This window comes from Vibrio sp. 10N.286.52.F8, from assembly GCF_041468745.1.
GTDB lineage: Bacteria > Pseudomonadota > Gammaproteobacteria > Enterobacterales > Vibrionaceae > Vibrio > Vibrio crassostreae_C.
The window spans coordinates 1-57,671 of sequence record NZ_JBFRJF010000015.1 but is presented as its reverse complement, the minus strand read 5'-3'; the positions used below and the strand labels follow the sequence as shown (position 1 = coordinate 57,671).

The following is a 57,671-nucleotide window of genomic DNA, read 5'->3' as shown; positions in this document are numbered from 1 at the left end:
CACCTAATGCAAATAGAAATCTTAGGCTTGAATGCGCTTCAAATGCTTTGTGTGACCATAAGCGGTGATAACCCGTCGTGATAGAAAGGTTACAGAACGTAAAACAGATCGCTAGCCATATCCAGTGCTCCATACCATAGCCAAAAAAGTAGCCATAAACGGGAGCCGCGACAACAGCTAACAGCATGCTAAAAGAGAATACAAAAATATTGAGCCAGATTAGTGGTGGCTTTTTTGTTGATGGTTTTTCGGCACTATTCATTAGTAAATTTCCATTGAGCTTACATCTGTTCGCTAGAATATCAGCGTACACGTGTAAGTCAATATTGAAAGTGTAAACGTGTATTAGTATGTTTTGCTTAAATATTGTATAAAGGTAGTGTGAAATGTAGTAGCAAGTCATAAATGGAAGTACTAAGGGCTAATAAATGGAAATTAAGGTAGCTGAATATAAAGATTATGAGCGGATTGCCCAATTACACGCGGATAGCTGGAAGCTATATTACCGTGGCATTCTTGCTGATGATTACCTAGAAAATGATGTTTTGGAGGACAGATCTGTTATTTGGCAGACTCGTTTGATTAATCCTCCTTTCAACCAACATGTTTTATTGCTTGAAGAAGGCGGTTTACTGGTTGGTTTCGTCTGCGCGTTTGGTAATCACAACTTTGAACGTGGTACGTTCATTGATGCGTTACACGTAGACAATAATTACCACGGTCGTGGTGTTGGCAAGCGTCTATTGTCTGAATTGTCAAAGTGGTTGCAGCAATACTATTCTGATTCGGGGCTTTACCTAGAGGTGATGTCTGAGAACCACCAAGCGATTGCTTTTTATCAGGCGATTGGTGGCAAAGAAGAACTAGAGCAAGTTTGGAACGCACCATGTGGCAGCCAAGTGAATGAAAAAGTGATTTCTTGGAGCTCTCCCGTTGAACTTGAACAGAAAACAGCGAGCGTTGTGTATTCTTAGTCGATTCTTGTTGAATACTGTTTTTTTGCTGAGTAGCAGGTTCTTAACGAAGCTATTTTAAAGCAGAAGAACAAAGACAAAAGCCCCGAGTATTAAGTTGCTCGGGGCTTTTTTGATTGAATTAGTGGTCGTTTTAATGATTCGCAAAGATGCGTGAAATATTGGGCGATTAATCACACCATGTGATCTTATTCCTACCGCCTTTTTTCGAAATGTAGAGTGCTTGGTCAGCGTCGTCGATAAGCTGCTCGACAGAACCAAGGGCTTGAGGGGCATGTTTCACACCGATTGAAATTGTTACTTCTAATCTAAGGCGAGTAGGGGATTCTAAAAGGGCATTAACCAGCGATTCAATTGAAGCCTCGGTTTCTCCTTGGACCAGCACCAAAAACTCTTCACCGCCGTATCGAAAGCAGTTACTGCTAGTCGGTAGTCGTTTTTGAATCTCATCGGCCAGTTCTTTAATCACCATGTCACCCATTTGATGGCCGTAGGTGTCGTTAATCGATTTGAAATGATCAATATCTATCATGAGCGATGTAATGGATCGCTGACGGTCTATGCTCGGTTCTATCACCTGATGAAGATAAAGGCGGTTGTAGCAGCCCGTTAGTGCGTCTTGATAGGAAAGGGCCTCGAACATATTAGATTGCTTGCGAAGCTGAATCGCTTGTTTGCGGAGTTGCTCGGATTGAGCGAAACGTTTGTGTACTTCCAGGTCACGTCTAACACAGGCCGCTGAGATTAGGATGTAAGCCGAGATATAAACGGAAATTGTTTCTATTTCATGCTCTGGCTCCGCTTCATAAAGCAGTGGCGCAAGGCCGATGAGATAAGCCAAAAAGATAAACGACAGCGTAGATATACTGTATCTGGCTGACAATCTTGAAAACGTACCAATGTAGATCATCACTAAAATGATGCCACCTTGGTAATCGAAGTTGTTCAGCTCGATGGCTAGTCGACCGACATAGACCAAGAAAAGTGAGCTAATTACAAGGAAGGCACTTTCTACGAGTTCCAAAACGTTGGGTTTGTTTGTAATACAGTATCTGGCGGCGGCCATCATCAATAAAAAAAGTATGACTCGGAAAATGATAGGCGTAATGCACTCGCTACCAAAGTGGATGTAGTCGGTGACGATAAAAGCACAGAATATTGAGATAGGGATGTAGATGAAATTTATGTACGGCAAATAAATTTCATTATCGAAATAGGTTTTAAATCTTTGATTCTTGAACCCAGAATAAGAGCGCATTGAGAAATTAGCCGAGATTGATACACAATAATTTGCGTAGTATGTCACAGTCTTTGGGATTGTAAACGACCATTTCTATAGATTTGTCAGTATGTTAGCTAGATCAACAAACGGTAGCGGGCAATATTCACGCTCTATTATCGATAGAGCGTGAATATCTAGAGGCTGGTGTAAGAGTGGTAAACAGAAATTAAAGCAGATTATAAAAACTAATCGCGATTAACGCTTGTTCTTCAGGTAACGCTTACGACGCTCTTCTTTTTTCTTAATCTGTTGTTCCGCTTTCAGCGCAGCCGCTTCTTCAACTTCGATCAGCTCTTGTGTGATCATTTCTGGCAACTCAAGCGTTACCTTACCTAAAGTGCCATTACGCAATTCGTGAAGCAGGATTTCTGAACATTTGTGAATGTCGATATGACCACCGGCACGAAGTGCACCACGCTTACGGCCAATCGCTTCCATCAGTTCGATGTCAGACTCAGGCAGCTCTTCAATTTGGTAGCGCTCTTGCAAAAGGTTAGGGTACTGTTTTGCTAGGTACTCTACTGTGTAAAATGCCACTTCATCGTATTCCATTGCTGTATCTTTTACAGCACCTGTTGCAGCCAAGCGGAAGCCACTGTGTGGGTTTTCTACTTTAGGCCAAAGGATTCCTGGAGTATCTGAAAGGATCACGCCATTTTGCAGATTGATACGTTGTTGGCGACGAGTTACCGCAGGTTGGTTACCAGTAACCGCAATCGTACGTCCAGCCAAGCAGTTGATGATGGTCGATTTACCCACGTTCGGGATACCCATGATCATTGTACGAATGTTTTTGCCCATCTGTTCACGGTGCGGTGCCAGTTTACGTACCAGCTCCATAACGTGGTTAACTTCTTCTTTTACGCTAGTCGTAATCGCAATCGCTTTAACGCCTTGCTCCTTCTCGAAGTGCTCAATCCAACGTTGAGTCAGTTCAGGATCTGCAAGGTCACGCTTGTTCAGCACTTTTACACAAGGCTTATCGCCGCGCAGTGAAGAGATCATTGGGTTTTCACTACTGAACGGGATACGAGCGTCCAGTACTTCGATGATCACATCAACTTGTGGGATAACTTCTTCGATTTCTTTGCGGGCTTTATGCATGTGACCCGGAAACCATTGAATAGACATAGAGATAAACCTTGATAAATATATTTGCTGCACATTGTAAGGGTTCGTTAGGGCGTGTAAAGCGCTATGTTGCCCTAGATTAATCAGAGTGAAAGTCCTTACAGGCAATATTATTGCAGTGAGCGATTGTAAGGGGCGCATACGTAGAGATTTCAAATGCTGTAATCCATCTAGCAGGCATTTGATTTAACAGTTGATGATTTGAAATGGATTCGGCGAAAAGTAAGTTTTTGTGTGTCGCCAATTGTTGAAAGATAAAATACTATTGCATTGAGTGTTTTATCTCGAAGATCCGACTGGAGACATAATCCTATGGGGTTATGTCTGTGGTTGATTTGATTGAACGAGATTTTTCATCAACTGTTTACGTTCTGCTTGAGCGATATAAATGAATTGGTTGTTATAACTTCTGTCTGTATTGATATATTGTTCGAAGTTAACTGGTACTCCAGCAACCGAAAGCTCTAAATGCAAGTGAGGTCCAGTTGTTCGGCCTGAATTCCCAGTAAGACCGATTATCTGACCTTTAGTGATGTATTCCCCAGCTAAGACATGTCTTTCTGAAAGATGAAGGTAGCGCGCATAGTTTCCATCAGTGTGTTTTATGGTTAAGTAGTTACCTGCGAAACGGTTATATCGAGACTTCAAAACGACACCGTTGGACAACGAATGAATCTCTGTGCCAATAGGTGTCGCGTAATCCGTTCCAAAATGAGGTGCAATTCGATTCGTTATAGGGTGTTTCCTGTTTAAATCGAATGATGAACTCACTCGATAATGCTTAGCAAGAGGGAATACATAGTCATTGTTTATTTTATATCCATTTTCGTTATAGATATTATCATCCGCCCCTCTCATAGCAAAAAATTCTATATCACTACCTAAATAGTAAAAAGCACTGACATATTCTGTTTTTGTACCATCATGTTGGGTTTTTATTGAAAACTTATCACCGTTGTTAACTGATTTAATAATGTCAAAATTATCACCTAATAGACTCAATAGTGATTTTAATTCATTGTTCGTCAAACCAGAGGATAGTATAGAACTGACAAAAGAGTATTTCACAACCCCTGAAACCATTTCAGATGTCGGAGCTGGGGTTGGAATATGAATGCTTTTGGGCTTGGCTATTTTAGGTGCCTGTTTTTTATCAGTATTTGAATGATTGTAGCTTAGCGATATGGCTGTTGAAACGATCAAAAAAACCATCAAAAGGCCAAAGGAAAGGGTACGGCGACTTAAATGGCTATTTATTTTCAAATACATAAATTATCAATAAAATTCGGTTAATGGATAAAAATAAGAATTAGATCATAATATTTATTTGTTTTTTTTGCATGTTATTTTAGTTCATTCCTTCGTAATGACTAGCTAAAGGTATAGGGTGTGTTTTTAGAGAGATAAAAAACAAACATTTCACCTTTTGATTTAGCTAAACTGTACTTTATAAGTAGTTATTATGTCATGTTGAGAAAATCTTAGACGATAATATAATCGCGGAAAAATATACTCTGCCAGAAAACTATGTTCACTAAAAATACGTTGAAATCAACATTAGGTCTTATTGTTACGTCGCTTATCTTAAGCGCATGTGGCGGTGGGGAAGGCGGAGGTGATAACACCCCGCCAGCAAGGAATACCGGAAGCATCTCAGGTAACGTTTTTGACGCTCCTGTGAGCGGTGCGAAAATTGAGGTGTTTGAATACAAGGATGGAAACCTAGGTAGGAAGTTAGCAAGTACGAGTTCCGATGCTTTTGGTGACTACAAGGTTGAATTTGAATCTTCATCGATGCCACTTTTCATCGTAGCTAAAGAAGGCAGTTATACCGATCCCTTAACGAAAAATACAGTGTCTGTCAGTAACGGCAAAACACTGCGTTTAGAAGCCATGCTCAATTACAAAGAAGGGCGTGATCAAAACTTAATGCTGACCCCTTTGACGAACATCGTTTCAGGCTTAACTCAATACAAAGTAGGCAGGGGAGTGTCAGACTCTACTGCTATATCGGAATCACTAAATAGCATTAACGATATGTATGGTTTCGATGTCAATGAAACTACTCCGATAGACATAACCAAAGGTGGTCAAAGTAGTTTTGCTACATCCGGTCACCAATATGGTGCTTTGTTAACCGCTTATTCTTCTTATTCGTACGACCTAATTCAAAAATACGGTGATACTCAGAGTAATATTTACACATCGATGCATTTGGCTGATATCCAATATCGAGATGTCATTGCCGATGGTCTTCTTGATGGGCTGGAAATAAGTACTGTGTCGGGAGGGGTAACCCCTTTAACCTTCGGTCAACAAAAAGTCTCTAGTGATATTTACACTCACGATTTGGCACAGCATGTTCTAATTGTCGTCAATGATCCTAACTTAAATATTTCAGGAACAGACGCAGACGACTATGTTGAGTTTAGCCGTAAGATTAATGACCAAGGCACCAATAGCGGTACTGGCGGTGTGATCCCACCTCGCGACGAAACCGAAATTGATACCGAAGCGCCTACAGTGTCTAGAACAGACAGTGATGTATTGGTAAGCCTCGATAAAGTGGATATTAAGCTCAATGATGAAATTGGTGTTCAAGGTGTCTCAGCGTACCTTGAATACCAACTGGACGGTGTCTGGTCTCTCGAGAGTCAGTGTGACGATGAACAAACTGCGGGTAGTGAGTTTTGTTTCTTGGAATTCGACGGCTTTGAATCTGGTCTTAGAGAAACAAGTATTAAAGTAAGTGTAGACACAAAAGCCATTGACGCGGTAGAAGTTGATTCGGATACGGGACTCTCAAATGTAACTGCGGCACGTTTGGTTTTTTATACGACTGACGTCTTAGGTAACGAATTAGTTCAAGGGCGAGATGTTGGCCATTATGTAAACTTTGAATGGGACAACAATGCGCCGGTAATTGAAGTAACCTCGGCTAGTTCTATAAACAACAGTGCAAAAGAGTATGTGCTTAAAGGCACTGTAAAAGAAGACTCGCAAGAGATTGATTCGGTAACGGTTTCATTTAAAGGCGGTTTAGATGATAGCGTTTCTTGTGGTCATATAACTTTAGAGTCAGGCAGTGCCTGTGAATTCAGTAAGGGATATTCAACCGATGAATTCGTATCGATAACAACATTTGAAATTAAAGCCACCGATAGCAACGGGAATATTGGTAAGGAAGTTCACGAAGTCGTTCGTGATGATCAAGCGCCGGCGCAAGTGATTAGCTACCCAGAGAATGCTCCAATGAATTATGTCAACGTTAGTGTTGATGGGGAACGCGTAACTAAAGAAGATGTTTATACGCAAGACACCTACACATCAGAAACGGTTCAATCCACTCGTGATTATTTGAAGATTGATTACATTTACGCGAGCAAGGGGATTTTAAACTCAATTCCCGATGTCGATTTTAGTGACTTTAATGTCAACGACCTCAAAGATAACAAAATTCCATATGTTCGTGTCAGAGTCTCAGATGGCAACGGGGATATGGGGTTAGGATCTAGTGCCGACAAACTTAAGCTAGTTGTTAAGTATTTAGTAAGCGCAAACAATGATAATAACTACGTGCTTCAGAAGGTAACCGATACCGTAGCCTCTGCCGCTAACATACCCCACGAAACTATCTCTGATACTGAAGGACACGTAAATGAGGTTATCTATTATGTTCCTTTTGTAAAAGAAATACTTGGTGACAACTTCGATTCGACGTCCGAGAACAGCAGTCAAAAACTAGTGATTCAAACTATTGACGAGTCTGAAAATGAAAGTGCTGAGCAAGAAGTTTATTTTCGTAGTAGCTTCGACTTGCCGACAATGACGATCGTTACTCCATTTATCGGGGCTAGTGTGCAATTGGAGGGATTAAACTCGAAGGGAGAGTTTACCTCGCTAGGAAGATGTACCACGATTCAGCACTTAGAAAGTGATGGAACAAATAAAGCACTCGATGTTGCTGGATGTGAAACAACAACTGATGTAGTTAACTACGACTTTATGCGAGTGCGGTTAATCGGTATTGATGGTAATACGCAACCGTATTACTACAAGTGGGAGAGTGATCCAGGTACACAATCAGAACAAGTGAACCTAAATAGCGCGAATATAGGTGCCTACTTTAAACTTAATGGTTCTAAGACTTTTTATATTACCGAGCTAGCAACATACCAAACCGGACTGTTTGACTCTCAATGGAATCAAGTTGAAGCTGGAAACAAGACTCCAGAGAATGCCGCACGAATTTTAGACGACGTACAATATGCTCTCGCTGGTGGAAGCGATTCATTCTTTGGTTTCGACCCAACGATCGTTTCGTATGCAACGAATGAAATATTGAAAGGTGCTATTCCGGAAAAACTGCCTAATAATTATATTCATCGGTTTTTAGTAGAAGCGATTTATGACATTACCCAAATAAACAATATGCTACTAAGTAACTCTGTTGATTTTGCTTCCGCTATCTATGATGACTTGCAGTACGATGGCCAAGCTAACGGTATTGGTAGTGGGGGTGAAAAAATAGTTCTAGATTCATATGAATTTAGCTCAAAGTCTTACCGTAATGACTTAGCGCAATCATACTATAACATTATGACTGAAAAGTATGGTGTAGCAGCTAACCTAGCTCAGCGATACGCCGATCAGATATCAATGGCGAACCCAAGCCTCGATGGCGAACAGATTATAGACGGTGATGGCGAAAGTATTGATAAATCACCGCCTCAACCTTCGCTAAGTATCGAAAATGGCCGAGAAACATGGGTTGGAAATAAACGGTACGTTGCTGGTGTTTTAGATTCACGGATTATTTTGGAAGATCCGTCAGGCATTGTCGTGGAAGAAGGCAGTCAGCCATTATTTGTTACAGTGTGGTATAAGAAAACTGAACCGAATACGGAAATCCCAATTGATCTGAATATTCGAGAGTCAGGTGGTGATAATTATAAAAAAGAGTATTTATTTACCCTTAATACCGAGTCTTCAAATCTCAAAGGGATTGTCGAGTTTGCACTTGTGACCAGTGCAATGGATGAGCATGGAAATAGCTATGGTTACAATGGAGAGGAACCACATACGGAAACTTTGTATGTGGATAATGATTATCCTTTAGCGACTTATATTCCCCCGAGCGATGGTAATGGTGATCCGATTGACGAAAATGTCTATTTGAACACCAATTATGTTCAAGAACTCACTTTCAACATTGACGATATTGTAGGAGACAAATTGGACGAGCGAGGGCTCACTTTCTACAACTCGGCAACCGGTGTTACTAATGATTATGACGCTAACTCACATTTTTCAAGTAATACAGAGGATCATTTTAAGGTAAAACTATGCTCTGGAGACAAATGTAGCAGTCAAGGTAATATTATTAGTCCAGAAGATGGTAATTGGGTGGTGTATGTTAATGCTGAAGACAATCTGTCTAATATAGTTAACCGCCAGACGACCAATGCCCCTCAATTTAGTGTATTACTTGATTCAAAAGGTCCGGTAGTAAACGGATCTAAAATTATTAACCACTTAGGTGGTAATACTAGCTGGGTACCTGATATTACTTGGAGCTTGAGTCCAGGGAGTTTGGTTGAAGTCGATATGAAGTCAGAGTCTGGCAGGCGTTTCACTTTGCAACATTACGAAACAGAACCTGAAGAGAGTACTGAGCCGTATCTATTAGGCATGCAGCCTAACGTAGAGGTGAGACTAGTTGCGGAGGCATTTAAATATAATGAGAAAAACTTCTTCTACGTAACAGCAACAGACAGTTCTTTTCCATCGGGAACACACAGTGGTGAATTTGAATTCTTGGTCGACAACAAGGGACCAGTAATTGAATTAGCTGACCCTTGGGTTTTAGACACTAATTCAGGTGAAAGCTATGTTCTTGGTACCGCATTTACTGTAAAGCTTACATCAGTATCTGACGACTCTGATGTATCTAAGGTTGAACTTTGGCAACAAGGTCAAAACGCTGCAATACGTTCAATTGACCCCAAAGATCCAACGCAGCCCTTTGATATCGAAATTACAGAAACGCAAAGTGACACTATAGTGATTGGCGAAGACAGAAAGGCTAACCTGTACCTCAAAGCCCTAGACGAATATGGGTTTGAATCTGAAACAGAAATTAGAACTGTTCTGCTAGATCGTGAAGGCCCATCACTAAAGTTAAATGCGTTTGATCCGGAAAGTTTCTATCTTGGTGATTATGTATTCAATCTTTCAGCCCAAGATTTAAATGATAGGGGAACACCATCATCAGACGGTGTTAACAATGAAACATTAGAGTATTGGACTTTCAAAGAAAACCCCTCTGATGCAAGCACCTTAGTTGGTGAAGATATGAAGATTCCTTTAAGAGGTGAAAACGATGGTGATAGTGCGATTCGCACTATCAGATTAGGTGGTTCCGACATTAGAGGGAATACGACAAGCATAGATTATGTGGTTAAAGTTCAAAACTCAAAGCCCACTATTAACTCGGTTACTTTCACATATGAAGATGGCACGCCAGTTTCTTCTGGTGGCCAGATACAAATTACTCGTGTTGAACCTGTAATTATAAGTATTGATGCTGAAGATGAGAGCGGGATCCCGCTAGTTGAAGGTACTTATAAATATGGGGAACAAACCAACAATATCTCATTTTCTCAGAAAGGTGGCCTTTGGGAAGCTAGGTTGACAGAGGCAGATCTAACGGAAGATGGTGCCTATCAGTTGGAATTCAAAGTATATAATAACGTTCGCTATAGCTCTGAACAAGAAAGGCCTGTTTCCGAACGGTCAGAAAGTATCAATGTGCAACGTCAAGGTGTTGCTCTGTCAATCGTAAAACCGACTGACTTCCAAAGTCATATATCGGGAAGTACCCTTAATGTTGAATTTGGCCCAGCGGGAGAGGTAAAAGCAAGAACATTAGAATGTTGGGTGAGAGAGAATTACACCTCAGACGGTGTGCCGGAAGATGGTTCGAACAATGCTTATTCAGGTGTTATAACTAATCCTCAAGAAAATTATAAGTGTAGCATTACAACTGATGTGAATATGTCTGTTTTACCTGTTGTTTTGATAACGAAAACAGTCGGAACGAATGATACTGAAACAGTCAATAAATTCAGCTTTGATATGATGGATATCGATGCCCCGACGGTTGAACAAGACACATATCAATTTACTGGCAATGACGTTGGTTTGAATGCCGAAGGTAAGAAAGTTCTGAGCTTAACATTGAGCTTCAAAGACAATCTTTCTGGTTTGGATATTAGTGATGGTAACGAACCGTTATTGGTAAGAAATCGATTAAATGTGTCTTTTGAACCAAATAGTTGTAGCTCTAAATTGGGTATAACGACATGTACGTATACCGAGTTGTATGCCGATATCCTCTCTCCGGGGGCGTTACAGCACTTATACACGATTAAGAACTTGTCTGATGTCGCCGGAAACTTAAGTTCGGATCATGCGTTAGAATTATTGCTTCCAGCCCAAGGCGATTTAGAAATCGCTATTACCAGCCCTGCTGAAGATACTATTATTCGAGGTGAGACCCTTGAAATGAAATTCAAGGTGAAGGTTGGACAAAATTCTGATCTTGAAAATGTCGTCGCAACTCTAGATGGTGCGTCATATAATTTGAATGATAACCCAGAGAACTTTGGCCCTTTCACTAAGTGTGAGGATGACTATTCTTGCTCGACGTTTACCGCGCCATTAGATGACAAACTAGATGGTCAATTTATTAAGCCTAAAATTCAAATTATTGATGTATGGGGAGAGTCTATAAGCGATGAAGTCAGCGTAATGGTCGATAATAGCCTACCAAATGTTGACGACACTGTATCCCTCAATGAATCTCCGGATGATTCTAGCTTAGTTAGATTTCAGTTTTCTGTGTGGGATGAAGGTAGCGGTATAGCAAAGGTTAAGTACACAATAGTTAATCCTAAATATGTATTTGATAAAGATGACATTGGCGACAATTCACACCTTTATTTTGATCTTCCAAAAACTGAGTTAGAAGAGTTGAATTCGATACGAGTCAATGTCGAAGCAACTGACAATGTAGGTTGGACTCAAAATAAGACGATTGATATTGACATTAGGATACCAACTATTGATTTGGCTTTTGATGGAATAACGAGTTTACAAGGGGGTAAGCTTGCTTTTACTAATGATAGCCAAGCGTTCACCATTACCTCTGAAGAGGGAGAGGATGTAAAGGCTGCTTCCTATGCTATAGATTTGGTTCCAGTTTCAGGTAACACGATTAAGTTTTCTGGGAAAATAGCCTCTTCAACAGCTTCAGATACGATGACTTTTGATATCGATGCTCAAGCTGAGTATATGCAAAAAGTAACCGTAACCGATTCTATCGGGCGAGTTATTATTGACTTTAATGTGCTCAACAAGACTTACGATGCTGAAGGCATCGCATCCATTGTTGATTACCAAGCACCGGTCATTTCAAGTATCACCAGTACTCAGGATTCGATGATTCCAGAGGAAGGGCTATATTATTTGGATGTAAGAGCATACGTCTTCGATAAAAATCTAAGCAGTGTTGGTTCTACTGCGGAAAACGGTACCGATGCCCCGGTAAACCCACAATCAATTGAAGAACCGACCAAAGACGGTGACCCTTACTTGATACGTTATCTTTTATCTCCTGGCGATTATCTAATAACGGTAACAGCAGACGATTTAGTTGAACACAAGACCGAGAAGTCACTAAATGCAAAAGTTGAAGCTGCAAGTATTCCTGAGTTAACAATATCAACGATAGCGTTAATGCCTTTGGCTGGTGGAGTCGAAATTCCTATTTCATTTACCTTTACTGAAGAGGTTAATAAGTTTGAATTTTCAGATGTCGAAATTAAAGCAGATGATGACAATGATATAGGCGCGCTGAAGCAAGCATCATGGAGTACAACAGACAATATAACTTGGTCGGTCAATTACATAACGCCTGAAAAACAGAACAAAAACATAACCATACGAGTCGGTGATAATAGTTACGAAAGCGTAAATACTATCCCCGGTACAGGGGATAGTTTGGTTTTGGGGATTGAGGGTGTGTTACCAACCCTGTCTAGCGTGACATTTGATCCAATGCATCAGCAAGTAGGCAAAGATGTACAAGTAGCCCTTGAATTTGATAAGGAATTACAAGAAGTAACGGCCATGCTTGGTGGTAATCAAATCAACTCACTAACTGCTACGGCTGATAAGAAAGTTTGGAAGGGTAACGTTCGAGTGCCTGATACTAATGAATTAACAGTGGCTTTGATTACAGAGCAATACAAAGACCTAGTGGGTAATGTGGGCACGCAAGACAGCACACACTCGCTGCCTATCACGCCAACGTTGGACATCACACCGGTGGGCAGTGTGGACGGCAGCAATGCCGCGAACTTGGCCTTCTCAGGCACCTCGACCCGTTTTGATGGTCAAGAGCTTCGCCTGGCAGTGAAAGCGCAAGACAATGAGACGGTATTGAAAAATGGCGTTACGACCGTAGCAAGCGGTGGGGCTTGGAGCAGTACGGTGGACACCAGCGATCAACCGAACGGCAGCTACACCGTCATTGTGACGGGCACCAACACTTCAGGCGTGCAAGTAAGCGAAAGCGCAAGCTTTACGCTCGCGCAAGCGGTACCGACGTTAACGAGCGTGACGTTTAACCCAACACACCAAGCGATAGGTCAAAGCGTATCGGTCAGTCTTAAGTTCGATAAAGCGCTGCAAGCGGCCAGTGCTGAGTTGGGTGGCAAGGACATCCCGCTGACGCAGAGTGCGGACGCCAGCGTGTGGACGGGCAATGTCGATGTATTAGTCGCGACGTCGTCTGATTTGACGGTGGATTTGGTGGTCAAAGACTACCAAGACTTATTGGGGAATACCGGTGCAGAAGACAGCACACATTCGCTGCCTATTACGCCAACTATTAGCATCTCTAAGATCAACAGCGGTAACGATGTTAATGAATCAGAGTCACCAACGTTGATACTCGATGGTACTTCGGTTCGTTTTTCTGAAGGAGATAAGTTGAGCCTAAGTGTCACGGATAGTGGGGGAGTTAAAGTTTCAGATGCTGAGGTGCTGGTTGGTGAAAATGGAGTTTGGCAATATGAACTGACTCTTGATCCAATCGAAGGTGGGTCTGTGACGGTGTCACTACATGGTGCCAATGCACTTGGAGCCGATGGCACTTTGGTTGAATCTACATTTACATTAAATAAGGATGTGAACGCTGCAGTGGTCGTAGTGCCAAGTTTATTACGACAACTGCTTATTTACGACAAGGGCACAAAACTAGCAGCGTAACGCTAATCGTTATATGGAAGATTAGACAATGGTCTGCCTATTCGGCAGACCTTTTTGCAAATGTATCTAAGGTTGTTGGAATTTGAGCGTGAAGTTGACTTGATTATTTCTATTATCCTCAACTCGATTAACGAAAATATTGTACAACAGTGACTAATATTGATTAGTTTAGTGATGCTGAGTCATTGAAATGAAAATTATTTTGTTTTTCCTGTTTCATTATTTAGTCATATTTTAAGCCAGATAACTAATATAACTGGTGATGCCATCAGAATGGCAATTGCATAGATATTTTGCATAGTAGTTTTTGGTGTTATCTCTATAAAAGTGCCATCTTGATATTAAGTGCATAATATATATAGTGTTTATATCACATCGTTATTTGATGTGGTGTTCTGCATTTTGGTACTTTAGTACCACCCTTTTAAGCCAATTTAGTGTTCCAAAATAAATCCTATTTATATTGGCTAAGTTTATGTGGGAATTTATTCCCACTTTTTTCTCTTTTACAGATGAGAAAATGCTCAATATAACCTTCTAAATCGATGAAATGCTTCCACCAGATATGTGTGTTTAGTCTAGTTAGTATTTACTTAAGTACGCAATGAAATGATTGTTATGTGACATCCGTTCAAATTGATTTGCCTTTTTAGTTGGTTAGGCGAAATGACTGTTTCTCCTGTTTAATTGGCTTTATTGCTAGTGTTATTGTTTTTGGCCGATACTCCTTCTAATCTATTGAAATTTATAACCATTACGCGTAAAATTTAATTAACCAAATCGTTTTTTAAGCCTTATCAGCTTAGTTATCACCGCAACTATATATACCTGTAGGTTGTGGAGAATCCAAATGCACTTAGTTTGCAAATTTATATCTAGTTCGTCTCTCAGTACGAACGACCTTCAATATGTCTTAACACCGGATGAGTGTATTGGGCTATTTTCGCGTGTGCGCACCCCTAAAGACATCTTGGCTCAATTACCAAGCACTCTGCTTCAGCAGATTACTGCGTCGGCTAAAAAAAATGTCCACAACCTGCTCAATGCTATTCGAGTAGAACTTGTAAAAGCGAACTGGGTTTGTCTTTCATCCAATGTGAGACGTAGTCCACTAACGAGTAAGCAGCTAGCAAATTTCCCCCGACTGAAGTTACATGTCGATCGGGTGAGCAATAGTACTGCAGAGCGCGTTCATAAAGCTAACTACCAGCAAGTTGTCGATGATGTACCTTTGGCACGTCACTGCAGCTTCTCGCCGGTTGAACCTTCCCCAGAGCATAAAATCGTTGTCGAGTTTGCAGGGCAGTGGTCGAGTAATGCCGGCTGCCTGATGTTAGGAACTACCGATACTCAAAAAGAAAAAGTGACGGTAGGTAAGCCAGATCGAGAAAATAAACACCGAAGCCTCGCGACATTTAAAGATCTTGAAGTAGAGGGGAAAACGCTCTATATCAAAATTCCTTGTTCTGACCAGCCTCAGCCGATTTTGCTTAAATTAACCGAAGACCTGCAACCCGTTGATAAAGTGACTCAGATGGATGAGTGGGATAACGTGTTGGTGCCGGTGGTTCCTGTTCATAAAGGTGATTCAGGGTATGTATCGATTGATCGTGGTTACGTTTATGTCGTTTGGCAATCAGAAGTTTGGAGAGAAATCCAAATTCAAAATGACGGACGCTTTTCTGATATCGATCTATCACTCTACCAAAGCACTAAGTCCTCGCCTCAAAGATCGGTCGATATCAGCTTATATGATGAAGACTCCGAAGCATTTCTGTCAGGGGAAGCGTTTCAGTTGTACCAAGACGGTAAAAAAGTCTATGAGGGTGTGTTGGACGAATACGCTTGCGCCCGTATTTTTGGTCTTACTGCAGAAGAAGTTGAGGTAGTGGTCGCTGATTGGCCTAACGAAGGCGAAACATACACAGAATTACTTCAAACCGAATTGAGTCCATTTAAGGCTGGAAGTAAAACAAAGAGAGAGCCAATTGGTGTTCCTTTGCCTCATATTTGGCTTCCATACAAAATAAACGGGAGTGTACAAAGTGATATTGCTCTTTATTATTCTCGGGCTCAACTCAATACTCAGCAACTCAATGAACTAAAGAGCGGGAATAATGAAAAAGCGGTTAAAGTAGATCTGAGTGATTATTCTTCTGCTCACAACTTTGATGCGAGCTCCGAACCTGTGATTTCGCTGCCGAATCTCGATACTCAAGTGCCAAGCAAATCAGATTACAATATTGTCAGTCAAAAAGAGCAGGGTGTTGCTGCTGCTGTTGTTAACTCCCCAAGTGAAGGCATTGTAATCACGTATAAAAGTAACCCTCAGTGCGATCAACCGGATGATTATTTCCAACTGACGTGTGTTGATGAAACATGGAGCCAAAAGATTTTTTTGCGCGAGGCTGAGTTTGTGGATCAGTATTGTAAAGAAGTCGTGTTTAGTGGTTGGTTACCAGAAGTTAAAAGGGTCAATCTAACCCGTCATTGCCGATCTCATAACTCAGATAAAACGGTCTTAATGTCAGTAATTTATCAAGACATTGAACTCACGGAACTATTATAAAATGAAACGAACAACGTTAAGTATCACGCTCCTTTCGACAGTTATTTTATTAACAGGCTGTGGTGAAGAAAGTAATCAAACTTCGAATACTGCAACAACACAATCCGTAGAAAAAGAACCTGCTCAGAAGGCTTGTTACGATGTTGGTGAAACAACGTCTCTCGAACGCAAAGATGTAACAGGGCCACGCTGCCAATGGCAAAGTGAGCACAACTTTATTGTTTACTCTGAAGATCTGTCCAAGCCAGAATACCCAGGTACACTTCCCGTAAAACCAGGCTATGCCGTTCGTCGAGCAAAAGAGTGGCCCCGTGAAGATTTGTCTGATGCGAGCTCTTATGACAAACCTCGAATTCAGTTTTGGTGGAATAATGTCAGCTCTCGAGACCCTCTCGTAAATGATTACGAAAATGGCTACAAAATTTGGAGCGTGAAAATTGATGGGACAGATTTACGTTTAGTTACGGATGATATGCCAAGTATGGCGTCACCTCAGACCTTTATGATGAGTCGCTCACCCAATAATCGTTATGTGGCATATGCTTACAGTTATGGTGAGCCTCTGATAAAAGCGATCTTTGACTTAAAAACGCAGCAGACCATTCAACTGGGCAGTGCGCGTACCAAGCCTTATTTGGTCTGGGCGGACGACTCTAGCTACATCTATTTCTCAGACGGTTTTAAGCGCTTTAAATACACACTCTCGACAGGAGTCAAGGAAGAAGTCGATGTCGACATTTCAGAATCTACGGTCATTGTTGACGGTAAGCTCATTTATGTCGGTGATTTGGGAGTGGTGGTTTTCGATGCCAAGACTTTAAAAATGCTATATAAAATTTTCCCTGAGGACGAATTTAAGCCAGAAAAAACGATTAAGGAACGTGTTTATGTACAAACTGCTATCAGCCCTAATGGAAAATACGTGTGGGCAGTAAACTCGTACCGCAAAGTGTTGATCAACGTTGAGGATAAAACTTGGCTTTCGTTTTCTAGAGAAGGCGATGAAAAGAAAGTTTATGCTAAAGTGGGCAATATCAGTAACAACGGCAATGAAACACAAGTAGGGGCGGCAATAATAACCATAAGACGTTATGGGGCAGATCACCGTTATGAAATGAATGGAAATGGTGCTCAGTCATGGAAGGTGATTCAATCAGGTCAAAACACGATAACACCAGTGTTATATAATGCCGATGCTAATTATGGACGCTTTCTGGAGGTAGATAACGATGAGTAATGACTTTAAATATTTACCAACAGATATCTATTTGTTCGGTGTTGAGTATCCTACCGTTGATGGTAAAAAAGGCTCTGAGTATGTTGATGTAAATTCAGGCGATAACTTGGCTGTGATTGAGTCGTTAAAAAATATCCGTCCTATGTCACGGCTTCCCATTGCTAAAAATTTAGGTGAGGAAAGCGCTGCTCTTTGGGCGACAGACGATTTAGGCCGTTTACATGTACTGGGCGATTCTATTCAGAAAAACCAAAAAACCAATATCAATCAGGTTTTGGCACTGCGTTCGCCAGTACATGAGTTAGCGCAGAAGACGTACAAGCTGTCTTTTCCCGAATGGTCAATGCTTACAGAGTTGGCGATTGGTGCACAGAGTAAGGCTCGCCCAATCAAAAAGGCGTGCGCAGACCTCGCTTCTATTTTAGAAAAGCTAAAGGGGTATGGCGGTGATCAAACGCTGAACTCACTAGAAAAAAAAGTGGAATACGCTGTCACAGAAGTAAAGCGTTCACAACTCGCGCCTAAATATGAAGCAGGCACTCAAGCACTAAATGATGAGCAAGTTACATATAACAAATGGTATGACTCTGTACCTAAAGATAAGCCCATTCGTGGTTTCATCGTGCCAACTTTTTCATTTCTCGCTGTAGCGTTTTCAACCGATGATTATGACCTCGCTATTGTTGATGTAAAGCGTTTCGACGAAACAACGAGTACACACAAAAGCTTACAAGAAAAGGACGTTATAACGCAGGCTAAACTTGATAAAATTAGTGGTTCGCATCGCCCAATAGCCTTGTTTCCTCTGTCGTCAGAGGTTTTTACTGATGGCATGTACACCATTGAAGTGGTTTTCGACCGAGAGTCTGCAGATAAAATTCCCGAATTTGCCCAGAATGCCACTAATGTAACCAAAGAGTATGATGAGTTTGGACTTATCTCCAGAGTCACCTACGAGCTACGAGAGTACATCACGCTTAGCCAAACGACACCGTTTGGTAAGATCGCGGTTGTTGCGGGCGACATGATCTCACTTGAAGAGTCTTTGATATACCAATTTCCTACGCAGTTTAAAGCCCTACAAGCCTTCCGAATGGGAGAGCTTGAAAACCTAGAGAATAGCGGAACGACGGCGAGTATGAGTGCTGCGTTGTGGGAGGTTGGCACAAAAGTTACACCAAGTTTGGTTAATGCTGGCATTAATATTCATCAAAATCCATCAAGTAAACATGACGTGATTGGGAGTTTAGCAAACACGTTTTGGGGACAAGTAGACAAGGGCACGTTACCCCCAGCCATGATTTCTGCATTGGAATTTTCATTTGGGGTGTCGGCTACCACAGCAGCTTACCAAGCTCTTCAAGATTTACGCCAAGCGGCATCGGAATCCGAGCGTGCAGCACAAGTGGGTTTAAAAGCGCTTCTCAAAGAGAAAGGGTTTGATAAAAGTAAGTTCTTTACCAAGGTTATTGAACCTGCGAGAAATGGTAGTGCCCACGTTGTGGCGGGGAGTGCTGCAAGAACTTGGTTGACAGGTAACGGCAGTATCAAAAGCTTTTTGTCGCCCTTTGCTGGTGCAGGGCTCAATGCAATCAACACCTTCTATGAGATAAAAGAGATCACTGACAAAAGCGAGCAATTACGCTTAGCAGAAGAGAAAGCTAAACTCAGGAAAAGTTATTTTGAGCAGGTATCACGCGATTATCTGAACTGGGTACCAGTCTGGAAAGAAAGTCTGAAGAGTGGGGAATTACTACTTAAGCAAATCATAGATAAGTTAGGCGACAATGTAACGTTTACTGACGTCATTCCTAATGACGTTGCTGAAGACAGTGCAATGTTTGTTAAAGACCATAAAGGTGCTGGTTTACGCTTGGTTTTTCCTTTTGATAACAACCAGGTTCAAGCCCCGCACTTGTCATATTTGGCTGCTGTCGATAAAGAATTATCTAAGATTCCAAATGCCGTTGTTGAAATCGAAGGGCATGCCTGTCAAAACGGTGATTCAGAATATAACCAAAACCTTTCGCAACAGCGAGCGCAGCATGTTGCTGAGTTCTTTTCTTCAGTCAGTGATATTCGATTTTTTGGCGAACGTCGACCAATAGTCGAGGTACCAAACAACGAAATCAAACGCGAAAACGCGCAACTTAATATTAACCGACGTGTTGAAGTTCGAATCTACTTACAAGAGTTTGCGGCGAGAATTCCACCGAGTCGACTCGGCTTTAAGGCTATGGAGCAAGCGCGTTTAGCTCAGTTAAATGCGAACTTGGGAGAAGAAGCAATTGCAAAAGAGCTCAAGCTAGCTATCTTCGAGATGATCGTTGGTATGGCTTGTTATGTTCCGATAATAGGACAGGCAGCAAGAGGCTTTTTCGTTGTCAAAGAAGGCGGGAAAATGCTGATGAGTGGCGCCCAGTTGCTAGACTCTGCGCTCTTCGATTATTACTTGTCTTCCTACAACGAAGTTAGAAAAAGCATATCTGCAATTGAACAACTTAGCCATGAAACCACAGAGATTATTGATTCATTGGCTGAAATTAATACTCAATTGACCGAGATGTATTTTACGTCTTCAGAGGCGTTAGTCGAGCACCTAGGAAAAGCTACGGGTGCAAAGGAGTTGATTAAGCGCTATCAACGCCGTGCACTTGCTATTAATGGTTTGGTGCTTTTGATTCAGAGAGCTTGTGCTGAGGGCGAACAAGAGTTCACAGAACAGTGGCGAATATTAGCTATCGATGAATACATTCAGCGATATATCGAAACCGACGGCTGGATATTAAACACAGAGTTAAAAGAAAACTTGTGTAACTTGTGGCTCCAAGAACTCATGCGTCGTGAGGGACACAAGCAATTAGTTGAAAGTTACGGTGAAGAAATCGCTGAACAAATCATCACTCGCAACAAAGCCAACTATATTGCTCCAAAAAGGAAAGATGTTTCTGGGGCGTTTAATGTAGCGTTTCCAGTGCAAGACAAGCTCTATAATCGCGATCAACAACGAGGCTTAGTGGAGTTTGCGACACAGTTTAATGTTGAGTCTAAAAAATTATCAGAAGAGGACCTAGGGTTCGTTAGGTTATTAGTCTCTGAGCCTCATGACAATTCTAAATGGGTCACCTTTGATGATTGGGAGAAGGCACGATTAAAAGCAAATAAAAAGGTGCGATTATCGCCTTTCCACCGTTTGAAGTGGCAAATGGTGTTAGGCAAACAAAGTCTAAAACAGATGACGTCAAATGTGTTTCAGTGTGAGATGTCTTATCAGCGCACTGACGGTTTACTTAATACCAGTGGGCCTAAGTTTAATTTGATGTTCAAACCGATGAAACACGAGGAATTTAGTGTAGACCCCAAAGGCGAGTTGGCCGAATTTTTTGAGGCGGAAAAAGTAGACAGCAAAGTCCTTATTGGTTGTGAGTTTGAGCCGTATTTTTACTTTGGTGATGATGTCTTCTCTGGAGTGAAGCCTTTGATCGCCAAGCATGATTTAGTTGATTATAGTGGCTATTTATCGAAAGTTGCTCTCGGTCCGATTTTTGGGCAAGTGATAAAAATTGACTCCCAACAAGATGTACTCAAAGAATATGTACACAGCGGTGGCTTCAAAAACATGACCTATGAGTTCACTCTATCTGGAAGCAATTATAAGCTACCAGTACGAGTGGACAAAACAGTCGGACGATTTATTACTTCACCTAGACAGATTCCTGTAGGGGTTGATACAAACCATAACCATACACTCTCTGCGAAATCGGGTTTTATAGCGAACGGAAATAGTGTGTCAGAGAAAGACTTGTTAACGCTATATTTTGTCTTACATAGTAAAGTTCATAAAGGCCCGACAAAGCCTATTATCGATGACATCAAGCACAGTGCGATTGCGGTCAACTACGGAAATAAACGACAGTTTATGAACGAGGAGAGTATGTTCACTACTGCGGATGAGCTCAAAGGCTTTGATTGGACTTCGAATAAGTCATTCGCTATGGAAGTTATGCTCATTGGTGGTAAGCACAGAAAAGAGTCGTATCAGGGCCAAAACCTCGAATGGCAGAGTGTTCCAGTTTCACTAAAGCTCTCTACTACTTTTGATAATGAAGCCGTATTCGGCTCTGAAACTACCGCTGGCCCTGAATATCTAAGTAACCTTACTTACATCGGGATACTAAAGAAGGACGGGTCTAAATGGACGTTAAATGACAGTGATGTGATTAACAAAAATATAGACTCAGATTTCGTTTCTGAGGCTTTATCCAACATCGATATGGATGAAGATTTCGATGGTAAGGTAGTCTACGTGTCTCGTTTCGAGTTCGCATTTAAAGCGCTGAACGGTCAAGAAATCAAGGGGCTTCGACCATTTGGACCCGTTGTTTCGACATTTGGTCGATTCCAAGAAGCAGTTCTAAAGGTGTCCTCTCTAGCACAACGCAATACAGCGGAAAAGACGCCGTTCAAACTTGGAAGCTTTGAGATGTCGTTGGACAGGCAGTACAAAAATGTAGATGAATTATCTTATTTTTCTGATTGTGAAGACCCAAGCTATAAAGTTGACAAAGATATGTACATCAACTGGGCAAAACTGAAACCAGCAGAGCGTACCGAGCGTCTGGTAACCTGGATTAGAGACCCCTACTTAGCAACTATCATTGAAGCGTCCATTCTCAATAAATAAAAAAAACCGCCTTAGGGCGGTTTTTATTGTCAATCGGAACTTAATCAATCGATCTGCTCAGTTTGCTCATCCACGGAGCTCAACCCGCCGCAGAAATATCGTATTTCTTCATCTTGTGATTGAGTGTACTTAACGGCAGTGACAGTTGTTCAGCCGCTCGTTTCGTGTGCCAATTACAAGAGTTTAAGCAGTCGATAATCACAGTTCGTTCGTATTGGCTGACCACCTCTTTTAGGCCAACAGCTACATCGTCAGCTCCCAGAAGTTCAGGTTCCAACGTGGGCTGAATTGTCGATGTAACTGGAGCAACAACTTGACGGTGTTCTACCTCTTCAGGGATCTGTTCACCAAACTCAATCTGAGTAATAGTTTCAAAATCGGAAAGCAGAACCGAGAGTTCAATGATGTTCTTAAGCTCGCGCACGTTACCGGGGTAGGTGTAAGCGAGCAGTTGGTTTCTCACATTAGCACTCAATCCTGGTGATTGAGGCAACCCTAACATCGTCGTGGTTTGCTGCACAAAGTGCTCAGCAAGTGGGATAATGTCCGCTTGTCTGGATCTCAGAGGTGGTAAGGTGATGGGAAATACGTTCAAGCGATAGAATAAATCGGCCCTAAAGCCTCCGTCTTTAATCTGTTGCATTAAGTTACAGTGTGTCGCAGCAATGACTCTAACATCCACTTCAATCTCTCTGCTGGCGCCTACAGGGCGAACTTTACGTTCTTGTAGCACACGCAACAGTTTAGCTTGAAGTAACATTGGCATATCGCCAATTTCATCTAGGAATAGGGTTCCGCCATTTGCTGCTTCAAATAAGCCAACTTTGTCCTTGTCTGCGCCGGTAAATGAGCCCTTTCTGTGCCCGAAAAGTTCAGATTCCAGAAGTTGTTCAGGAATTGCGGCACAGTTCTGAACGATTAATGCTTGGTCAGAACGATTCGAGTTTTCGTGAATGTATTTTGCAATGACTTCTTTACCCGCACCCGTCTCGCCTCTAAGTAAGACGTCGACAGGCAAAGAGAGTACCTTATCAAGTCGGCTCAATACATTGACCATCTCTTCACTTTCAGCGATCGGGCCTTGATAGGTTTTCTTTGTCCGCTTTTTTAGCTGAGTATTTTCACGAACCAAAGCTTGGTTATCGGCGCTTAAACTCTTAATCACTTGTCCATATTGCTCTAACCAAATGGCATGGCGAATATTACTTGCTGCCATTCGGCAAAACTCGGTAAGTGCGGTTTCGTTATCGATTACGCTTAAATCGAGCAAAACCAACAATCCAATGGTTTTGCCCTCATCATCAATCAATGGCCAAGCAAGTAAGTTATTGCTTTTTAGACCTAACGTTTGCTCGGTTTGATAGATACCTTCGCAGTCATAACCATTGTAAGTGTATAGCTCATTGATCAAGACAACTTCGCCGTTACGTACGGCGAAGTTGAATGGGTCAGCTTCACTTACTGTGTCTAACTGCAGTGGTTCCCAAGGATGTGAGGCGATGACTTTTTCATGGTGATGTGCAGTACTTGGAATCAAGGCTTGACCGGTTTGGTCAAGCACGTAAATGATGCCATGTTTCGCGAAAGTCATTTGCCTTGCTGCTGTGAGAACGGCATCCAAAGTTTGAGCTAACTGGCTGCGATCAGCCAGAGATTGGCTGATCGCAAGTAGGGCGTTACTAAGCTCACTATGGTTAGCTGAACGCATAGGTTAGAGTTCCTTGCTCGTCCACAGAAACGTCAATTTGAGTATGTGAATCATCCTTGTCATTCACCAGTAGTTGAGTCGAAAGCTGCGGCAATAGTTGACGGTTAATAACGGCATCAATATTTCGAGCTCCCGTCTCTGCAAGGCGGCAGTTGCCTAATACGAATTCTACTAAGTTATCACCATAGCAAAGTGCCAGTTTGTGGTGGCTTTGCAGGCGCTCAGACACTTTCTTCAGTTTATGATGGATGATATCAGTCATTGCTGCGTCTGAAAGTGGAAGGAATGGCAACACGGACATACGAGCCAACAAGGCTGGCTTGAAGTGTTGATTCAACGTTGGGCGAATGGCTTCAGCGACGATATTGGCATCAATGTCTTTCGCTTGGTGAACCAAAGACTCAATCTCATGTGTCGCGAGGTTACTCGTCATGATGATGAGCGTATTTTTGAAGTCGATGGTACGACCTTCGCCATCATTCAGTGTGCCTTTGTCGAAAACTTGATAGAACAGGTTGAGTACTTCTGGGTCTGCTTTTTCAACTTCATCTAAAAGAACAACAGAGTAAGGGCGCTGACGTACTGCTTCGGTTAGCATACCGCCTTCGCCAAAACCAACATAGCCAGGAGGAGAACCAATAAGGCGAGACACAGTGTGTTTCTCTTGGAACTCAGACATGTTGATGGTCGTCATGAAACGTTCACCACCAAACATTTGATCGGCGATAGCGCGAGCTGTTTCTGTTTTACCTACACCACTTGGGCCAACCAATAAGAAAACGCCCGTTGGTGCATCTGGGTTGCCCAATCCTGCTTTTGCGGTTTGAATACCTTCAGCAAGCGCATCAATGGCAAACTCTTGACCTTTAATGTTTTGAATTAGATTTTGCTTCAAGTTTAAGGTCGCTTGCGACTCATCTTGAAGCATCTTACCCATAGGAATGCCTGTCCAATCAGAAATAACATGACTAATCTCGTCTGGACCTACTTCATAGTGAACGAGCGGATTGGTACCGCGCACGTTATCTAAACGTTCGTTACAAGATTGAATAGCTTCGCGAGTCTGCTCTTCAGAATATTCATGACAATTTGGTTTGTCACTTGTTAGTGCGTCATCATCTTGAAGCGTATTGTCAGCTATAGGAGCGCTGTCTTCTTCAGTCGAAGGAGTAGTAAGGCTATAAAGATGACTACGCAGTTCTATGATCTCTTGAATAAGAGATTGCTCTTTTTTCCATTGAACCTGAAGGGTAGCTTGTTCTTCTGTGGCCTTTTCAATCTTCTCTTTTAGCTCAGGAATTAAAGCGGCACTGTGTTTGTCACCAGTTTGCTGAAGTTGGTCACGTTCTAGAGCTTCGAGCTCGCGATTCGCAGCGGCAATTTCTTGATGTAATGTTTCAACAGGTGCCGGTGTTGCATTAAGGCTAATATTGACGCGAGCACAAGCCGTATCTAACACGTCGATTGCTTTATCTGGCAGTTGACGTCCAGTGATGTAACGATCAGCTAAGTTTGCTGCGGCAGTGATTGCGTCGTCACGTACGTATACGTTATGTGACTTTTCATAGGCTGGTCTTAAGCCTCGGATGATCAATGCTGCTTGAGTAGCCGACGGCTCATCAAGTTTTACCAGTTGGAAACGGCGCGCCAGAGCTGGATCTTTTTCGAAATATTTTTTGTATTCAGACCATGTGGTGGCAGCAATTGTTTTTACTTCACCACGTGCTAGAGCGGGTTTAAGTAGGTTGGCAGCATCGCTGCCTCCAGCTTGATTGCCTCCCCCAACTAGCGTGTGAGCTTCATCTATAAATAAAATGATTGGAGTCGGTGAATTCTTCACTTCATCTAGTACTGCGTTAAGGCGTTTTTCAAACTCTCCCTTAACACTTGCCCCCGCTTGAAGTAAGCCCATGTCTAGGCCGTATAGTTCAACACCTTTGAGGCAGTCTGGCACATCTCCTTCGGTAATTTTTAATGCAAGACCCTCTACCACCGCTGTTTTACCAACTCCCGGCTCACCTACGGCGATTGGGTTATTTTTTCTGCGTCGCGCCAATATGTCGATTATTTGTCTGATTTCTTGATCACGGCAGAATACTGGGTCGATCTCGCCCTTTCTTGCTTTGCCGGTAAAGTCGGTGGTGAATTTACTTAATGCCGAACCATCTTCACGTGCGTCGGTTTTTTCTGATGTCGTTGCTAAAGATTCTAGAGAGTTTGTTGTGAGTTCAGAAAAGTTACGCTTTAAGGTATCTGGGTTTACACCGTCTAAGATTGAAGCGTAGCCGTGCTGACCATAGCGTAGTGGGTTACTCACGAGTGTAAGAAGTAGGGCGCCAGAGCGAATCTGAGTTTCGGATAGATCTAAAGATGAGACCAACCAACTTTCTTGAAGCCATTCGATTAAAAGCGAAGAAAAAACGGGCTTGCTGCCGTTGCCTGTTGTGTTGGTATCTAAAGTCGAACGAATGGATTGCCTTAAAATGGTCTCTGAGCAATCGAAATGACTTAATAAGATATCAAAATCACTATTTGGCCTTTCTAATAAGCTTAATAGATAGTGTTCAATTTGCACTTCATTGGCTTTTTCCGATACGGCTAATGCAGCGGCATCCTCTAAAGCGACTTTTACAATAGGGTGCAGACGTTGTATTAAAGAGGAAAGGTTTATATTTATCATTTTAGTTCTATTAGTTATGTATATGGGATGCAGCAATTATACTAAAATTGATAACTGGTTTTTTATTCGGTGATGAATTTACTATTGTTTATTGGTTACTTTTATTGTTTGTTTTGGCTTTTTATCTGACTAATATTTAAAATCCCGTTCAAAATAATAAATAGTCTAGGCGTTATGATTTAATTACTAGTTTTTTTGACTTTATTTCTAATCTTCGAGATAGTTATTTTGCCTTTGTTTTTTAAATTCAATTTATTAGTATCCACGTTCAATAAATCGTTTTTCTAAACAACAAATTGTTGTTAAATATAATATTTATAACGGATAATTTATTGTAACTATCTGTATTTATTGGTTTTATAAAGTTGGCATGATGTTTGTATTAGCTTAATCAGTCGCGGTGATAAGCGATTTGGTGAATTAATGAATTATAAATTTTAAAAAGGAAATATCGATGCCAACTCCAGCATATATGTCTATCAATGGTGAAACTCAAGGTCACATTACTAAAGATACTTACTCTGCAGATTCTGTAGGTAACACTTGGCAAGAAGCTCACGTTGATGAGTTCCTAGTTCAAGAACTTGATCACGTACTAACAGTTCCACGTGACCCACAAAGTGGTCAGCCAACAGGTCAACGTGTTCACCGTCCGGTAGTAGTAACTAAAGTACAAGACCGTTGTTCACCTCTGTTATTCAACGCATTAGTGTCTGGCGAAAAGCTTCCTGAGTGTGTAATCCGTTTTTACCGTACTTCAGTACAAGGTAAGCAAGAGCACTACTACTCAATCAAGTTAATTGATGCACTACTAGTAGATATTCAAACTCGTATGAATCACTGTCAAGACGCTGCAACTTCAGATCGTGTAACTGAAGAAGTACTTAAGCTGACTTACCGTGCAATCGAAGTAACTCACGAGAACTGTGGTACTGCTGGTAACGATGACTGGCGTGCTCCACGCGAAGCTTAATCGCTTTTCGTGAAAAACAAAGGGTCAACAACTGCTGTTGGCCCTATTTCTATTATTAGTATCAGGTAAAAGATATGGTGAATGACGTAGAATTTAAGTTTGAACTGCAAGGCTCTGAGCATGATTTTCGTGTGGAGAGCTTTCAGGTAATCGAAGAGCTTTCAAAGCCTTTTCAAATCAGCCTATCATTACTTTCACTTGATCCTGATATCTCATTTGATGCACTCATCCGTAAACCAGGTAGCTTGACTCTATATGGTCAAGGTGTCAGTTCAGCGAGATGCTTTCACGGCGTAGTTAATGAAGTTCGTTACCTTGGATCGGGTAGGAGATTCTCCCGTTACCAACTGACTCTTGTTCCGCAAGCTTGGTTTTTGAGCCAAAGACAAGACTGCCGCATTTTTCAACAAAAATCAGCGTCGGCGATCATCTCTGAAGTTTTAGATGATGCGTCAGTAACTGATTATCGATTAGAACTGTCAGGTGTCTATCCTTCAAAAGAATACGTGCTCCAATATCGAGAGACAGACCTAGAGTTTGTTCAACGAATTTTGGCAGAGCATGGTATGTGGTACTACTTTGAGCATACAGAAGCTAACCACACAATGGTTATTGTCGACAGTAATGATGCAATAACTGAGTTATTGAGCTCACCACTTAACGGATCTTATCTAGGCCCTATTGTTTATCATGCGGATGGTGGTGGTGTTGCAGACCGCGAGCATATCTCTGACCTTGAACTCGTGAATCGAGTGAAAACCGGCCACGTTACTTACACTGACTATAACTACGAGTTTCCGAAGATCCCTCAAGAAATGAGCAGCTCCGGTGAACTCGATTTAGATTTGAAATTGTTCGATTTCCCAGGGCGTTACGTTGATCCAATGATGGGTCAAGTAAGATCAAATGAATGGATGTCTGAATATGTTGTTGATAATCAGCAAGTGGAGGCGACCAGTAATGTCATGAGGCTGGCGTCTGGATACAGTTTTAGTATCAGTGAGCATCCACGTTCAGCAATCAACCGTGATTATCTCATGTTATCGGTAATGCATAGTGGCCATGACCCTCAGGTTCATGAAGATGAAACTAATGGTCTGCCAACTACATATCACAATCAGTTTGCGTGCATTCCTAGGAATGTTGAGTTTAGAGCTCCAAAACTTGAGGCTCCTTTGGTTGAAGGTACACAAACAGCGGTCGTTGTGGGGCCTGCAGGCGAAGAAATCTATACTGATAAGCTTGGACGAATCAAAGTTCAGTTCCATTGGGACCGTTATGGCGAGAGCGATGAGCATTCCAGTTGTTGGATTCGAGTGAGTCAATCAATGGCAGCACCGACTTGGGGGGCGGTATACCTACCTCGCATCGGTCATGAGGTGGTTGTTACCTTCCTAGAGGGAGACCCTGATAGGCCTTTAGTTACTGGTGCAGTTTATAACGGACTTCATTATCCTCCTTATTCGTTACCAGAGAACAAAACGCGTACAACTTTCAGAACTCAAACGCATAAAGGGACAGGCTATAACGAGTTGAGCTTTGAAGACGAAGCTAACCAAGAAGAAGTCTACATTCATGCGCAAAAGGACATGTCGACTAAGGTTTTGAATAACCGCTACCGCGACATAGGCCAAGATGAGTTTTTAAAGGTTGCACGCCATCAGACAAATGATGTTCACGGTGATCACAAAGAGACCATTGACGGACACAAGGCCACCCAAGTTAACAGCACGTTTACTGAAACTGTCGAACAAGATGTATCCGTTACTTACAACGCTAATGAAACTCAATATGTTAAGAACAACTCTGACTTAGAAATTGGAGACAATCAAATTACCAAGATTGGTAAGAATGATGATTTGGATGTTGGTGAAAACAGTAATTTAACGGTAGGTGCATCAAAAAGTTCTGATATAGGGGCCGATGATAACCAGACGGTTGGTGGCAACTTAACGGTCTCTGTTAAAGGAAACACTTCATACAAAGCCGATGGCGCGACGCAGGTCATAAGCGGTGACAAGATAGTACTGAAGACGGGTGGGTCTTCATTAGTGATGAATAGTGACGGTTCTATCAAGTTATCAGGTTCCTCAATAACCATCGAAGGAAGCGATAAAGTTGTAATCAAAGGTGGAAACGTGGCGATCAATTAATGATGGAAAAACAAACCCCAATTATACAAACCATCACCGAACAGCAAGCCGAATCAACGGCTTGCTTTTCGCGTTTTGGAACAATTGTATCGATTAACGAAACTAAGAGTGGTGTTCGCGTCGATTTCGAAGGAAACCCGTTGCAGCAGCCAATTAATGCGAGGTTGGGGAGAGGGTTTAAATTAGCTGAGTTGCAACTTGCTATTGATAACAACCTTTCATGTCGTATCGAGTTTCTTAATAACGACTTTAACCTTCCTTTAGTCACAGATATCTTTTTCTCCATTGTTGATGACTCGGATGAGTTTGTACTGAGAGCCAAGAAAATGGTTATTGAAACGGAACAAGAGTTAATTGTGAGAAGTGGCGAAACAGAGACTCGTTACAGCGGCCGTGATGGCCGAATTACCACCAAAGCCAAATATGTGACTTCTCAAGCTGAGAAGGCTCAAAAAATTCAAGGCGGCACCATAGCGATCAATTGATCGTGTTACTAGATTGGATTCACGGATGCGTCAAAAAATAGGTATAGATCAACTAAACCAGCCGATTACTAATGAAGACTTGGAACTCGCCATCACTAATGCGGAAAGTACGCTCACTTTATTGGACGAGCTTCCTATCAAATGGCTGGATATGTGTAATGAAAAGCTGTCACTGGCTTCGGAGACACTTGGTTTCTTGTTAAAGCAACGCTTACAAGTACATAAAAGGGGATACCCAAGCGTTAAACTGGAGTATTTAGCGCTGGCTGAGCGTCAGATTGAAGACCTAAAAAATGTTTATTTGTCTTTCTATCGATTGGCTCCGGGATTGATTCATCAATTAAAGCAGAGCGAACCAACCATTTATGCTTGGCTCATGTTGAATTCTGAGATTGGACAAGAGCAAGAAAACCTACTTTGTGGTTTATCGATACTTGATGATTTGGATTACCAAACCGCAAAATTGCTAGTTGTTCAGTCATCATTATCAGGTATCGACTCTGTGGTAATCGAAATGGTTGAAGGTGGTTGTAAACTGCCCGTGCTTTACTTGGAGTGCCTACAGTTACGCCAAACTGTCACAGTTGGTCTGCTAAAACGTTGGCTTAAAGACAAGCGGTTTTCTGAGCATAAAACACATTTATTTTTATCGTTACAAAACGATGCAGAAAGCGTTGTCTGGTTAGCTGAAAACTCAAATGGCAGTCAGAACCTGTTTGAGCGATTACTTACGAAAGAGGATAGAGGGACATGGTTTCGTCAGGAATTTGGTACCTCAATCGATAGTGTATCTGATCCCGAAGTGGTCACTTTTGCCAAACTTTTGGAGCTCAAAGAGTTTGAGAGCTTTAATCTGAGTAGTGTACAGGCTCCGTTCGATTTTGTATTACACGGTCTGAATGAACATGTTCCGAAAATAGTTGAATTAGTATCAAGCCTTGACGAGTTCGAAGGTGAGGATTGGATCCAAGCGCTTTACATTGTCTATGGGAAACGTTTACCAGTGACACCAAAAAATTTGGGGATAGACTTTGAGTGGCACGAAATACTCGAAAAGCTAAAAGAATGGGTCGAAATTGGCGCCTACAGACAAGCGTCACCGGGTCGATTGGGACAAACTTTGACTCTAGAAACCAGTATCCAAGCCATGTTCGATACTCAAGTCAGTGCTGCTTTTAGGGTTTGGATTTGGCGTCAGGTTTGCCTCCATACTCGCTCATACATCCCTTGGGATATGGCTATGCCAGTTCATCAACAAGAGTGGAATATCACGCGACTAACCCAGAATTCAACAGCCTCAGAAAGGTTTAATCTAAGGAATAATAATGCAGTTGTGGGATATTGAGAACCATCCAGAACTTTCAATCAAAGGCCGTTTTCAACGGGATCATAATGGAAATGAGGTGTGGATTGTCGTTGGAAAACGTTCATGGCAACTCGTAGGTTCTGTTTGGAAGGAGCAAGAAGAGGCAGAGATCTATGACGATCCTGTCTACCTGGGTGAAGCAGGGCTTTCCGCGATGAAAGCTGACCAAGAGTTCTCAGTTGTTAAAACCAACACAGATGTACTGATTTTCGGTAAGGCCCGAAGCTACGCGAAAAAGGCAGTTACGTACCATGAGTGTCGGCTTTTGATTGATGGCCATATCGACAAAACCATATCGGTACTTGGTGATAGGCAATGGATTGAGCACGGAGGTAGCGTAACGCTAAGTAAACCACTCCCATTTGTGGAAAAAGAGATCGACTTCTCCTGTGCTATCGGAGGCGATTTAAGAAACCGGCTCGGCGGAGGTATTGCTGATACTAAAGGGGAACTATTGAAACAGAAGGTTCCTTCGGTTTTTTATCCTACGGAAGATTGGAGTGCGACACCCAAGAATACACGGGTTGCTGGATTTGGCCCGTTAGCCCCATTTTTTGGGGCTCGTCAGCAATATGCTGGCACTTTTGATGACGATTGGCTAGAGAATAGGAAACCTCTTTATCCCGTAGACTTTGACCAGCGTTTTTATCAGAGTGCGCCACTAGACCAACAATGCAAAGGCTTCATATCTGGCGGTGAACGATTGATGATGAGTGGCTTTTGCCATAATGATGCACTCTCTTTCCGTTTCCCCAAAGAGATGTATGTAGCAGAAGCTCAATTTAAAAATGCCAACTATCAAGTAGATATGCCTATTTCTACGGTTTTCATTGATACAGAGGCTCGCATACTTTCAATCAGTTACAGCGCTGCCTTTCCATGTCAAGGCGAGGAGCATCTTTTAGTGTCAACGAAGATCCATAAAAAACAGGAGTTGTCGGATAATGAATAACAATTCAGCACGATTCGTTATTGGTATGGAAGCCATGACACCAACGGGCATGAATCTTGATATTGCCACAACAGTTGCCAAAGCGGATTTGGGAAGGTTCGATCAGCAAGTGGCCGGTGATGGGATAGAAAGATTCACGTACGCTAGTATTGAATACATTTCCAGTACATCATTGTTTGACAAGTGTTCGGTGCTTATTGAGAGCTTGATCGACTCTCTTTTAAAGCAGTTACCTACATCATTAAAGCCTATTCCGTTACTCGTCAATGTACCGGGCTCTATTTCTGCTGTGGAGATGAGTCAGTGGTTAAGTGAATGTAAGCATTGTGATTCAATATCACGTTATGAAGTGGTTCAACAAAGTGGACCATCATACTTGACCACATCATTGGCTAAGTTGAACCAATTCGATGCAATAATGAGTATCTCAGTAGATTCACTTGTTGATGATCTCAGTGACTTAATCGAAGCTGGAGATGTCATGAGTTCAACTAATCCATGGGGCATAATACCGAGTGAGGGCGGGGCGGGTTTACTGTTATGTCGGAATAACTTGGTGCAAACGTTAAAGCTTAAACCCAAAGCAAAGTTAGGTTATTTCGAAGTAGAACCTGCAAATACAACGCGAAGGTCAGTAATGAAGCTCGTCAGGAATGCGAGTCGCAATATCAAGAGTTTTGGGCCTGTATTCTCTGATATGACTAATCTGAGGTCTCATACTGAAGATTATGGGTTCGCGTTAGGTGCACGCGCCGAATGTTTTGATAACCCACAGCAGCCCACTTTAATTAATGATTTATGGGGTACATTGGGTAGTTGTTCTGCATTGGCATTAATGGCCTGCACTATCCAAGAGGTAACGCATAATAGCCCTGTAACCCTGTTAATGTTTGATGTTAAAGGAGAAAGGGCGTTGCTCCAACTCACTTGTATGAAACAGACCTGACTGCATAGCCGTGATACGAAACGCTTATATTATAATCATTATCACACGACAATTATCTGAAAGGCGATTCAGTAGACAAAGTTAGTCTTAGCGTTTATTTAGATCCACCTTATTCATCAAGCCGCTTTAGTTGCTGCACCGCTCTATTTCTAAATTTGTAACACCTCTATTTCTAAATTTGTAACACCTTGATGAAACTGATGTGTATTTTTATCATCGTAATTAAGTATAGCGTTGTACATTCCAATGACGAACTCAAGCTTAGGAGCGGGGCTTGATGGTTTTATGATAAGTGAGCAGTATTTCAGTGCTTTACCATACTCACTTGATATCGAACTATTCCTAATTTCTATTTGGTGAATCCACTTCCCAAACACCTATTCCAATTATAGAGATAATCAATATTATTTCTGAGCATTACTCAGATAAACGAACAATTCGTTTTTATTAGAATGAACTAAAAATGTGACTCAGTTAACAATGTATGTTTAGTTCGTTATTTACGTGGATAAGTACCCTAATTTTTAGCCAAAAATAGTTAGTTAAAGCGTTTGTCGTAATGTTCGGTTGTTTAGTAATAATAACTGAATTAATAGTCTTACCGATGGTTTTAAATACTGCTATTGAAAAGGGTATTGGACAGTAATTATTATCTAGCATTAATTTATTTCGTTTGATAAAGAGTTTAGCGTGCCAGAAAAGCAAGGGACAGCCAAAGGTTATCTAGATAAGTTGGTTGTGAAAGCGATCGAAAAGAAAAATCAGCAAGCTCAGAATATGGCTAATAAAAATAAGCCCAAGCTAGAGTATGTGATTTTCTCCCAATTTGACGTGTTAGATACATTACCTTCAAAAAATGGCAAAACGACTGTTTATCACCTGGCCAAGAAAGGGAACCCTGAAAAACAGGTTTGCTGTAAGGTTCTAAATGAAGGTTCATCTGAACTTGCGAATGAATTAATCATTAATGAAGCCAGTCGTCTTGAGATGTCTCAACATCCGAGTGTTGCTGATTTCATTAAAATAGGCAAAGAGTTCGATCGACCATACTTTATGTATCAGTGGATTCAGGGAGAATCTTTGGCTGAAAAAATGGCTCGTCATACTCCTAAAGGTTTTAGGCATGACCATATTGCGTGGCTGATATATCAATTGTCTGGTGCGCTTGAGTTTATGCACACGAGAGGTGTCTGCCATTTAGATATTAAACCTTCAAACATTATTGTTACAGAGTCCGATTATGTAAAGTTGATCGACTTTGGTGCTGCTCGTTATGTTGGTGAATCTAATACTTACGCTGAAGCAAGCATGAGCTATGCGTCTCCTGCGTTTATAAAGTCTGGCGTGGCTCAACCTCAAGATGACGTCTATTCATTGGCGTTATTAACTGGGCATCTATTTCTTGGAGCTGCATTTGGCGATGCTTGGACAACTCAATTACAAGCAAAAAAACGACCAGGTTTAATCCCTAACCATGTATGGAAGTTAATTAAAGATGTTGTCAACAACCCTCGACAGCACAGGTATACAGCGACTTCGTTTGCGCAGCAACTAGCCAAGATCGATACCCAAAAATTTGGTGCTGATGTAAGTGCTCCCTTATTTAGTAGTTTACGGAATGCTGATCTCGTTCTAACCAAACATCGAACTATTGACAGAATTCAAAGTGGTCGGCTTCGATACTTAGAAGCGAGTTTGGTTCTGTGTGTCGTGATTATCACTGGTACATATTTATATAACCAAGGTCAGCCTGAATGGAAATCGATTGTTAAATCGACCAACAGTTCGAGTAGCCTTGTGAGCACTATTAAACCTGCACAAACCGCGTCTTTTTTAGCACAGTCTCCATGGGATATTGAATTCGCGTTACAAGATATGGAAAAAGATGTCGTCTCGACAGCTCCTTACCGAGAAGCTTATGAAGTCCAACAGAGCAAATTAGCTAAGTTGTATAAAAACTATGAATCGGACTTGAATGAATATGAAGGGGCGGTCGATCTACTTCCTAAAACTCTGATGTCGATCCGGCATGATCTCGTTGTTTTGCGAGAAAAACTGAACAGTGACGGCTCTCTATTTCCTTATGCAGATAAAGCGCTGACGGAAACGATGGCAAGTCTGAATAAGGCGACCATCAATTCACAAAATATTGCCGCCTTTGGTGGGAATCAAGAACAGCGTTTAGTCGAACTCATCTTAGATGGGAAATCAGATGTTGCAGACAGTGATATTGAAACTGCTTGGAAAGTAAACCAGTCAAGAGCCTATTTTTATAGTCATGTATTACCACGCAAAGTGCTCAGCGGAATAGATGCCTCGATAGAGAAAAATGCAAAGCAGCATTATTACACCAAAGCAATTCTTGAGGCAGAAGCTGCGCAATCATTTTTTGGTAACACGCCAAAATTGAAAGCTAAAGTAAGAGCTCTAAAAGTAGCAAGAAGCGAATTTATTTTGTTCAGTACTGTAACTGAACAATCAGTATTTGGTCGACAGAAACTTCACGACTCGTTAGCTGATCTAGAGACTAATGCCCCTAAGAAATTCAGCGAAATAACGGAAATTCTTAATAGCATGGCAAGTGATTCTATAGACAAAAGTCATCAACTATCTAAACCAGCGCGAGGTGCTATAGCAATCGAGCGAGCAATTAGAAATTACAATTCTGAAAGCAGAGGTTAACTTGAGTCTGATCGATACTGAAACGCTATTAGCACCAATATCTGAACACTCACCAACTGGTGTGGATGCTAGGTACGAGTTTTGCTATGAAATGATGGAAGCCGAAGTGAAAAAATTTGGTTCATTATTTGGTGAGACTGTTGACTGGCATATAGTAAAAGTCCATTCGATTGAAGTGCTAAGTCAGCATAGTAAGGATCTTAAAGCGCTTTGTTATCTGATCCGTTCTTTGGTAGAGGACAAAGGCGAGATAGGGCTTGAGGAAGGATTATCTTTGCTCAATGACTCAATCAGTCGTTTTGGTCATGAGTTATACCCTAAACGTAAAAGAGGTAGAGATGGGGCTGTTGAGTGGCTCAATCATCAATTCAAACTCGTCGCGACTAAATTGTCTGCAGAATCCCTTGACTGGGAAGTTCTATCTCGATGTATCACACTAACTGAAGGTATCCAGCGTCAGTTTGACGAGATATTTCAAGACTCTGATGTAGACTTTTTCGAATTAAAAAGTCATTTGAATCAACTAATGCAGAACGCATCTTTAAATGAAGAAACGTTGGTTGAACACAGTTTGGCTGATTCCGAACCGCTCATTGATGTTGTTGCACTGTCCGAGAAAGCGATCGTTCCACAAAGCCACGAAGCTGACAGTCCGAAGACGCACACCACGCCTAATCAGAAACGAAGTAAACCTCGAGAGCACAGCACTGTAGACGTTGACACAGATTTTTCATCTCCGGCTGCATCAAAGCGTACGTTAAAAAAAGTGTCTGAGATCATGGTGCATTCAAATCCGACTGAACCTTTAGGATATCGGATTTACCGTCACCTGACATGGGCCGACGTTGATGGTTTACCTGATCACAAAGACAATCTAACGCCTCTTAGCCTCGCTGTGTCATCAGACCAGCAGGCGGAATATCGAGATAAAGCAAATCAAGAAAGTGATATCGATACGATCAAGCGTTTAGAGCGAACACTTACTGATGCGCCATTTTGGCTGACTGGGCATTATTTCGTTTATTCAATGTTAGACAATCTTGGGTATGACGAAGCTGCGTTGGCTGTAAAGCAAGAAACAAAGAGATTTGTCGATTCTTTTGAGGGAATTGAGAACCTCTCTTTCAAAAATTCTATTCCATTTGCGGATGAAGCAACGATTACTTGGTTGTCTACAGGTAACGCTTGTCCTTCGGGTAAGTCGTCAATAATTCAAACTATTGTTGTAGCTGAAGATGATCTATCTGAGATGGAGGATATTGCCCTAGGTGACTTGGGTAAATATGTGGCTGAACTGTCAAACAAACTCGAGTTGGATAACTCCGGTCGTGGACAATTCATGTTGCACTTAAAGTTAGTGAAAGCCTACCAAAGTGTTGGTTTATACCCTTTGTGCTTGCCTTACTTGGAACAAAGTTGGGCGGTGGCTAAGGAACTAAATCTATCAATTTGGGAACCCCATTTGTTTTTTTCTTTAGAAAATCTAATTCAAAAAACTCTAAAGGAACTATATCGAACTAAGGATTTTTTACCTGTGAGATATAGCGAATGGGAAACAATTTATGACCAGCAATAAACTAGAAAGGACTAATTATGTCACGTGATGGCTCGGTGGCTCCGAAAGAGCGAATTAATATACGTTATGTTCCAGCAACAGGCGATGCGTCTGATGATGTTGAACTGCCCCTAAGTATGATGGTTGTCGGTGACTTCACTGCTCGTGCAGATGAAACTCCGATCGAAGAGCGTAATCCGATTAATATCGATAAAGATAACTTTAACGAAGTATTAGAAGGTTACGCACCGAATATCAAAGCAAATGTTGAAAACCGTCTTTCTGATGAAGAAGGTGCGCAAATTGGCGTTGATATTACATTCAAAAATATGAAGGACTTTACTCCAGAGTCGATTGCGAAGAGCGTTCCTGAGCTGAATGGTTTACTAGAACTTCGTGAAGCCTTGGTTGCATTGAAAGGCCCTCTAGGGAATGTACCTGCTTTCCGTAAGAAGATTGCAGCAGTTCTTCAAGATGAAGAAGCAAGAAAGAAACTTTTGGATGAACTAAGCATTGGTGCAGACCAAGGCGAAAAAGCAGAGTAAGGAAGATCATGTCGGCAGAAGCACAAGCACCAGAACAAGAAGCAGCTCTAGTTGAGTCAGGCTCTCTTCTGGATAGCATTTTAAATGAGACTCGCATTAAACCTAGTGATGAGGGTTTTGACGTTGCAAAGCGTGGCGTTGAAGCATTCATTGGTGAGTTATTAAGCAGCTCAACAGTAGAAAAAGTAGACCAGTCTTTAGTTGATTTGATGATCTCTGAGATTGATCAAAAGTTGTCTAAACAGGTTGATGCAATTCTTCACAACGAAGAAGTTCAAGCGATTGAATCAACATGGCGTGGTCTTAAATATCTTGTTGATCACACGGACTTCCGTGAAAACATTCAAATCGAACTTATTTCGGCTAAGAAAGACGAAGTTCTGGATGATTTTGAAGATGCTCCTGAAGTAGTGAAATCAGGTTTATATAAGCAGATTTATACTCGTGAATACGGTCAATTTGGTGGTAAGCCTGTAGGTGCCGTTATTTGTGATTACCAACTATCTGCGTCTTCGCCTGATATTAAACTAATGGAATATATGGGTAATGTAGGTGCTATGTCTCATGCACCATTTATTACTTCTGCATCTTCTCAATTCTTTGGTTTAGATTCTTATGAAGAATTACCAAACTTAAAAGACTTAAAGTCGGTATTTGAAGGTCCTCAGTATACTAAGTGGCGCGGATTCCGTGAGCACGAGGACGCACGTTATGTGGGGCTTTGTACATCACGTTTTATGCTGCGTACGCCATACTCAGTTGAAGACAACCCAATTAAGGCGTTTGACTACGATGAAATGGTTACGGACAGCCATGACAATTACCTTTGGGGTAACTCAGCTTATGCTATGGCTTCAAAGATCAGTGAGTCGTTTGCAAAATATCGCTGGTGTCCAAACATTATTGGCCCGCAAAGTGGCGGTGCGGTAACCGATTTACCGGTTTATAACTTTGAAGCGATGGGTCAGATCGAAACTAAGATCCCAACCGAAATTCTGGTTTCTGACCGCCGTGAGTATGAACTTGCAGAAGAAGGCTTTATGGCTTTAACAATGCGTAAAGGTTCTGATAACGCAGCGTTCTTCTCGGCAAACTCAGTTCAAAAACCAAAAGTGTTTGCGAATACACCTGAAGGCAAGCAAGCTGAGATGAACTACAAGTTGGGTACTCAGCTACCTTACATGTTCATTATTAACCGCTTAGCTCATTACATTAAAGTACTTCAACGTGAGCAAATTGGTTCTTGGAAAGAGCGTACCGATTTGGAAGTTGAGCTAAATAAATGGATCCGTCAATACGTATCTGACCAAGAGAACCCGCCAGCAGAAGTTCGTGGTCGTCGACCGTTACGAGCGGCTAAAGTCGAAGTGTCTGACGTTGAGGGTGACCCAGGTTGGTATAAAGTATCGATGTCTGTTCGTCCTCACTTCAAGTACATGGGCGCGAGCTTTGACTTATCTTTGGTTGGTAAGCTAGACCAATAATAAGTTTGGAAATAAATAAGCGGCCAGGTTTACTGGCTGCTTTTTTTCTTAGAGTGTTATATGGAAAAAGGTTACCGATTATTAGAACGAATTGAACTTGGTGAGCCGAAAAATTGTTATGAAAAAGTGGTTTCACATAGGCATTTAATTGAATCCATTCATCTGCACCTTGCTGATTTGCTTAATACTCATGCGGGTAATTCAATGATCGATCGGGAATATGGCTTACCTGATTTCAATGATGTTCTATCGAACAACACCAATTTAGTTCGTCACATCCAAAAGAACATCACTTCCACAATAGAAAGCTTCGAACCTCGGCTACGAAGTGTTGAAGTACATTATCGAGAAAATCACAACAACCCTCTTCAATTAGGCTTTGGCATATGCGGAGAAGTCTTACACAACGGTGGAAAAGTTCCGATGTCTATCGATGTCTATATGGGAACTGACGGCCAATTTAACGTTTAGTAGGTGCCCATTGAGTAACAGTAAATACTTTCAAGATGAACTCACATATCTACGAGAATCCGGCAGCGAATTTGCCAAGTACAATCCAAAACTGACCAACTTTTTGTCTGAAGGAACATTCGATCCTGATGTAGAACGTCTTCTTGAAGGTTTTGCGTTTCTTACTGGCCGTATTAGAGAAAAGATTGATGATGAACTCCCAGAGCTCACTCAGTCGTTAATGACGCTGTTGTGGCCACATTACATGCGCTCGATTCCTTCGTTATGCATTAGCGAACTAACGCCACACTCCGGAAGTGTCACTGAAAAAACAGTGGTAAAGCGCGGGGCTGAGATGGCTAGTGAACAAGTGGAAGGTACGCAATGTTTATTCAGAACCTGCTATGACGTAGAGCTTTTCCCCTTAAAAATCACAAGCATTGACCAAAGCAACAGTCGAACAAGCTCATCTGTTGATGTGACACTTGCGACTGAACATGGGCTAGAGTTATCTCGTATCGGGTTAGATAAATTAAGGTTTCATTTACATGGTGAGATCCATATAACTAGAATTCTTTTCTTATGGATATTTAGATACTTAGACTACGTCGAGTTAGACGTGGGCGGTGGGTATAAACGTAAACTTGGACCTGAATTTGTTAAACCGGTTGGGTACCAAGACGACGAAGCGATACTGCCATATAGCGACAATTCATTTGCAGGTTATCGTTTGTTGCAAGAATATTTTTCTTTACCAGACAAATTTATGTTTTTTGATATTACGGGTCTCGATTGGCTAAAAGGGATACCACAAAGAAGTACCGTGAACCTTAAATTCCATTTTAAGAGAGCATTACCTGCCGAAGTTGTCCTGAAAGATAAGCACTTAAGGTTACATTGCACGCCAGCTGTGAACCTATTCGAAAAAGATGGTGATCCAATTCGGCTTGAACATCGCCGAAATGAGTATAAAGTTCGGCCACAGAGTGACAACCAGGATCACTACGAAGTTTATTCAATAAACCAAGTAGAAAGTTGGAGCAAAAATGAAAGGCGACGAAAATCTCTTATTGAATTTGAGTCCTTTGAACACCAAATAAATCAAAGAGATAAACGTGATTTCTACAAGTCAAAAGTTTCAGAGCGAGTGAGTGGAAGAGGGCTTGAGCGTTATATATCTTTTCATACCCACAATGGGGATATTGCAGACCTAGGAACCGAAACGGTTTTGATGAAGTTATTGTGCAGTAATGCAGATTTGTCTGAAAGATTGTCTGTAGGAGACATCATATATACCACACATAAATCTCCAACTTACGCCACGTTTAGTAATATTACTAAACCTACGCAATCTGTTAGCCCGCAAGTGAATGGCGAACTCCAATGGCAACTGATTGCTAATATGTCATTGAATTATCTATCGCTCTCTAATATTGATGTACTCAAGGTTTTACTGTCTACATATGACTTCCATTCTAGAGTGGATAGGCAGGCTCATAGGGCTTCGTTGCACAGGCTTGACGGCATTATCTCATCAGAAATGAAACCTATCGATAGAGTGTTTAGAGGGGTATCCGTTCGTGGTAATCAATTTAAGCTTAAGATGAACTCTAGTTTTTTTGTCAATGAAGGGGACATGTTTTTGATGGCAAATGTATTGAATGAGTTCATACGCTTATATTCAAGTGTTAACTCATTTACAGAGTTAGAAGTCTACGATGAACGCAGTGGCGAAAGCTACCAATGGGCAAGTTTAACTGGACAGCAAACAATCTTATGATTGATGAATTATCAGAAAAAATAAACGAATTTAGCTTTTTTCAAGCAGTTTTGTTGTTAGAGAAGCACTACCAACTATTACCGGGCAGTGATTTTGTAGCGGTTGGTGAAAACAAATATTTTTATCAAGAGAGAATTGCGTTTAGTGTCTCACCAAACCTCTGTTTCCCCAAAAGTGATATGGAATTCATCAGTCATATGGAAAGGTCTGGTGAGCACTATTCGAGAATTGAAACTAACTTTTTAGGATTACACGGTTCAAGTTCACCTTTGCCCGCGAACTATACAGAAAAATTAGTAGGTAGAGATGATGATGATAATCCAGTTAGAGACTTCTTTGATTTCTTTCATAATAGATATACCAGTTTAATCTATCGTGTTTGGAAAAAGTACCGTTATCATGTTCAGTATCAAAGCGATGCAACAGATGACTTTTCTGGGCGTATGCTGCACCTAGCAGGGTTGTCTAATGTTATTCAAGAGTCTGATACGATCGGGCTTGATCGTGCAAAGATTTTGTCTTACGTCAATCAGCTATCTACCAGGACACGCTCTCCGAAACTGATTTCTGGCATTGTTGCGCACTATTTTTCATTACCAAGTGTTCGAATCGAAGAGTGGGTCTTTCGAAGAGTAAAAATTGCCGAATGCCAAAGGAATCAATTAAATAGAACGAATTGTATTTTGGGTTCAAATTTACATTTAGGTAAGAGCATCCCAGATCTAAACGGTAAGTTTAATCTTTGTATTGATAACATTGATTTCGAGACGTTCCGAAAGTTCTCCTATGGAGGAGATTTCCATAAAACTTTAGTGGGGTTGATGCGTTTTATTCTTCGTGACCCCATGTCTTGGGATTTAAAGCTAACCGTTGATTTAGACTCAGTTCCAAAGAACCAACTCGGTCAAGGTGATGGGACGAGTTTGGGGCAAACTTTTTGGTTGGGTCAAGCAGGTACGAAAGATGCGAAGATTAGAGTAATTGGAGGCATTTAAAAAAGCCGCTCATAAGAGCGGCTTTATTTTTAACGACTGATTGGCTGGTGTAGCACTACTGTTGTATTGAGAGAGCGAATGCCATTGAAAGACTCTATCTCATTACATAAATGGTGTATTGATTGCAGATCAGGAGCTTCAATCAAAGAAATAATGTCGTAGGTCCCCCCAACAATGCTTGTAAGTCTGACTTCAGGTAGTTCTTTTAATGCATTACTTACATCATTTTTCTTACCTTTTTCACAAGAAATTAGCAAATAACTGGCCGCTTTTCTCCCGTCATTTTCTACTCTTATTTGTGCCGTATACCCTTTGATAATACCGGTTTTTTCAAGTCTGTTGATGCGTTCAGCGACTGCTGTTCGCGACAAGCCGATGTTGCGAGAAAGATTAGCAATCGATTCTCGCCCATTGGAGAGTAGATTCGAAAGAATTTTACGATCTAGTTTGTCTAAGCCTTGTAAACTAATGTTGGACATCATGTGTTCTGCCTTTTCTGAATTATTATTGTATTTGTATTTGTATTTGTATTTGTATTTTTACTATATGGCTTCGGGTAGAGTGAAGTTATACAGCTCCGCTAACGTAAACGGGTTTTTCTGAGTCAAAGGAGTGATTCGCAAGCTCAGATCTCTGCCTGATACTTTTATATCACTCACGAAGCTACCGTTATGGGTATTTGTTAACGTTGAGTCACCAAATAACCGATAGATAGCCCATTGACCATTCTTGCTCAGTACATGTTGTTTACCTTCGTCTGTTACATCTTGAATTGTTATACTGATATTGAAATCTCCATTTTGAGGAGGCCACTCAAGTTCACGAATTCTGCTGGGACCATGGTAATAGTTGATATTTGAGTCCGCTATTTTTAAGCTTGCTCTGATCGCACTCGAATCCAGATCAAGTACCTTCGCACTAAATGGAAGGTACAAACGGTTTGTACTCTTGTTGATTAGTGTATCTCTGATGACATTGTAATTTCTTAACTGAACAAGTAGTTCTGGTGAGAGAGGCATAATTTCACCTTCTACTTGTTTTGGCGTCCATAGGTTTGTGTCATAAAAAGGAGCGAAATTTTTATCGATAAATGCATCAAGCAAGCCTCCCGATGCGAAAAGCAGCTCAAAGTCTTCGATCGAAATTTCTTCTGTTGCACTTAGATCAAAAGGGTACCTTCCTAAACCTAACTCTTTGAACTTAGAATAGATCTCACTATACCAAAGAGTCTGTATTCCTTTTGATGATTCAGAAATCATCACGGACCAGCTCTGGTTAACTACGTCTAAAAGCCAACTTCTTACTGGCTCAGGAGATTTTTGTGCAATTTGTTTTAAACGAATCAGAGGATCGGCATCCGTACTACTCATCCGGTGTTGTGCTGCAGACAACGCTGCCATTTGAGGGTCCGGTGCGTCTGCTATATCTTTCATATACGTACGAACTCTGCTCAGTGCAGTTATCGTTTCATCCCATGGTGTAGGGGAGTTTGGGGTTTCGTTAATTTGCAATTGATTCAAGATGTGGAAAGCTTGTTCAACTCTTTTCATTAATAAGTAGTCAGGCTTTACAACTTCTTCAACGAGTTCTGGTGCTGCATTTACGGCACCAGCAAGTTTAGGGTTAACCTGGGCCATTAATGCATTCTGTTGTCCAACCGGGGAAAACTGAGTGTTTGTATAAACTTGTTTTAGAACGGTTGTCATAGGAGAAGAGGGACCAGAGATCAGATCAATGGCGTTAGTAATCTCCCCTATATTGTTATAACGCTTTACTTTTAGTTCGCTTAAAGCATTTCGCCAATAACTGATGTAGTCATCCGTATATTTTTTTCTTACTTGCTTCTTGAATGTCTCTTGTTCTTTGTCTGTTGGGATTACGTGGTTTGACAAACCCAATACCCAGTTGTCGGTGATGACTTGTTGCGACATTAAATCGACGCGAGGGCGGTAAAACGTACTGAAGCCTGTAGATGTGTAAACTTTATCGATTTCTAATCGTTGAGGATCCAAGTTGTCGTTGAAGACATTATTAAAGTCGAAACCGACTGCTCGCTGTAAATTCAAAGTGCCTAAATCAATGTCACCTGCTTGTTGTAACAAGCTGGCGTACACAAGATCTACATTTGAACTAGAGAGTAGAGAACGTCTTGTCGCACGCACCATATTCATGTTGATCGATACAGGTTCAAAATCAGTGCGGAAATATGCGTCCAAATATTTCATCACTGTCGTGATCGTGTCTGGTTGATCACTGAGTTTTTGGAGCGTTGACATCGTTTGCTGACGTAGAAATTTTATCTCGCGTTTTGTAGGATCATTCAACATTAAGTAACCTTTTAGTAAAGGCAGTGCATTATTAACGTTGTCTTGATTTTGTGTTAGTTGCAAACGATAACCTTGCTCAATTACTGGCATTAAGTGGTTTCTAATTTGCATTATGAGGGCGTTATAAGCGATTTTCGTACTTTCATCGAGACGACTTACATTCATATTCACAAGTTCATTATCTAGCGCTTGTGAGCCACTAAGCCATGCTTGATAAGATGGTTGTACAGTTTGGATCGCACTTGAAAGAGAACTTTCAAAAGAATTGCCTTTTGGGTAAGACGATTGTGAATCATCTATACCAATAAGCTGACTAATCACTCTCAGGTTGTCATCTAAAGTCGTTGAAAACAGGTAAGCACCACTACCTAGTAAAATAATGGAAGCTGCAACGGCTAGACGGCTCTGCCTCTGGATCATCCTAAGGTAAGTCTTGTTTTCACCTGCGAAATCAGATTCAGGCAGGATCTGAGAGTCCATTAAGAAACGCGTAAAATAGGGCGTTTCTGTTAACTGAGTATGTTCCGACGCAATGATCGGCAAGTTAAAGTAGTTGCTGCAACTCTTAGCTAATAGGTTGTATTTTCTACCACCTTGGATATTCGATATAAAAAACACTTCACGGATATCAAGAGAATAAGACCCAGTATTGAGTTCTGAAAGTCGTTCTATCACAGAAGCAATTTCAGACTGACACAATTCGAATTGTTTAGGGAATGCTAATATGGCTTGCTTCTCGTTAACTTCATTAGAGTGAGACGACGAATCTAACGCATTGCTCTCCATTACTTTTACTAAATTACGGAAGCTATCATGGTAGTACTCAACAAATACACCTTTAGCTTCCTTTAATGGAATTGATAGAAATTCAACCGAGGTCTTTAAAGAACTAAAGTGTATGTATTCCTTAAATCCTTCTAGCTTGTCGAGCTTAGACATCATTAAATATAAAGGGATCGCTGAAGATGTTTTTTCACTTACTGATTCTAATCGATGGTTAAGCGCGGTTAACGTGTAATCGATTTGTTCGGTTTCAGAGACAATTAGAAATTCAAAATCGATAAAAAACAAGCAACCAGAAAATGGCTTTCTAGGCTTGTGTTTAATGACCTCATCTACAAATGTGTTCCACAGAGCGCTATCGTTACTTGATACTTCTTGAAACAATAGGCGTTGATCCGGTTTGATATACACGGCGGAGTCTGACTCATACCATTCGAAAAAATCATTCTTTGCAGTACGAGTCTGATCCATTGGCTTGATTGCACTGGAGTTAAGTAGAAACTGAGTTCGACCCGCGTATTTATTGCCAATCATTAAATAGATTGGCTTTTTATTGGAACCAGAAAGAAGCGGACGGATGACCATGGCTAATGCTTCTTCTTCTGTTTCCAGCTTTAGGGCTTTAGTGTTGTTTTTCTTTTTTAGCCACAACGTTACCTGAAACAACGAATAGAAAATTGTTATAGCACCTAAAGCAATCCATAGGTAAAACTTGTCTGTTATATCTAGCCAAAGGATATAGATTGCAGCGATCGTAGCAGCAAGAAAGAGGAAAATGGCCGTTGATATAACAACAGGGTTCCTCATTAGTTTGTGTTTTAACATAAGCCTATTTCGTTGTTTTGAGTTTGTTGTAATACCGAGTCTTAAGACGGTTTTATGAGTTTTACGGTTTATTTGCTGACAGATCTGATTCTAAGGTTTTTATTTTGTGTAAATAGACGTTCAGTATCCGAAGAGATTTCTGTAGTTCTTTTTGTTGTTGTTCTTTTTCTGCATATTCAATGCGGCCAATCAATGGAAAAAGAGAGTTACTGTACTCATAAGCTCGTGCTGTCTTTTTACTTTCACTTCCTCTAATTACATTCGCAAATACAGTCCTGGCGTTAGAAAAGCGTCGGTGAAGTTGGGCGTAATCTGTGTTTAACTTTTCTTGTTCATTGGTGAACTCTTGGCGTAATCGTAGAATAGAAGACGAGTCCGGATACAGCTTGGTCAAATCAAGCGTCAATCGGTCTAAAATATCGATCTGATACACTTTGATTGGATCGGCAACCCAACCTTTCATTAGTGTGTCTAATTGGTTTACGACATTAGGTCTAACATCTTGAGAAATAGGAGCATATTCATATCTTAATGAATGTGCTATTTCATTAAGTTGTGAGATATCAGATGTGATGATTTGTTTAGTCAGATCTTTTAGTTGGTATTGCTTATAAAAGAAGTGAGAGGACAATGCTAAAGCAAGAAATCCGGCTAACAGGTAGACGACTAAATAATTAGAGGGTGTTTTATCGTCGACTTTCGATGTTGTTGCAGATTGCTTATTTGACACATCAATTTTAATGGTTGATGGTTGAGCCACTGGTGTTGGTTGTTTATTTTCTTCTGGAGCTCGGTACTTTCGTTGATTCTCTGCTTCGCGCAGGTTTGCTTCGGTCTCTTTATGTTCATCAACCCATTGCTTTAAGATTCGACGTACCCCACCTAATGAAGGTGCTTTTATACCGTAATGTAGTCTTAGTTCTTCTTCAATTCTCATACATAAGCGATGGCAAGTTTCGATCAGCAGTACGTCGTCGGGGTTTGTTTTAATCGACTTTATTCGTTTTTCTGTGTGTTCAACCATCCAGTCTATCGCCCCAATCCTTGCTTTTGATTTTGTAACTTCTGGATATGCGGTAAACCAATAAACGACGCATAAGTCCAGAATAGAACTGAGTCCTTCAGCTAAACCTTTTAAGCCATCATTATGTGTTGCTGCGACAGTAAAGTAGCAACTACAACGGAAATCTTTGCTGTTTTTCGAAAGTATCGTTTTTGAAAGAGACTGAACCTTTTTCCAAGAGACTCTCCCTGTCACCTTATTAAGGTTATTAATTTGACGTTTTATCTCTGTAAAATCATCTAATGCGTTTGGGTTAGTTCCGCTAGGCTTTTCTTCGTCAATAGGCCGTCTTGTGAAATCTGAGGAGAACATAATCTTGATATCCAACTGTATATATAACGAAATCGAAATTTAGCGATAACTAATAAATTTAGCCTCGCTTGTTTTTTATTTATATTTTTCAAGGATTCTATAGTCAAACAGCATAATTTGAATGTTAAAAGATTTGAAAAGTTCTTAATTTCAGCACTATGTGACGTTATTCACAAAAAGATCAAAAATGTAACAACTTACGACTAGGCTTTATAAAATTTCAGTGATGAAAGTCACATTTATGGTCTTTTTGGGGAGAGATAATATGAATCTAACTATTCCTACGTGTGGTTCTTTATTGATTAATAATTACTCTTGTCAATGATTGCATAAATATTAACTAACACTAAATTAGAAAAATGCTGTAAATGATTATGCTATAGGTTAAAGATAAAAAAGTGGCATGTTAGGTTTTTTGAATTTTGTAAATGCTAATTTTCTTGTATTGAACAACCTTCTTTCTTTGGATGGTTGTTGGTCGTTTGATTTTTCAATTATTGATAGTTTTGATTTTATAAATGAATTTTATTTGTAATTATTCGTAATGCATTTTCTTGTAGATATATCGTTTTTTTTGCTAGTTATAATGTCGTAAATGGCGGGTGTGACCGTCTCCTTATTGTAAAAGACATAATACTTGCTATCTTGCGCATCTAGTTAATATATGGATGAACTCAGAGGGAAGCATGCGAAACCTAAGTCAAATCGGTCTAATATCCACAATGTGTCTTTTTTCGTCCATCGCAATCGCGAAGGGTGAAAGATATGGTGGTTCAGTAAATATGCTGAGCATAGACACTATAGAATATGAAGAAGGACCGAGTGGCCAAGTAGATGCTCTGCGTTACGGGTTCGTCCATACACGTCCAATTGATGAAAGTAACAACCGATGGCGTTGGTGGCTAGGTTTTAATTATTTGGCTGAAGACGACATCGAAGCTCCAAAGAATGGCGTTTATAACGAGGTAACCAATTACGAATTTCGTATTGTGCCTCAGTATGCTTTAGGTAGCTGGTCGGTGTTCACACCTTATATAGGTGCAGGCTTGTCTTTAGGTTACTCGCAATACTCAAACCGTTGGAAAGTTGACGACCAAGGCTTTCGTTCCGGCGAACAACTTGAAGATATCGATCAATTTGAAGCTGGCGCTGTTGTGACTTTTGGTAGTGTGATCAAGTTAGGAAGTAACCCAGACGCTCATTTACAAATAATCCCGCAAGCTTCATACATCTTACCTTTTTATAACGAAGGTCTAGGTGGTGTCGAGTTTAGTGTTTCTCTTCTGTTTTAAAGGCTATTCATGCGTATAAATCAATTGGTTTTGGTGATCTCGAAGTGCCCTGAAGAATATGTTGGAGCTAAAAGTATCGAGATGCCTGAAGAAGGTGGATCTCTAGGGCGAGAAGCAGGTTGTACAGTGACTTTAACGGATCACAACCGATTCATATCTGGTACGCACTGTCTATTGAGTATATATGGAGACACTTATTACATTAATGATGTGAGTACAAATGGCACATTGGTTAATGGTAATAAGATCCTTAAGAATCAGCCAGTCTCATTATGTGACGGCGATAGAGTGTCTTTGGGACAATATGAAGTGAGTATTTATCTTGAGTTGGTAACGACTTCATACGACATAGCTTCTGAAATAGCACCAGAAAGAGATTCAACAGACCCTTTAATGAACTTGGAAGAGTCCGTTGTTGAAGAAGAGACAGAGGCAGGCACGCTAGAAGATCTCTTTATGGAAACGAAACCTGATGGTGTTGAGACCCATGATCCCGTCGAACACTTAAAATTCTCAATGCAAAGAGATGATGACTACCTTGTTAGAGACGAAAGCAACGATAAAAGCCTTACGAAGTCATCGACAGAACATCAAAGGCAAGTCGTTGATGACAGTCTGAGTATCCATTCTGAGTTTGACCTTCCTAGTTTGATTCCTGAAGATTGGATGGGGATGGAAGAAGAACAGCAGGCGAACCTGAAAGCTAAAGATGTCGCCGATGATCAAGCTAAGATATCGAACCGTTTAAAACCAGCAAGCGTTGAAGGTTCAGATCTTAAGTCAGATACACCTAACGGCAGTTCAGGGACTCTCAAAAATAAACTACCAGAAGTGCCACCTGTCACTATTATACCTCATTCTACAAACATACAGAGCCATAAGTGGGAAGAGGTGACACAAGAATTTGTCTCTCATACCGAACCCCAAGAGCAGCCTGTTGAAAGTGAGAGTAGAACTCAGAATAATATCGCATTGAGTGAAACTTCTTACGAACATGAAAATGTAACACATGCATTCTTTGAAGGACTGGGTGTTGATTTAGAGTCTGACACGAAATATGACGCTCTATTTTTTAAACAAATGGGCGCTTGTTTACGATTGTGTATCGATAATTTGTACAAAGATTTACAGAGTGTTGAAGAGCTTACTGACGAAAGTTCATTTGCCCACAATGATCTTAGCCTAACTACATTGATGTTAACGCTAAATAGTCAAAATCTATTGGCTCCAAATGAGCTAATTGAACAGATACTGGATGAACTTAGCGAGCACGATACCTTATATGCGAAGGCAATTAACGATTTGGTATTGGAGCAACTAAAAGCGAATGATCCTCAGCAGTTTGCAAACACTTTAAGCCAAGAGACACGCTTCCTTAGTAAGTCAAAGCTATGGCAAAAGTACAGCGAACATTATGAGCAGAATACTCGACAATTCAATGAGTCGACATTTAAAGCGTTGATGAAAGACAGATACAGTAAGGTTGCAAAAGCTGATCATGCGTAAACTTATAATCCCCATTACCTTGTTTCTATTATCAGGTTGCTCTATGTGGGAGCAATTTAAAGAATCATCTGGAATTACACCAGAAACATCTTCAATTGAACTCGTGATAGAAGCGTCAGAACTTCTCAATGTACGAGAGCAGGGACAATCTTCGCCGGTCATTCTGAGAGTTCATGAACTCACTTCACCTGTTTTATTTCGTAGTTTGGATTTCTTTGCTCTATTCGAAAATGATAAAGCGTCCTTAGGTGATGAGTATATTAAACGATATGAATACCAACTGCAGCCGGGCGATGAGCTACATGAGATTTTAGAGTTAGATCCAACGACGCGTGCATTAGGTTTTTCTGTGGCATTCAGAGATATTGATGGCTCGTCTTGGCGGAAGGTTGAAGTGATCGAAGAAAAAAGTGAGTACTTTCTGAGATTAAAAGTAGAGGGTAGTGAATTATCTTCGAACAATACTCGCGGTATTGAACAGACGTATTTTTAAGGAACTGACGAATGTCTTTATATAACCCAGTTGTTTGGCAAGATGGTATGTTCATGAAGCCTCAACACTTTCAGCAACTCGATAGGTCTCAAGGCAAGTTATCTAACATGCTTAGCTCTAATAGCTCTCCCTTACACTGGGGAGTGAAAAAAATTGAGATTAACACTGAGCTACTGGCACTTGGCAAAATCGGGATCACACGAGCAGAAGGTATCTTACAAGACCGTACTCCATTTGATTTACCGCTTCTTGCTGAGCTTCCAGAAGTAAGAGATGTTGACCCTTCTATTGCGGATAAAGTGGTGTATTTATGCTGTCCACTGCCATCAGAACGATCTGAACTCTTTGGCGGAAATGGAGACGGTGCTCGCTATAACATGGAAACCCAAGAAGCCGTAGATGCATGTTATGAATCAGAAGATATGGCAAGTATTGTGGTGGGTAAGCTTAACTTTTTCTTAATGTACGATCATGAAGATAAGAGCGCATATACATCAATTCCCATTTTGAAAATTTCGGAAGTGAAGCCAGACGGAAGCATCATTCTGGATGACAACTATATTCCGACGTGCATTGATATTCACGCATCTACAGTTTTGAGCAAGTTCGCGACGGAATTCGCGTCAATGCTTAAACACAGAGCCGAATCGATTGTTCAGCGTTTAGGTGTGGTTGACCAGCAGGGCGTATCGTCTGTTGCTGATTTTATGTTGTTACAAGCCTTGAATCGTTATGAGCCGTTGTTCTGGCATTTTGCAAGTGTGGAAGGCGTTCACCCAGAGTCATTTTATCGGATCCTGTTACAAGCGGAAGGTGAATTATCTACACTGTGTTCCGCATCTCGTAGACCACAAGAGTTTACAAAATACAACCATAGCCAACTGACCGATTGTTTATCTCGTACGCTTGATAGCGCGAAAATGACATTAAGTGTTATGTCAGAACAACGTGCAATACCTTTAACATTGAGAGAGCAAAGCTACGGAATTCGAACTGCAGCAATTCCAGACAGTAAAATTGTCGAATCTACGACGTTTATTCTTGCTGTTAAAGCAGACGTACCGCTTGATATTTTACATACACAATTTGTGAGCCAAACTAAGATTGGTTCGATCGACAATATTCGCGATTTGATCAACTTACAATTGCCGGGTATTGAAATGAAACCAATGCCAGTCGTACCTAGAGCGTTGCCTTATCATGCTGGCTATACCTATTTTGAGCTTGATAAAGCGAGTGACGAATGGAATGCATTGAATAACACGGCAGCAATCGCTGTCCATATTGCTGGCGACTTCGCGAACTTATCACTACAGCTTTGGGCTGTACGTTTATGAGTTACGCCGAAAACGACGTCACCGTAGTACTATTTCAACCAGAACCAGGCAAACCAATGGAGGTTATGCCTGCACCTGATTTATCTAGAAATATTGCGGTAAGAGACCTAAACGTCGAGAGCATGGGGGTTAACCCGTTGGTCGATCAGTTTACCTGGTTAATAGCCAGTCTCTCATGTATGTCTTCGATTCCTTGGTTGGACGATCCTGGCCCTTTTAGAGAACAAGTTGCGCGAGAAATTCGCAAAGGTGAACGAAAGCTCAATGAAATGGAGTTGGATCGGGCATCAATATTAGTCATACGCTATTGCTTATGTGCTGCAATAGATGAATCTGTGTGTAGGCAAGAGTGGGGGGCAAACAGCCATTGGAGTACCAATAGCTTATTGTCGGAGTTCCATAACGAAACATCGGGTGGCGATAAGTTTTTTACTATTTTAGAGCGCTTGAAAGCTGATCCACGAAAATACAGACACGTTATCGAATTCCTTTATTTATTGCTTCAACTTGGGTTCAAAGGCAAGTACGGCCGAGAAGAGCGTGGTAACGAAAAGCTTTCAGAGATAGGAAACACAATTTATCGCTTAGTCCGAGACGAGCGTTTAGCCGAACAGGAAAAAGTAACGTTAGTTAACTTAAAGGCGAAGTATTTAAAGAAACCGCTCAAACGCGTTATTTCCCCTAAGTTGATTATTGGCGTCAGTACTGTGATCTTTGGTGTTATGTATGCCGCGACTTACTTGGTCATTGACCTAAAATTTCAGCAGTTACTGGATGTTTATCAATAGCATTAGATTTAATTGTGAGATCTTCTGTCCGTTTTTAAAAATAGACTCGAAGTAACAGTCTCATCCTTCATTTTCACTGCGTACTTAGAGAGATTGCAGCCTGCGATCTCTTTTATCATACATCTATTGGAATTTAATTGGATTTACTATGGGCGTAACAGTTTGTGCGAATGGACTCAGCGTAGTTCATCAAGGCTCAGGAGGAGAAGCGAACGCAACACTCCCTGATGTTTGTTTAACAACAGTCGGCAAACCTGTTGTTCCTATCCCTTATGGTAACAATGCAAAGTCTGCCGATTTAGCGGGAGGCACCACGACTGTCTCTATGGATGGCGGTAACAGCATTGCTATTAAAGGCAGTAAATTCAGCGCCAGTACTGGTGATGCCGGTGGTGATAAAAAGGGCGTAGCTTCTGGCACTATTGAAGCCGAGGCCGAATTCATATCAGCTTCTCCTACCGTTAAGTTCGAAGGTGTCGGTGTATGCCGCCTTTCTGACCAGATGACTATGAACAAAGCCAACACCATGTGTTTAGGCGGCGCGCAAAACCCTTCGGTTTCTGTAACTGAAGATCAAGAAGGGACGTATACGGTTGATTTAAAAGTCACTTATGACGATGGAACAGGGTTCCAGGCTCCATACCAGTTAGTTGATAGCGGTGGTTCTAGCTTTGAAGGTGTTCTTGATGAGAAGGGAGAAGCTAATGTCAGCGGTATCACTCAGGGCACTTTTCAAATTGAATATGGAGAGGACATTAGAGATTTTCAGCCTGATATTAAATATGTCAACACAAACCCATATTATAAGAACACCTTTGACCCTCATAAGTTGATCGAGAGTACTAAAATAGGTCAAGTAGGTTTCTGGGAAGCTGCCAAAAATCAATCTTCAACAGTTGGCAGTTGGCTCTGGGGCTTTATTGTAGGGGATTTTAATAAAGATCCCACAACTGGGCAGATAATGTTAAATACATTACTTGGTGTTGTCCCAGGAATTGACCAGGTTCTCGATGCAAGGGATATAACTGCAAACATCTTGTTCCTTAGCGAAGAAGAGAATCAAAACAGCCAAGAAGCATGGTTAGATTTGGCATTGTCGGGTATTGGCGCAATACCAACTTTGGGTTCAGTTTTAAAAGGAGTTGGAAAGGCAGTAAAGTCAGATAAATCTCGTGATGATGTTTTTGCTCTTGTTAGAGAATATGGTAAAGGTGATGTAGATAAGTTCTTAACTAATCTGGATTGGAATGTTATTAAATATGAAGTCTTACAAATCATCTCTGAGGCGATTCTGAGTTTCGCTGATGTATTAGACGAGCTAGCCAAAAAAGCATCTTTCTTTGGCTACGATGAATATGCGCTGGAAATTGGAAATTTTAAATCTCAGGTTGAAGCCGTCGAAAAGCAGGCACACCAACATATTCCTGATGCTTTAATGTTTCTGAAAGACAAAGTCGATATGAGCCTTCGAAGAGGAAAATCTAAATCGAATGCTGGCTCACAATCAGATAAAGGGTCCGCTGAGGCGGGCACACATGATGATAAAGTTAGCCAAGAAAAAAAAGAGAAGAGGCCCGATGAATGTTGGTTATGCGATAAAAAGGTTGGAAAGAAAAAACAGAGCGACTCCGCCGCAAATTATTGTAAAGAAAAAGGATTTAAAGGTAAGTACTATATAAAAAGCGACAGTGAATTTGGGTTTGTAAGACGTGGAACAAAAAAAAACAAACACTATCCTTGGTTGTTTTTGAAGGAACATAATGAAAGAGTTAGTTCTTCCCCTTATATACATCCGTTGTATGCTAGATGTTATGACAAGAACCCAGATGGCAAAAGATATCGACGGCCTCAACATCTTTGGGACAAGGCGGAAGCTAAAAGAGAATTTGTTAAAGCTCAGGTAGATGGCTTACTAGAACAAGGGCAACAGTTTTCAATAGGTAGTATTTTAGCTGCCCACCACATTATTACAGTTGATGAGCTCAAAAATAATTCGATTTTGTATAAAAAGTTATCTGCTCTAGGCTATGAATTGAATGATTGGCACAATATTGTTGTCTTACCAACGATTCCAGAATTAGCATGCTTCTATGAGTTGCCTTTGCATAGCGGTCCACATCCCAACCCCTATACAATTAATGTGAGAACTCAGTTAAGGTTGATTTCAGATGCAATACAGTCATCGTACTATTGTGATAAATCTGCAATAAAAGATATTAATGGTGAATTAAACGAGATTAGTAGCGACATATATGATGATATCATCGAATTTAGCAGGAATGGCGCACTAAACAATAAGTTCCATAATACTTATGATAGCGGTGGAAAGGGGTGTTGTAATCAATTAACACATGCGTCAGTTACAGCAACTAGCGAAACGTGTAGTCATAGGTTGAATTCAAATAAAAGCAAAGAATTACACCATGACTTCAAAGTTACTAGAAATGGCAAACTAAAACGTCTGGCCTATAAAGGCAAAATTGTTCCAAAATTAGGTTTTTAAGTATGAAATACTATTTAATGTTTGGTAGATTTGAAGAAGGTGAAGGATCATTTTCTGAGCAAGAACCTCTGCAATTGAACTGCTACCAAACTAAATTTAAATTATTTACCCATAAACCGGTTGTTACGGTTGATGATTTCTATGAAGAGCGTGGTGTATCAGACTTTTTGAAAATCGCACTCGGATTTTTGGCTAGTAATACAGTTCAAGAGGTTTTTGAAACTAAGGGCTTTAAAGGCGTTCAATTCCTGCCGGTAGAAGTTCACAATGAAGGTAAGAACTTAAGTTATTCATTTATGAATTACGTAGCTAGTTATGATTTACTTGAACCAAATGCATCTAAAGCGAAGAGGTTTAAGGATATTTATGGTGGGTACGGACGAGTTTCTGATGTATTTATAGACAAGAGTAAGTTTACTGGAGAAAAAATTAAACATGACTGTTTTACGTTATCAAATTATAAATTGGCTTGCTTTGTAAGTGATGATGTTAAATCTGCTCTAGAGGCTGCTGGAGTCACTGGAATTGAATTCATACCTATGGAGTTTGCATGATTGAACAGAAGTTTAAGCAAGACGGTTTGCTTTCTGCGACAAAGTCTGATTCATTATTTCCCAAAATACCGGATTTGGTTCTAGTCTTTTTTCCTTCACCAGGAGTCTTTGTAAGAGATACCTTGAAAGTACCGGATGGTTTTAAAACTGAAACAGCAACTTATTATGAAGCCGATGGCGAGCCTTTTGAAAATATGCATGTTTTTTTGCCTGCAGTCTTACAAAGCCAATATGATACGGGAAGAAATGATTCTGGCATTGTTTATAGTAAAGAGTCGCTTAAATTTGAGTCAACGCTGATTCAAGCTTTGTTCGAGCAAACACCAGCAGTGATTGAACATCGTTTAAGTTGATCTAAAAACGGGTCTGATAATACGTTTCCGCTTCTATTCGATGGTCAAGCTTGTCTATATAACAAAAAGTTTGATCTCTCAAAGTGGAAGAGTGCTCCACTTGAAGAAAGACTAATTTTCAAACTGGAAGAAGATTATGGCTTGGTTTTTATTCACCAAAGCGTGATTGATTTACTTAAGCAACATGTTAAAGATGTTTGGGTTAGAGACGTTTAAATAAATCGCTGTCAGGCGCTTTTTTATTTTCAGGCCTAAACCACCTACTTCAGTAGGTGGTTATCATTCAGTTTGGTTTTGCCTGTAGTTCTACCCATGTTAAATGCTCCCTTGATTTTTAGCGAAGTCAAAGAGGACAAATAACATGAGCAGATATAATCAAGCTTCCCACGTATTTTGGAGATGTCAATAGGCTTTGCTTCCTAAATCAGGGAACTAATGCTTAAAGCTACGATCAGATCATCTAAGTTCACTCACATACTTAGAGCAATGCCAAAGCCTCGCTACAGAACAACTAACTGGAAACAATATAACCAAGCCCTAATCAATCGTGGTTCACTGACATTCTGGAT

The 57,671-nt window shown here is 40.9% G+C and carries 34 protein-coding genes and 2 pseudogenes (1 of these 36 running past the window's edge); 26 read left to right on the top strand and 10 right to left on the bottom strand.

Annotated features, from left to right (window positions below):
- Window positions 1-262, bottom strand: the 5' portion of a protein-coding gene (locus AB4133_RS09270) for a fatty acid desaturase (RefSeq protein ID WP_029222538.1). 881 nt of this gene lie to the left of the window's left edge; only the first 262 of its 1,143 coding nucleotides appear in the window; it begins with the start codon at window positions 260-262; its stop codon lies off the left edge, out of view.
- Between the two features lie 166 nt (window positions 263-428).
- Here AB4133_RS09270 and AB4133_RS09265 point away from each other — a divergent pair, with 166 nt between their 5' ends.
- Window positions 429-974: a GNAT family N-acetyltransferase gene (locus tag AB4133_RS09265; protein WP_004731280.1), complete on the top strand. Its 546-nt coding sequence runs from the start codon at window positions 429-431 to the stop codon at window positions 972-974.
- A 169-nt stretch (window positions 975-1,143) separates the two neighbouring features.
- Here AB4133_RS09265 and AB4133_RS09260 read toward each other — a convergent pair whose 3' ends face one another.
- The 3 genes from AB4133_RS09260 to AB4133_RS09250 all read right to left on the bottom strand — a co-directional run bounded on the left by AB4133_RS09260 (window position 1,144) and on the right by AB4133_RS09250 (window position 4,656).
- On the bottom strand, window positions 1,144-2,169 hold the full coding sequence (locus AB4133_RS09260; RefSeq protein ID WP_017070587.1) for a GGDEF domain-containing protein: 1,026 nt from the start codon (window positions 2,167-2,169) through the stop codon (window positions 1,144-1,146).
- Between the two features lie 282 nt (window positions 2,170-2,451).
- Window positions 2,452-3,387, bottom strand: a complete 936-nt coding sequence (gene ylqF, locus AB4133_RS09255) for a ribosome biogenesis GTPase YlqF (RefSeq protein ID WP_029405588.1) — start codon at window positions 3,385-3,387, stop codon at window positions 2,452-2,454.
- Between the two features lie 318 nt (window positions 3,388-3,705).
- Window positions 3,706-4,656 carry a peptidoglycan DD-metalloendopeptidase family protein gene (locus AB4133_RS09250; protein ID WP_017064506.1) on the bottom strand — a complete coding sequence of 317 codons (951 nt, stop codon included), beginning with the start codon at window positions 4,654-4,656 and terminating at the stop codon, window positions 3,706-3,708.
- A gap of 258 nt (window positions 4,657-4,914) precedes the next feature.
- On the opposite strand from AB4133_RS09250, the gene AB4133_RS09245 reads away from it, so the two are divergent.
- From AB4133_RS09245 to AB4133_RS09230, 4 genes are all read left to right on the top strand, one after another.
- Window positions 4,915-13,722: a tandem large repeat gene (locus AB4133_RS09245; RefSeq protein WP_372224260.1), complete on the top strand. Its 8,808-nt coding sequence runs from the start codon at window positions 4,915-4,917 to the stop codon at window positions 13,720-13,722.
- 850 nt (window positions 13,723-14,572) lie between these two features.
- The gene (locus tag AB4133_RS09240) at window positions 14,573-16,291 is read left to right on the top strand and encodes a hypothetical protein (RefSeq protein ID WP_372224259.1); all 1,719 of its coding nucleotides are present in this window, start codon (window positions 14,573-14,575) and stop codon (window positions 16,289-16,291) included.
- 1 nt (window position 16,292) lies between these two features.
- Window positions 16,293-17,528, top strand: a complete 1,236-nt coding sequence (locus tag AB4133_RS09235) for a hypothetical protein (protein ID WP_372224258.1) — start codon at window positions 16,293-16,295, stop codon at window positions 17,526-17,528.
- Window positions 17,521-22,212, top strand: a complete 4,692-nt coding sequence (locus AB4133_RS09230; RefSeq protein ID WP_372224257.1) for an OmpA family protein — start codon at window positions 17,521-17,523, stop codon at window positions 22,210-22,212. The genes AB4133_RS09235 and AB4133_RS09230 overlap by 8 nt, the downstream gene beginning before the upstream one ends.
- A gap of 79 nt (window positions 22,213-22,291) precedes the next feature.
- On the opposite strand, the pseudogene AB4133_RS09225 reads toward AB4133_RS09230, so the two are convergent.
- From AB4133_RS09225 to tssH, 3 genes and pseudogenes are all read right to left on the bottom strand, one after another.
- Window positions 22,292-22,456: pseudogene (locus tag AB4133_RS09225) on the bottom strand (helix-turn-helix domain-containing protein); the annotation flags it as partial.
- An 83-nt stretch (window positions 22,457-22,539) separates the two neighbouring features.
- Window positions 22,540-23,920 (bottom strand): annotated as a pseudogene (locus AB4133_RS09220) (sigma 54-interacting transcriptional regulator); the annotation flags it as partial.
- The gene (gene tssH, locus AB4133_RS09215) at window positions 23,907-26,600 is read right to left on the bottom strand and encodes a type VI secretion system ATPase TssH (protein ID WP_372110359.1); all 2,694 of its coding nucleotides are present in this window, start codon (window positions 26,598-26,600) and stop codon (window positions 23,907-23,909) included. The gene tssH and the pseudogene AB4133_RS09220, both read right to left, overlap by 14 nt.
- Before the next feature lie 454 nt (window positions 26,601-27,054).
- Here tssH and AB4133_RS09210 point away from each other — a divergent pair, with 454 nt between their 5' ends.
- The 13 genes from AB4133_RS09210 to tssG all read left to right on the top strand — a co-directional run bounded on the left by AB4133_RS09210 (window position 27,055) and on the right by tssG (window position 42,966).
- Window positions 27,055-27,573, top strand: coding sequence for an Hcp family type VI secretion system effector (locus tag AB4133_RS09210; RefSeq protein ID WP_012600867.1), 519 nt, complete (start codon window positions 27,055-27,057; stop codon window positions 27,571-27,573).
- A 74-nt stretch (window positions 27,574-27,647) separates the two neighbouring features.
- The gene (gene tssI, locus AB4133_RS09205) at window positions 27,648-29,726 is read left to right on the top strand and encodes a type VI secretion system tip protein TssI/VgrG (protein ID WP_372224256.1); all 2,079 of its coding nucleotides are present in this window, start codon (window positions 27,648-27,650) and stop codon (window positions 29,724-29,726) included.
- A complete protein-coding gene (locus tag AB4133_RS09200) occupies window positions 29,726-30,211 on the top strand; it encodes a hypothetical protein (RefSeq protein WP_102333578.1) in 486 nt (161 codons plus the stop codon). The genes tssI and AB4133_RS09200 overlap by 1 nt, the downstream gene beginning before the upstream one ends.
- A gap of 25 nt (window positions 30,212-30,236) precedes the next feature.
- A complete protein-coding gene (locus tag AB4133_RS09195) occupies window positions 30,237-31,556 on the top strand; it encodes a hypothetical protein (protein WP_372101379.1) in 1,320 nt (439 codons plus the stop codon).
- Entirely contained in the window at window positions 31,537-32,529 is a 993-nt protein-coding gene (locus AB4133_RS09190) for a DUF2169 domain-containing protein (RefSeq protein WP_099167566.1), read from the top strand. Before AB4133_RS09195 ends, AB4133_RS09190 begins: the two co-directional genes overlap by 20 nt.
- A complete protein-coding gene (locus AB4133_RS09185; protein ID WP_102361670.1) occupies window positions 32,522-33,475 on the top strand; it encodes a hypothetical protein in 954 nt (317 codons plus the stop codon). The genes AB4133_RS09190 and AB4133_RS09185 overlap by 8 nt, the downstream gene beginning before the upstream one ends.
- 690 nt (window positions 33,476-34,165) lie before the next feature.
- Entirely contained in the window at window positions 34,166-36,157 is a 1,992-nt protein-coding gene (locus tag AB4133_RS09180) for a serine/threonine protein kinase (RefSeq protein WP_371722020.1), read from the top strand.
- A 1-nt stretch (window position 36,158) separates the two neighbouring features.
- Window positions 36,159-37,733, top strand: a complete 1,575-nt coding sequence (gene tssA / locus AB4133_RS09175; protein ID WP_372224255.1) for a type VI secretion system protein TssA — start codon at window positions 36,159-36,161, stop codon at window positions 37,731-37,733.
- A gap of 17 nt (window positions 37,734-37,750) precedes the next feature.
- Entirely contained in the window at window positions 37,751-38,257 is a 507-nt protein-coding gene (gene tssB, locus AB4133_RS09170; protein ID WP_017064520.1) for a type VI secretion system contractile sheath small subunit, read from the top strand.
- An 8-nt stretch (window positions 38,258-38,265) separates the two neighbouring features.
- Window positions 38,266-39,741 carry a type VI secretion system contractile sheath large subunit gene (gene tssC, locus AB4133_RS09165; RefSeq protein ID WP_017067544.1) on the top strand — a complete coding sequence of 492 codons (1,476 nt, stop codon included), beginning with the start codon at window positions 38,266-38,268 and terminating at the stop codon, window positions 39,739-39,741.
- A gap of 60 nt (window positions 39,742-39,801) precedes the next feature.
- A complete protein-coding gene (tssE, locus tag AB4133_RS09160) occupies window positions 39,802-40,212 on the top strand; it encodes a type VI secretion system baseplate subunit TssE (protein WP_017064522.1) in 411 nt (136 codons plus the stop codon).
- A gap of 10 nt (window positions 40,213-40,222) precedes the next feature.
- Window positions 40,223-41,971: a type VI secretion system baseplate subunit TssF gene (gene tssF, locus AB4133_RS09155; RefSeq protein ID WP_017064523.1), complete on the top strand. Its 1,749-nt coding sequence runs from the start codon at window positions 40,223-40,225 to the stop codon at window positions 41,969-41,971.
- Window positions 41,968-42,966 carry a type VI secretion system baseplate subunit TssG gene (gene tssG / locus AB4133_RS09150; protein WP_029235222.1) on the top strand — a complete coding sequence of 333 codons (999 nt, stop codon included), beginning with the start codon at window positions 41,968-41,970 and terminating at the stop codon, window positions 42,964-42,966. Before tssF ends, tssG begins: the two co-directional genes overlap by 4 nt.
- A 29-nt stretch (window positions 42,967-42,995) precedes the next feature.
- On the opposite strand, the gene AB4133_RS09145 is transcribed toward tssG, so the two are convergent.
- The 3 genes from AB4133_RS09145 to AB4133_RS09135 all read right to left on the bottom strand — a co-directional run bounded on the left by AB4133_RS09145 (window position 42,996) and on the right by AB4133_RS09135 (window position 48,276).
- Window positions 42,996-43,448 carry an Lrp/AsnC family transcriptional regulator gene (locus AB4133_RS09145; protein ID WP_017062578.1) on the bottom strand — a complete coding sequence of 151 codons (453 nt, stop codon included), beginning with the start codon at window positions 43,446-43,448 and terminating at the stop codon, window positions 42,996-42,998.
- A gap of 60 nt (window positions 43,449-43,508) precedes the next feature.
- Window positions 43,509-46,901, bottom strand: coding sequence for a type VI secretion system membrane subunit TssM (gene tssM / locus AB4133_RS09140; protein WP_372224254.1), 3,393 nt, complete (start codon window positions 46,899-46,901; stop codon window positions 43,509-43,511).
- Between the two features lie 61 nt (window positions 46,902-46,962).
- The gene (locus AB4133_RS09135; protein ID WP_372224253.1) at window positions 46,963-48,276 is read right to left on the bottom strand and encodes a type VI secretion system ImpA family N-terminal domain-containing protein; all 1,314 of its coding nucleotides are present in this window, start codon (window positions 48,274-48,276) and stop codon (window positions 46,963-46,965) included.
- A gap of 686 nt (window positions 48,277-48,962) precedes the next feature.
- Here AB4133_RS09135 and AB4133_RS09130 point away from each other — a divergent pair.
- The 8 genes from AB4133_RS09130 to AB4133_RS09095 all read left to right on the top strand — a co-directional run bounded on the left by AB4133_RS09130 (window position 48,963) and on the right by AB4133_RS09095 (window position 57,102).
- A complete protein-coding gene (locus AB4133_RS09130) occupies window positions 48,963-49,568 on the top strand; it encodes a hypothetical protein (RefSeq protein ID WP_029235799.1) in 606 nt (201 codons plus the stop codon).
- 9 nt (window positions 49,569-49,577) lie between these two features.
- A complete protein-coding gene (gene tagH / locus AB4133_RS09125) occupies window positions 49,578-51,074 on the top strand; it encodes a type VI secretion system-associated FHA domain protein TagH (protein ID WP_372224252.1) in 1,497 nt (498 codons plus the stop codon).
- Complete coding sequence (tssJ, locus tag AB4133_RS09120; protein ID WP_029222546.1) at window positions 51,067-51,567, top strand: type VI secretion system lipoprotein TssJ; 501 nt, start codon at window positions 51,067-51,069, stop codon at window positions 51,565-51,567. Before tagH ends, tssJ begins: the two co-directional genes overlap by 8 nt.
- An 11-nt stretch (window positions 51,568-51,578) precedes the next feature.
- Window positions 51,579-52,904, top strand: a complete 1,326-nt coding sequence (gene tssK, locus AB4133_RS09115; protein WP_017062572.1) for a type VI secretion system baseplate subunit TssK — start codon at window positions 51,579-51,581, stop codon at window positions 52,902-52,904.
- Entirely contained in the window at window positions 52,901-53,692 is a 792-nt protein-coding gene (gene icmH / locus AB4133_RS09110; protein ID WP_017062571.1) for a type IVB secretion system protein IcmH/DotU, read from the top strand. The genes tssK and icmH overlap by 4 nt, the downstream gene beginning before the upstream one ends.
- Before the next feature lie 148 nt (window positions 53,693-53,840).
- Window positions 53,841-56,195, top strand: a complete 2,355-nt coding sequence (locus AB4133_RS09105) for a PAAR-like domain-containing protein (RefSeq protein ID WP_372224251.1) — start codon at window positions 53,841-53,843, stop codon at window positions 56,193-56,195.
- A gap of 2 nt (window positions 56,196-56,197) precedes the next feature.
- Entirely contained in the window at window positions 56,198-56,749 is a 552-nt protein-coding gene (locus tag AB4133_RS09100; RefSeq protein WP_371714321.1) for an imm11 family protein, read from the top strand.
- A complete protein-coding gene (locus AB4133_RS09095) occupies window positions 56,746-57,102 on the top strand; it encodes a hypothetical protein (protein WP_371714322.1) in 357 nt (118 codons plus the stop codon). Before AB4133_RS09100 ends, AB4133_RS09095 begins: the two co-directional genes overlap by 4 nt.
- The last annotated feature ends 569 nt before the right edge of the window (window positions 57,103-57,671 follow it).

What these genes read in the sequence shown, in the direction of transcription:
- AB4133_RS09250 (WP_017064506.1), bottom strand. Translation starts at nt 4,656, where the DNA reads ATGTATTTGAAAATAAATAGCCATTTAAGTCGCCGTACCCTTTCCTTT.
- tssM (WP_372224254.1), bottom strand. Translation starts at nt 46,901, where the DNA reads ATGTTAAAACACAAACTAATGAGGAACCCTGTTGTTATATCAACGGCC.
- tssJ (WP_029222546.1), top strand. Translation starts at nt 51,067, where the DNA reads ATGCGTAAACTTATAATCCCCATTACCTTGTTTCTATTATCAGGTTGC.
- AB4133_RS09235 (WP_372224258.1), top strand. Translation starts at nt 16,293, where the DNA reads ATGAAACGAACAACGTTAAGTATCACGCTCCTTTCGACAGTTATTTTA.
- tssB (WP_017064520.1), top strand. Translation starts at nt 37,751, where the DNA reads ATGTCACGTGATGGCTCGGTGGCTCCGAAAGAGCGAATTAATATACGT.
- AB4133_RS09195 (WP_372101379.1), top strand. Translation starts at nt 30,237, where the DNA reads ATGCGTCAAAAAATAGGTATAGATCAACTAAACCAGCCGATTACTAAT.
- AB4133_RS09185 (WP_102361670.1), top strand. Translation starts at nt 32,522, where the DNA reads ATGAATAACAATTCAGCACGATTCGTTATTGGTATGGAAGCCATGACA.
- AB4133_RS09265 (WP_004731280.1), top strand. Translation starts at nt 429, where the DNA reads ATGGAAATTAAGGTAGCTGAATATAAAGATTATGAGCGGATTGCCCAA.
- AB4133_RS09245 (WP_372224260.1), top strand. Translation starts at nt 4,915, where the DNA reads ATGTTCACTAAAAATACGTTGAAATCAACATTAGGTCTTATTGTTACG.
- AB4133_RS09100 (WP_371714321.1), top strand. Translation starts at nt 56,198, where the DNA reads ATGAAATACTATTTAATGTTTGGTAGATTTGAAGAAGGTGAAGGATCA.
- AB4133_RS09230 (WP_372224257.1), top strand. Translation starts at nt 17,521, where the DNA reads ATGAGTAATGACTTTAAATATTTACCAACAGATATCTATTTGTTCGGT.
- tssH (WP_372110359.1), bottom strand. Translation starts at nt 26,600, where the DNA reads ATGATAAATATAAACCTTTCCTCTTTAATACAACGTCTGCACCCTATT.
- icmH (WP_017062571.1), top strand. Translation starts at nt 52,901, where the DNA reads ATGAGTTACGCCGAAAACGACGTCACCGTAGTACTATTTCAACCAGAA.
- tagH (WP_372224252.1), top strand. Translation starts at nt 49,578, where the DNA reads ATGCGTATAAATCAATTGGTTTTGGTGATCTCGAAGTGCCCTGAAGAA.
- tssC (WP_017067544.1), top strand. Translation starts at nt 38,266, where the DNA reads ATGTCGGCAGAAGCACAAGCACCAGAACAAGAAGCAGCTCTAGTTGAG.
- ylqF (WP_029405588.1), bottom strand. Translation starts at nt 3,387, where the DNA reads ATGTCTATTCAATGGTTTCCGGGTCACATGCATAAAGCCCGCAAAGAA.
- AB4133_RS09145 (WP_017062578.1), bottom strand. Translation starts at nt 43,448, where the DNA reads ATGATGTCCAACATTAGTTTACAAGGCTTAGACAAACTAGATCGTAAA.
- tssG (WP_029235222.1), top strand. Translation starts at nt 41,968, where the DNA reads ATGATTGATGAATTATCAGAAAAAATAAACGAATTTAGCTTTTTTCAA.
- AB4133_RS09200 (WP_102333578.1), top strand. Translation starts at nt 29,726, where the DNA reads ATGATGGAAAAACAAACCCCAATTATACAAACCATCACCGAACAGCAA.
- AB4133_RS09240 (WP_372224259.1), top strand. Translation starts at nt 14,573, where the DNA reads ATGCACTTAGTTTGCAAATTTATATCTAGTTCGTCTCTCAGTACGAAC.
- AB4133_RS09130 (WP_029235799.1), top strand. Translation starts at nt 48,963, where the DNA reads ATGCGAAACCTAAGTCAAATCGGTCTAATATCCACAATGTGTCTTTTT.
- AB4133_RS09095 (WP_371714322.1), top strand. Translation starts at nt 56,746, where the DNA reads ATGATTGAACAGAAGTTTAAGCAAGACGGTTTGCTTTCTGCGACAAAG.
- tssK (WP_017062572.1), top strand. Translation starts at nt 51,579, where the DNA reads ATGTCTTTATATAACCCAGTTGTTTGGCAAGATGGTATGTTCATGAAG.
- tssI (WP_372224256.1), top strand. Translation starts at nt 27,648, where the DNA reads ATGGTGAATGACGTAGAATTTAAGTTTGAACTGCAAGGCTCTGAGCAT.
- AB4133_RS09105 (WP_372224251.1), top strand. Translation starts at nt 53,841, where the DNA reads ATGGGCGTAACAGTTTGTGCGAATGGACTCAGCGTAGTTCATCAAGGC.
- tssE (WP_017064522.1), top strand. Translation starts at nt 39,802, where the DNA reads ATGGAAAAAGGTTACCGATTATTAGAACGAATTGAACTTGGTGAGCCG.
- AB4133_RS09135 (WP_372224253.1), bottom strand. Translation starts at nt 48,276, where the DNA reads ATGTTCTCCTCAGATTTCACAAGACGGCCTATTGACGAAGAAAAGCCT.
- AB4133_RS09210 (WP_012600867.1), top strand. Translation starts at nt 27,055, where the DNA reads ATGCCAACTCCAGCATATATGTCTATCAATGGTGAAACTCAAGGTCAC.
- AB4133_RS09190 (WP_099167566.1), top strand. Translation starts at nt 31,537, where the DNA reads ATGCAGTTGTGGGATATTGAGAACCATCCAGAACTTTCAATCAAAGGC.